The sequence below is a fragment of the Marinimicrobium sp. C6131 genome, from assembly GCF_026153455.1.
GTDB lineage: Bacteria > Pseudomonadota > Gammaproteobacteria > Pseudomonadales > Cellvibrionaceae > Marinimicrobium.
Genome location: NZ_CP110629.1, coordinates 459,700 through 517,370 on the forward strand (window position 1 = coordinate 459,700; position 57,671 = coordinate 517,370).

Here is a 57,671-nt window from a genome sequence, read left to right on the forward strand (position 1 = left end):
CCGGCGGATTCTCCGCAAAAAATGGCTCAATTTGCCAAGGAGTACAAGCTGGCGTTCCCATACCTCTATGACGAAACCCAGCGGGTGGCCAAATCCTTTGATGCGGCCTGTACCCCGGATTTCTACCTGTTTGACCGGAACAAGCGACTGGTTTATCGGGGTCAACTGGATGACAGCCGTCCGGGTAACGATATTCCGGTGACCGGGAAAGACCTGCTGGCGGCGGCTGAATTGGTCGCCAGAGGTGAGCATCCCCCCGAGGATCAGCAGCGTCCCAGTCTGGGTTGCAATATCAAATGGAAAACCTGATTTTCAAATAAGAAAATCAGTCCGTATGTTAAATTTTGTGTCTGGAGGGATGAGTCAGTCGTCCCTCCTGCTCCATCCGCGGGGTACGGCCGGATTCGCCGGTTGTCCGAATCGGCTTTGTTTTATGTGCCAGGAACCCGCCTTCTGAGAGGACTCATCGGTCCCGCCTGTTTCTACGCCATCTGTGGCGAATGTCGCGTGACTTTTCACTTCATGCCTGAGCGTCCTTTTCTTCTTTGCAATTTGTGATCTCCCTCTCGTCCCGCAAGCCGTTCTGCATTTTTCCCTGAAGCGCTGTCGATATACTTTTTGGTGAGTGGACGCTTTGGCCCGGGTCAGGGCCGGAAACTCGAAGAAGTATAAGACTGACGCCGCATACACAGTGGTATTCGGTAGGGACTGGTGGGTATTTCAGGTCCGGTATGCGGTGCACTATGCCTTGATACTTTTCTCGCATAAAAACCCGGAAAGGAGATAATTTCCCATGACGTTTTCAAAGATAAAAACAATCAGTGGCGCTTTTTTGTTGGCAACCGGATTAATGGTGGCCCCGCTCACCCACGCTCAATCCGTTCAATGCGATTACGTGGTTCAAAGTGATTGGGGCGCAGGCGCCATTGCGAGCATCCAGGTGACCAATAACGACACCTCGGCGATCGATGGCTGGCAGGTGAGCTGGGAGTATGAGCACAGTACCATTACCAATCTGTGGAATGCCGAGCTGGAGGGGGCCAATCCCTACCGCGCGACCAATCTGGGCTGGAATCAGTCGATCCAGCCAGGGCAGTCCATCGAATTTGGTTTTCAAGTGAGTCAGAACGGCGAAGCGGAAGTGCCGGAGCTGTCCGGTGCTCTCTGTGGTGGGGCGAGCTCGTCCAGTAGCTCGCAGTCCTCATCAAGCAGCTCGATCAGTAGCAGTACCTCTGTTTCGTCCAGCTCTTCGAGCACCTCCAGTTCCTCGGTGGGCAACCCCGACGGACCGACGGCCGTGGAACTGACCGAGCGGATGGGTGTGGGCTGGAATGTCGGCAATTCTCTGGACGCCATCGGAGGCGAAACCGCCTGGGGGAATCCCGAAATTACCAGGGAGTTGATTGAAGCGGTAAAAGCGGCTGGGTTTGACACGCTCCGGGTTCCGGTAGCCTGGAGTCAATTCTCCGATGCCGATAACTTCGTTATCGAGGAAGCCTGGAAGGAGCGTGTCGAGGAAGTGGTCAACTACGCGCTGGACGCGGATCTGTATGTGATCATGAACATCCATTGGGACGGTGGCTGGATGCAGCCCACCTACGCCGATCAGGCGTATGTGAACAATCGCCTGTCCATCATGTGGACACAGATCGCCGAGCACTTTGAAGCCTACGATCATCGACTGTTGTTTGCCGGTACCAATGAGGTAATGGTCGAAGGGGATTACGGGACACCAACCGAGGAATACTACACCGTCCAGAACAGCTTCAATCAGACCTTTGTCGATACGGTGCGCGCGACCGGCGGCAACAACGCCGACCGGTATCTGGTGGTTCAGGGGTTCAACACCAATATTGACCACACCGTGAACTTCGCTGAGATTCCCGAGGACACCGTCAATGATAGGCTACTGATGGAAGTGCATTACTACGACCCTTACAACTTCACGTTGAACGAAAACAGCACTATTACCCAGTGGGGCTCCATCGCCACCGACCCGAATGCCACCGAAACTTGGGCCAATGAATCCTACGTGGATGATCAGTTCCAACGGATGCAAACGAACTTTGTTGATCAGGGCATCGGGGTCATCCTGGGCGAGTATGGCGTGATTTCACGGCAGAATGTCGAGGGTCATAGCACCTACCGTAATTATTGGAATGAATACATCACCCAGTCGGCTCTGGAGCATAATATGGTGCCGGTGTACTGGGACAACGGCTATGCCGGGAACGGCGGCTTCGCGCTGTTTGACCGCTACAGCGGCGCCATTATTGAGCCGGAACTGGTGGATGTGCTGGTGGGTGGGGCCGACTGACCGCATCGTCCGTAAACTCGCACTGAAAAGCCGGGCGCATAAGCTGCGCTCGGCTTTTTTTGTTATTTAGCGGCACATTTCACCCAAATGGGGTATGCCATTTGACGCTGTGACGCATAAAATTGCTTGTAAACCTGACACAATGCGGAGCAGTTGAAATGAATACTTGGGGATGGATCAAGAGCCTGGGCGTTCTCGCCCTGGTGGTGATATCCGGCTGTGTGGCCGAGGACGATGAAGGAGAAGATACCCGGACTCTGGACAGTTCAGGCGGTGGTAGCTGTTCGTTTCAGGAGTTGGTAACCGCCTCTGACCGGGATGCGGCCAACGCTTGTGGGACTCAGGTGTCGACCCAGTTTCTGGCGGCAGATGCTTATTATCAGCAAGCACTGGAACTCTGTGCTGAAGGTTATCAGAGTGAGGCCGAAGAGGTCTATGGTAACTATGAAACTCAGGTAAGCTATGCCCGTGACGTGGCGGCCGGCTTTGACTGCGGCAGCGGCTCCTCCGGTGGCGGTGGCGTCAGCGTTGAAGACACCAGTGAACAGATTTACTACAACCTCTGTGTCGGGCAGACCACCGAGGCCATCTATGCGAGTTGTTATGGGCCTGTTCAGTACGGTGACAATGACTGTGGCCAGAATACTGACGGTGTCTCCTACAGCTACTTGACGAAGTATGATTCCCGAGCAGAGTGCATTGGCGAACGGGATGACTACTTGGCAAATTACTAGTTCAGAGCCGCTTCCCATGAAACAACTGGTTACTTTGGTTACTGTCGTGTTTATTGGTGTGAGCGCTTTCAGTTTGGTGCGAGCCTTGTATCAGGGCGGTGACGAGCGCGCAGGGACGCCGCCGCTCAAGGTCCCGGTTGAGTCAATATCGGAGCGACCGGAAGACGGGGCCTCGGTGCGGAGCGCAACCGCTCCGGTCGAGGCCCCCAGGGAGGACGCTCAGGCGAGTCGATCGGTTGCGGCGTCGGGAGAGCGTCGGCTTCTCCACGACGATCTGAGTTTGGGGATTGCGCTGGGGTTCACCCGCGAAGAAGCGCTGGCGCTGATTCAACAGGCCGACCCGGAACAGCTCGAGGCCTTCTTTTCACGGCGCTCTCATATTACCGTTGACTGGCTAAACCGGCAGGGACTGGGTGTTGAGCATCTGCGAGAACTTTACGCCCGCTGGGCGGCGGGAACCCCTCCGGAGCTCGCCCCGGATACCCCGGGGGCGCTGATATTCAGCCGCTACCGCTCAGGTCGGGACGGCCGGCCCTACCGGGCCCAGAACCGCTTCAGTGCGCAAGACCGGACGGTCTACCTGCACTACCAGGTGCCGACTGAGTACCAGCAGTCGTCGGTGATCATTCGGTGGGCGCGACAGGACCAGCCGGGCCTGTCCCACTTTGACTACCATCCGTTAACGGACGACACCGGGTTGCGTCAGGAGGCCTGGGTGCGTCCCCGCCAGGGGTGGGAGCCCGGCACCTACCGGGTGGAAATCTACGGCGCCGAGCCTTCGCTGCCGCTGATCGCGCAGCGGGACTACGAGGTTTTGCCCTGAAGACAAACGTTATCGCGAGTGCAGCGAGTTATGGACCAGGGGTATCCTTTTACTTCGGGGACTCGGCGCTAATGCCCTTTAACCTTGTGATCAGTTGACTCAACTCGTCTGCGGGCAGTGCCGCATTTCCGTAAAACCCCTGAAACTCATCACACGCCTGTTCCTTCAGAAATTCGTATTGCTCGGACGTCTCCACTCCCTCTGCGATGACGTTCAGGCTCAGGTTCCGGCCAACGGCAATGATGGCTTCCGTCAAGCCTCGATCCTCAACGCTTCGGGTCAGGTCCTGGACAAAAGAGGAGTCGATCTTGATGGAATCCACCGGGAATTGCTTTAAGGTGGATAAAGAGGAGTAGCCTGTTCCAAAGTCATCAATCGCGACACGGACGCCCATCGATTTAAGCTCTTTCAGAATGTCCACCGTGGTCTCTACGTCGCGCATCACCATGGTCTCAGTAATCTCGATCTCCAAGAGCTCGGGACTCATGCCAGTGTCCTGAAGAGCCTGCTTGATATCATCCAATAAGCTCTCATCGATGAATTGGCGGGCCGATAAATTGATGGCCATGTTCAGTGGAGATAGGCCGCTCTTTTGCCATTCGACGTTCTGTTGGCACGCGGTGCGCAATACCCAACGACCGATGGGAACAATCAGACCGTTTTCCTCGGCAACTGGAATGAATTGCATGGGCAGAATCAATCCCAACTCCGGATGCTGCCAGCGGAGCAGGGCCTCGACACCGGTAATCTGGCCGCTCTTCATGTTGCGTTTGGGCTGGTAAAACAGACGGAATTCGCCACGCTCCAGGGCGTGTCGCAAGCTGGATTCCAGAGTCAGCCGCTCCAGGGAGTCCGTGTTCAGGGAGTCGGAGAAGTACTGAAAATTGTTCTTTCCCTGCTCTTTGGCATGGTACATGGCCATGTCCGCGTTCTTCATCAATGTCTGTTCGTCGTTCCCGTCTCTCGGGAAGAGGGTGATGCCAATACTGACGGTGACTCGGAACTCCTGTCCCGCCAGGGTGAATGGCTTTCCGCAAGCGACGAGAATCTTGTCAGCGACCGGTGCCACTTGCTGTGGGTCGGGAATGTTGGGCAGCAAGACCACAAACTCATCGCCACCGAGGCGCGCTACCACGTCGCTCTCTCTCACCGAGTGAGAGAGGCGTCGAGCAATTTCCTGTAACAGATCATCGCCCGCATCGTGACCGAGAGAATCATTGATGTGCTTGAAACGATCAAGGTCCAGAAAGAGTAGGGCAAATTGACGTTCGTAACGACGAGCTTCGTGCATTGATTGTGTCAGTAAACGACTGAAGTATGCCCGGTTCGGTAAGTCAGTCAGACTGTCATGAAAAGCCAGGTATTCCACTTTCTGTGCGTGGAGTACACGCTCCTGCATGGCTTGTTGCCGCGTCCGTTGCAGTCGCCAGCTCAGAAATCCGAGGATGGCAGCAACACCCATCAAGGCCACGCTTGCCAGCGTTGCCCGCCAAAAGTACTCGCGTTTTGTGGCCAGAGCCGGTTCCAGCTTTTCAGTGTGAGACAGCCCAACCAACACCGAGAGGGGGAATTCAAACAGTTCACGTATCACTGTATAGCGTTCGACTCCGTCCCAGGGGTGATACATCAACGGCGCCAATGAAGGGTCTTCAAGTTTTGGAAGCTCCCCGATAAAAATGCCCATCGGTGTGCCAGTGCTGATCGCATCTCCACTGCGGTAGACCCGGAAATGGTTGTCGCTGGCTACGAGTCCAAGCGCGCCCATATCGCCCAGGGTGGCGTTATCGTAACCACTGACGAAATAATCCGCGTGCACCGCCAGTGCGACAACGCCGGAGGCTTGATTCTGGTCACTACCGATACCTCGGGCAAAATAAAGGAACGTTCCGGCCTCGGTATCGATGGGGCGGCTGAGCGTCAATTGGTTGGCATTGAGCGCTTCCTGAAAGAAGGCGTGTTCTTCAGGGTGTTGCAGCCTGAAGTTGCCATGGGTTGCCAGAAGACTCCCCTCAGGACTGAGAACGGCTATGGAGAAGAGTAAACTTGGAGGCAAAAGGTCCCGTTCACTGAGTTCGTGCATGGCGGCTTCGGGCGTCTGACGCTGTGTGTCGTATCGGACCAACTTGAGTGTCTGGTCGATTTCGCGAAGGGCGCGAATCACCTGGGCTTCATAAGTGTCTGCCACATCGGTTGCCATGGAGGCCGTGTTCCGGGACGCGGTCCTCATAACGTCGTCGGTAAGGTGGACGGTGGCTGCCCAGATGAGACTCAAACCCAGTAGCGCGAGTGAGCTGATCAATACGGGGGCTTCCAACCATTTAGACGTTTTTTTGCTGGAGGCCGCGTTAGCTTGGGTGTCTGGATCAGTCTCAGTCATAGGGTCACGACCCTATGGTGAGAATGCGCAGGCTATCGGGGACCGCTTCTGGAGCCATGTAGCCAATGGTATTGGGGTTGCGGTTTAACTCTTTGGCCATATCGGCATCACTGCTCACCGATTTGGGTGGCTGGCCGCGGCCGGTAAAGATCAGACGGGACCAATGAGACCGAATTTGTGCCGGTGTTCGTCCGAGGTACTGCTGATAGAATTCACCGTGAGCCGGGGTCTGCTCTGTCTGGTCGATGGGGCGGATGGATCCGCCACCCGGTAGCTGAGTGAGACGCCCGAGGTAGATATCGCTCAGTTGAAGCAACGTCAGCTCCCGTATGGGGCTTTCGTTTGGAACCACCACAACGACTTCAGCGTAGACGAGGTTTCCAAGCGTACTCAACAGCCCGGTCATTATTATCTTTTTGAGAGATAGCGGCATGGGCAAGTCACCTAGAAGACAAAGTCGACAGTGGTGCTGAATACAGAGACGGGCTCGTCTCCCTCAAAGCCGGGCTGCGTGTTCGATAGTACACCGCGCGTTCCGCGTCTCAGGTCTATGCGGTCGTACTGAACTTTCAGAGCAACGCTTGGAGCGAAATCCCAGCGTGCACCGACTGCAATGCGGCTCTGGTCGGAGGTGTTCTGTGACAGCAGCAGATTCAATGTTTCATTTAAAGGCTGGGCCTGCGGAAAAGGCAAACCCGGATGAGATAAATCACCTTTGGCTCGTTGGTCTGCGAAGGTCAGATAGGGGGTCAATGATGCGACCCGAACCCCGCCGGTCAGGTACCAGCCCCGGTGCTCGCCAACGAAGGATCGGGACCTGTTGTTGGCCCACTCTCCCAGGATAAACCAGGTGCCGGGATCGTACCGTCCGCCGACACTGACAATGCGCACGGTGGTGTCATCGAGATCAAATCGGTCCGCGATGTACTCGCCCTCGGGGCCAAAAGCGCGGAATCCGTCAAAGAAGGGCGTCAGTACATCCACGGTCAGGTCTGTCTGTGAATAACCCGCGAATAACGTTGTGTCTCGCCACTCCAGTGTGTTCGCCAGGGTAAAGGAATCGTCCGATTCCAGCTCAAATCCGTCGGGCAGGTCGGTGGTCTTCTTTCCGAAAAGCAGATGCAACGTGTTGGTGACCTCGTTGAAACGGCTTTGATAAGAAACGTCGATACCATCGGAGTTGGTAACGGGAACCAGATTGTAGACCTCCGCGGGTGGCCGAACGCTAGGGTTGGCATAGCCGACTTTCCGGTACTCGGACGTCATAAATGATGGCTGCACCGTTCGTCCGATGCGAACGGTAAGTTCGGGCGTAACGTCGTAGCTCACATTGGCCCATTCAACCTGTGGGTCAAAGGAGCCATCATGACCCTGTTCCGAGACCACCTGAAGGACGGCTTTGAATTTCGAAGCAAAATTTGCGGTCAGTTGGACGCCCACCTTGCTGTCTACTTTCAGGCTCCATTCATCACTGTACCCAGCCCCTTCATCGGCGAGTAGCCCTGTGGTGAAATCCGCCTGATCTTCATCGGAGTGTGCGACCCCGAGCGTGCCGAAACCATTGATATTCCAGGATGGAGCGGTGGCGTCGCCGCGGACAGGAAGCGCGATGAAGGACACTATGAGTAGCACGTGGCTCAAGCGAATAGCCGGGAGTTGTTTCATTGAAAGCCTTGTACTGACGGTAATGTTATTAGTTTCAGGCAACATGCGGAAATTCATGACGCCTTTTTGTCTGTGTTCAATAGGGGTTAACGAAGGACTTGCGCTTGAACATCCTGGTATGTTGGGGTGAGTATAGCATCCAGACTGTCGGCTGCCAGTTGATTGGGCCCGCCACCAGGGCGGGCTTCAGTACGCGGGCGGCGTTAGCGCTGCTCCCGCTCAATCGCCCGATAGGCGATATCCTTGCGGTAGAAAACCCCATTCCAGTGGATACGATCGGCCAGGGCGTAGGCGCGCTGTTGGGCTTCGCTGACGGTATTACCCAGGGCGGTGGCACACAACACCCGGCCGCCGCTGGTGACGACTTTACCGGAGACGGTCTTGGTACCGGCGTGGAATACGCGCTCACCGGGGGTCTCTTCGGTAGGGAGACCGCTGATTTCGTCGCCCTTGTTATAGCTGCCCGGATAACCACCGGCGGCGAGCACGACGCCGACCGCGGCACGGTCGTCCCATTCGGTATGGGCCTGGTCGAGTCTGCCTTTGAGTGCGATCTGGCACAGCTCGGCCAGGTCGGATTTCAGTCGCAGCATGATCGGCTGGGTTTCGGGGTCGCCGAAACGGCAGTTGTACTCGATCACTTTCGGCTGACCGTCCGGGGTGATCATCAGGCCGGCGTACAGGAAGCCAGTGTAGGGGTTACCCTCGGCGGCCATGCCTTCCACGGTCGGGACAATCACCTGCTGCATGATGCGCTCGTGCACCTCGGGGGTGACCACCGGGGCCGGGGAGTAGGCGCCCATACCGCCGGTATTGGGGCCGGTATCGCCTTCACCCACCCGCTTGTGGTCCTGGCTGGTGGCCATGGGCAGAATGTTTTTACCGTCCACCATGACGATAAAGCTGGCTTCTTCGCCGGTGAGAAATTCTTCGATCACCACGCGGCAACCGGCATCCCCAAAGGCGTTACCGGAGAGCATGTCGCGCACGGCGTCCTGGGCCTGATCCAGGGTTTCCGCCACGATCACGCCCTTACCGGCGGCCAGGCCGTCGGCCTTGACCACGATGGGCGCACCCTTCTCTTCCAGGTAGGCCAGGGCGGGCTCCACCTCGGTGAAGGTCTGGTAATCCGCGGTGGGGATCTGGTGGCGGGCCAGGAAGTCTTTGGTAAAGGCCTTGGAGCCTTCCAACTGGGCGGCGCCTTTGGTGGGGCCGAAGCAGGGCAGGTTGCGCTCGGCAAAGTAGTCCACCACGCCTTCCACCAGCGGCGCTTCGGGGCCGACGATGGTCAGCGCCACGTCATTGTGCTGGGCGAACTCTGCCAGAGACGGAAAATCCAGTACGTCGATATCCACGTTGACCAGGTTTTTTTCCAGGGCCGTGCCGGCGTTACCGGGCGCCACGAAAACTTTGTTGACCTTGGGGCTCTGGGCCGCCTTCCAGGCGAGGGCGTGTTCACGTCCGCCGCCGCCGATGACCAGTAGGTTCATGTTGACTCCTTAATGACGGAAATGGCGCATGCCGGTGAATACCATGGCGATGTCGTGCTCGTCGGCGGCGGCGATCACTTCCTCGTCGCGCATGGAGCCGCCGGGCTGGATCACCGCGGCAATGCCGGCGGCGCCGGCGTTGTCCAGGCCGTCGCGGAACGGGAAGAAGGCGTCCGAGGCCATCACTGAGCCCTTCACTTCCAGGCCGGCGTGCTCGGCCTTGATGCCGGCGATGCGCGCGGAGTTGACGCGGCTCATCTGGCCGGCGCCGACACCGATGGTCTGGTTGTTTTTGGCGTAGACGATCGCGTTGGATTTCACAAACTTGGCGACCTTCCAGGCAAACAGCAGATCGCGGATTTCCTGCTCGCTGGGCGCGCGCTTGGTGACCACTTTCAGGTCCGACTCGGCCACCATGCCGTTGTCGCGATCCTGCACCAGCAGGCCGCCGTTGACGCGCTTGTAATCCAGTCCGCCGATGCGCTCGGCGCCCCACTGGCCGCAGGCCAGCAGGCGGACGTTTTTCTTGGCGGCCACGACCTGCACGGCCTCATTGGATACGGTCGGGGCGATAATCACTTCGACAAACTGACGCTCGACGATGGCCTGGGCGGTGGCGCCGTCCAGCTCGCGGTTGAAGGCGATGATGCCGCCAAAAGCGGATTCCGGGTCAGTGGCAAAGGCCAGGTCGTAGGCGTCTTTCAGGTTGGCCGCGGTCGCAACGCCGCAGGGGTTGGCGTGCTTGACGATCACACAGGCGGGCTGCTCAAAACTCTTTACACACTCCAGGGCGGCGTCGGTGTCCGCCACATTGTTGTAGGACAGCTCTTTGCCCTGCAACTGCTTGGCGGTGGCGATACTGGCTTCAGCGGGGTTCTTCTCCACATAGAAGGCCGCCTTCTGGTGCGGGTTTTCCCCGTAGCGCATCTCCTGGGTTTTGTGGAACTGGCTGTTGAAGGTGCGCGGGAAGTGCTCGCTGCCCCCCTCGACTTTGCGACCAAAATAGTTGGCAATGGCGCCGTCGTAGGCGGCGGTGTGTTCATAGGCCTTGATGGCCAGATCAAAACGCAGGTTCAGACTGGTCTTGCCGTCGTTGGCATCCAGCTCGGCCAGAATGCGCGCATAGTCGCCGGCATTGACCACAATGTTGACGTGGGCATGGTTCTTGGCAGCGGCGCGGACCATGGTGGGGCCACCAATGTCGATGTTCTCCACCGCGTCTTCCAGGGTGCAGCCGGGTTTGGCCACGGTCTGCTCGAAGGGGTAGAGGTTGACCACCACCATGTCGATGGCATGGATGCCGTGCTCGCTCATGACCGCGTCGTCCTGTCCGCGCCGGCCGAGAATGCCACCGTGCACTTTCGGGTGCAGGGTTTTGACCCGTCCGTCCATCATCTCCGGGAAGCCGGTGTAGTCGGAGACTTCCACGGCGGGAATGCCATTTTCCTTGAGCAGGCGGAAGGTACCGCCGGTGGACAGGATTTCCACACCGCGCTGGTGCAGCGCCTGGGCAAATTCCACAATGCCGGTTTTGTCTGAGACGCTGATCAGCGCACGATTTACGGGTGCTAGGTCGGTGGTCATGGTCGGTGAGTTTCCCCCAATGCCGATGTCAATTCAGGTGAGTTACAAAAGCAGAGGGGGTGGTTTTATGCCACCCCCTCGGAATTCGGGTTGCCTCGCTCAGAGCAGGTCGTACTGCTTGAGCTTCTTGCGCAGCGTGCCACGGTTCAGGCCAAGCACCTGCGCGGCGCGGGTCTGGTTGTGACGGGTGTACTTGAGGACGATTTCCAGCATGGGCGCCTCAACTTCGGCCATCACCATGTTGTACACGTCGCTGACGGGCTGGCCGTCGAGGTTTTGAAAGTAGTTCTCCATGGCCTGTTCCACACAGCCGCGCAGGGACTGTCCGTGTGTGAGCGTATGGGCGTGGCCCGTATCGCCCATGGGGGCCAAAAAGTTTTCTGCTGTGTTCATGCCGCTTGATCCTCTTGTTCTATCAGCTGTTCGAAGTACTTCAGAACGCTGTCGAGTTGTTCTTGTGCGTTGTCCATACGGTTAAAAGCCTGACGAAACGGGTCGCTACCGGGTACCGTCTGCAAGTACCAGCCGAGGTGCTTGCGAGCGATGCGCGGGCCCAAATAGTCGCCATAAAATCCGTAGAGGTCACGCAAATGACTGCTGAGAATGTCCCTGACGTCAGTCAGTGACGGTTCGGGAATCGTTCTACCGAAGCGCAGGTAGTGATCGATTTCCCGAAAAATCCAGGGGCGCCCCTGGGCGGCCCGACCGATCATGACGGCTTCGGCACCGGTCTGGTCGAGCACCTGTCGCGCCTTGTGCGGAGTATCGATATCGCCATTGGCGAATACCGGGATCGTCACCGCGTCCACGACCGCGGCAATGGTGTCGTACTCCGCTTCGCCCTGATAGCGATCGGCGCGAGTCCGGCCGTGTACGGCCAGGGCCTGAACGCCGATGTCCTCCGCCATGCGTGCCACACGCACGGCATTGCGGTTGTCCCGGTCCCAGCCTGTGCGAATTTTCAGAGTGACCGGCAGGTTGGTCGCCCTGACCACCGCCTGCAGTATATCGGCCACCAGAGGCTCATCTCTGAGTAGCGCGGAGCCGGCGGCCTTTTTGCACACTTTCTTGGCGGGGCAGCCCATATTGATGTCGATAATCTGGGCACCATTGTCCGCATTGAGCCGGGCGGCATCGGCCATCATGGCCGGTTCTCCTCCGGCAATCTGCACCGAAATTGGTTCCGCCTCGCCGGCGTGGTCCAGACGTAGCCGACTTTTGCGGCTGTTCCACAGGCTTGCGTCCGAAGTCACCATTTCCGAGACCACCAGGCCGGCGCCCAGTCTCCGACAGAGCTGCCGAAAAGGACGATCCGTCACACCTGCCATGGGCGCGAGAATCACCTGGCTGTCTATTTGATGGGAACCAATACGAAACACGCGACTCACCTGTTCGAGGGTCTCAATGGCCGTAACCGACAGCCCCGGAAAAGGTTGGCTATGATACCCGTTTGGCCCCGGATTGGGAACGAGCAAAATGGCCGAATTGATGTTTTTTTGACCGGTTCCCCCCCGCCCGGGCAAACGGAGGAGGGTGGGGAGGCGATCAGTGAGGAATGTAGGCCCGGTAGTTGACGGCGCTCGCGCCGGGGTCGACCAGCTCCAGCGTCAGGTGCACTGGCTGGTTGCTGGGCATCAGGGTACGGCCCGCCAGCTCGCCGGACAGGTACTCTGCGGGGGTGAATTGGCGCGCCGCCACCACCTCGTCGTTGAGGTCACTGAATTCCAGAACCAGACCGGGGAAGGGTTGATCAAAACGGGCCGTGTTGAGCAGAATCGCATCGACCATCAGGGCACCTTCCCGCTCGGGGTGATTACGGACCACCAGGTTGTAGGCACGGATCTGGCGGCGATCGACCAGTTCGGGCAGTTGGCAACCCACCAGGGGGCATACGGTCGCATACAGGGTTCGGTAGGGTTCCGCCCGGCTCCAGCGGTCGAACTGCAGCCAGGCGACCTGTACGATCAGGGCGACCGCCGCGAGTGCGACCAGCGATGGCCATAGCCAGCGCCGGCGGCGGGTTTGTCGGTGGGTCCAGTTCATTTCCACCGGTTCGGGGTCGATGTTCATCAGCAGCGCTGAGCGCTCAGGGTCATGGGCGCGTATGCGCTCACCGCCCTGGTAGTCCTCTACCTGCTCAGCATCGCTGCTGGCGAGGTGGAACTTGATGTGCTCCCCGGGTGGTGGTGGCTCCGGCTCTTCCATCAGCTCAAAGTCGGACGGTACGCCCGAGGTGGGCTCTGGGACCGGTTCGACCCGAACACTGGCCGTCTGCTCTTCCTCTTCTTCGAGCAGGCTCATGGCCCAGGACTCATCCGTGTCGTCGCCGGACTCCGAGGCATCTTCTTCCTCGGGGCGAGGGGTTCGCTCGAACAGGGAATGCGTGCTGTGCGAGCGGGATTGTTCGCCGACACCAAACGGATCGTCTTCACTCTCGGGGCGGGACTGGTCCATATCATCACTGATCAGAAAGTCATCGTCATCAAGGGCGCTCGACTCCTGGTCGATTCGCGACTGGTCAAAGCGCAGCCCGGTGTCCCTGGATTTCTGGTCAGCGCGCGGACGCGCCTCTTTCGGCGCATGGGGTGCCTTGGGGGCGGCGGGTTTGCGTTCCGCTTGGGTGGGGGTCGGTCTGTTTTGCGTCGGTTTTTGGGCTGGGCGGCGCACCAGAGCCGGCTCGACCGCTGGCGCCTTGGCACCCACCAGATGGTCCCGCGCCTTGAAGATATGCAGACAGGCTCCACAGCGCACGGCCCCGCGCGCTGACTGTAACTGCGCCGGGGTGATCCGGAACGAAGTCCCGCATTGCGGGCAGCGGGTCACCAAGTTAGTCGGGGCCATGATTGTTCAGTGTTCTCCTCACCCGGAACGGGGGCGTTACGGGCGTATTTTGGTGCCGGTCAGTCTCACCCAGCCGTCTTGTTCGGCCACCGGGTCAAAGTCAAACCAGGGGCGATAAGCCTCCATCACGGTGTCGGCCTGATTGGCCAGAATGCCGGAAAGGCAGATCTTGCCGTCAAGCCGGGTCATGCGCTGCAGTTGTGGCGCAAGTTCAACCAGAGGGCCGGCAAGAATGTTGGCCAGCATAATATCGGCCGTCACCTCGGGGCATTGTCCGGGCAGATAGACCGGCATGGCATTTTCTGGCAGCGCGTTGCGTGCCGCATTGTCCCGGGTGGCGGTAAGCGCCTGGGGATCAATATCCACTCCCGTCACCCGGTCGGCACCGAGCAGCAGCGCCGCAACTCCCAGAATGCCGGAGCCACAACCGAAGTCCACAAGGTCCAGACCGTCGAGCCTCTGTTGGTCGAGCCACTGCAGGCACAGAAAGGTTGTGGGATGGGTGCCGGTACCGAACGCGAGGCCTGGATCGAGCATCAGGTTGACCTTGTCGGGCTCCGGAGGTTCCTGCCAACTGGGGCATATCCAGAGCCGCTCGCCGCAACGAATGGCCTGGTAGTGGCTCATCCACTCCCGCTCCCAGTTCTTGTCTTCGAGCTGCTCCCAGCGGTGTTCGGGCAATGGCTGGCTCCAGGCCGTGGCCAACCGTTCACTGACGGTGCGGGTGTCGATGTCGGCATCGTACAGACCGGTCAGACGCACCTGATCCCACAATGGGGTTTCCCCCAGGGCGGGCTCCAGAATGGGCTGATCGGCGTCGTCTTCCAGCGTGACCGACACGGCGCCGCTGGCCAGAAGAAGGTCTTCCAGCCCCTCGGCGCTATCCCGGTCCGTGGTCAGTTTCAGTTGCAACCAGGGCATAGGCGTCAGCTGGACAGCTTTTTCTCCAGGTAATGGATGTTGACGCCGCCTTTGCGGAACTCGTCGTCCCGGACCAGCCACTGCTGCAGCGAGATATTGGTGCGAATGCCGTCGATGATGGTCTCATCCAGGGCGTGACGCATGCGGTTCAATGCCTCTTCCCGGGTCTCGCCGTAGGTGATGATCTTGGCGATCATCGAGTCGTAATTCGGCGGCACCGAGTAGCCACTGTACAAGTGAGAGTCCACGCGCACGCCCAGACCGCCCGGCGGATGGAAATTCTTGACCTTGCCCGGGCAGGGCATGAAGGTTTTGGGATCTTCGGCATTGATACGGCACTCGAAGGAATGACCGCGAATCACCACATCTTCCTGCTTGATGGACAGTTTCTCGCCCGCACAGACGCGAATCTGCTCTTTGATGATGTCGATACCGGTGACCATTTCCGAGACCGGGTGCTCCACCTGAATACGGGTGTTCATCTCGATGAAGTAGAAGTTGCCGTCTTCGTACAGGAACTCGAAGGTACCGGCACCTTTGTAGCCCATCTTGATACAGGCGTTGACGCAGGCCTGGGCGGTTGACTGGCGAACGTCTTCAGGGATCCCGGGTGCCGGCGCCTCTTCAATCACCTTCTGGTGGCGGCGCTGCAGTGAGCAGTCGCGGTCGCCCAGGTGTATGGCGTTGCCCTGGCCGTCGGACAGCACCTGGATTTCCACATGACGCGGGTTCTGCAGGAACTTCTCCATATACACCGTATCGTCGCCAAAGGCGGACTTGGCTTCGTTCTGGGTGATGTGGATGGAGTTCATCAGCGAGGCTTCGGTGTGCACCACACGCATCCCGCGACCACCGCCACCGGCGGCGGCCTTGATGATGACCGGGTAGCCGATCTGTTTGCCCATGGCCAGGCATTTCTCGCGATCGTTGGCGGGCAGCGGGCCATCGGAGCCGGGTACGGTCGGCACGCCGGCCTTTTTCATGGCGGCAATGGCGGCGACCTTGTCACCCATCATGCGGATGGTGTCGGGGTCCGGGCCAATGAAGACGAAACCGCTTTTCTGAACCTGCTCGGCGAAGTCGGCATTTTCGGCCAGAAAGCCGTAGCCGGGGTGTACCGCCACGGAGTCGGTCACTTCCATCGCACTGATGATGGCCGGGATGTTCAGGTAGCTCTGGGGCGACGGGTTGGGCCCGATGCACACCGACTCATCCGCCAGGCGAACGTGCTTCAGGTCGCGGTCGATGACAGAGTGAACCGCGACGGTCTTAATGCCCATCTCTTTACAGGCGCGCAGAATGCGCAGGGCAATCTCGCCGCGGTTGGCGATCAAAACTTTATCAAACATAAACCAAATCCTCGGTGCTGGATTTATACAATCGTGACCAGGGGTTGGTCGAATTCAACCGGCTCGCCGTCGTCGACCAGAATGGCTTCGACCACGCCGGCTTTGTCCGCTTCGATTTGGTTCATCATTTTCATGGCCTCAACGATGCAGATCACATCGCCGACCTTAACGTGCTGGCCCACTTCCACAAACGCCGGGGAGCCGGGGCTGGGGGAGCGGTAGAAGGTGCCAACCATGGGCGATTTCACCACATGGCCATTGTGTTGCGCGGCGGGCGCCGCGTCGCTGCTGTCAGCCGCCGGGGCCGGGGCAGCGGGGGCGGCTGCCGGAGCCGGAGCCTGGGCGGGCGCGGCGGTAAAGTATTGAGCATTCGGGTTGTTGCGGCTGATGCGGACGGACTCCTCGCCCTCTTTGATTTCCAGTTCGCCGATGTCGGATTCTTCCAGCAGCTCAATCAGTTTTTTAATTTTGCGAATATCCATTGGGGCCTCTCTTTAAAGCAACGGATGAATGATGAATTGATCCCGGCGCGCCGGGCTCGATGTCAGGGTATTGATGCTTCTATTCGGATGTTGATGGCTTGCCCATTTGCGCGGAGCGCTCCAGATGATGCAGCGCGGCAGTCAGGGCCAGTTCATAGCTTTGTGCGCCAAAACCGCAGATGACGCCCTGGGCGACATCTGAAAAATAGGAGTGCTGGCGGAATGGCTCGCGGGCGTGCACATTGGACAGGTGCACCTCGATAAAGGGAATGGCGACACCCAAAAGCGCATCGCGCAGGGCGACACTGGTGTGGGTGAACGCGGCGGGATTGATCAAAATGAAATCCACCCCCTCCTGGCGCGCATCGTGAATGCGTTCAACCAGTTCGTACTCCGCATTACTCTGCAGCGTCAACACATGGTGGCCAGCGGCATGGCCCTGTTCGGTCAAGGTCCGGTTGATGGTGTCCAGGGTCTGGGCGCCATAAATGCCGGGCTCGCGCTGTCCCAGCAGGTTCAGATTGGGGCCATGTAGAACCAGAATGGTTGCCATGAAAAATCCTGTGTGACCGTGACTTTCTTGACCGGGCGGTGTGTCGGTACCCAAAAATTGGCGTTTGCACGTTATGGGGGCGAGTTTGCCGCAAAAAAGCAACAGTGTCCACGGTCTATTCGGGTTTTTGCTAAATTGTCCTCAAATGGCGACAAGATGCCAGACGTTCGGCTTGTTATGGCGCATAAAACCGCTTTGAGGTTTCTGCGCGTTATCCGCTAGCGGTCATTTTGAGCGACAAACCCGGCGCAATACAGGCAAGATAGCAGAGGATGGCAAAAAGTCGGCAATCTTGCCGCTAACATCGTCAATTTTGGCTTAATTGTGCATCTTTTCCGTTTGTGAGCTGTTCCAGTAGTGCTTGTTTGCGAAGAATCTGCGGTAAAACCTGCCCCGGGCCCTGATGATTGGCGGGAAACCAGAGATAGAGTGGTACACCGCTGCGATTGTAGTCTTCGAGCAATTGGGTGATTTCCGGATCTCGATGCGTCCAGTCGCCTTTGAGGGTTGCTATTCCGTAGGTGTCGAAAGCGCGCTCAACTTCTTCTGTGTCCAGTGTGACCCGTTCGTTGGCCAGGCAGGTCAGACACCAGTCGGCCGTCAGATTGACAAATACCGGCGTTCCCTCGCGGCGAAGGGTGTCCAGACGGGCGGCTGAATAAGGCTCCCAGCGGGAGTCTTCGCGGGGGGCGTTCAGCGTTTGCCACGGCAGTGCCAGAGCGGTGACCCAGGCAAGCGCTACCAGGGCCTTTTGGCTGTATCGGGCCGGAGTCGAGCGCGGTTGCCGGGTCAACAGCCAGCCGGCAAAAGCAATTGCCACGGCGCCGACACCGACTGCTGCCACGGCATTGGGGCCCGCCTGGCGTCCGAGCACCCAGATCAACCAGATGGCCGTAAGGTACAGTGGAAAGGCCAGGAACTGCTTGAGGCTGTCCATCCAGGGGCCGGGTTTGGGGAGATGGTTCACCAGCGATGGCAGGTAGCACAGGGCCAGCAGTGGCAATGCCATCCCCAGACCCAGCGCCACAAACACGCTCAGGCTCACCAGCGTGGGCTGGGTCAGGGCAAAGCCAAGCGCCGCCCCCATAAAAGGGGCGGTACAGGGGCTGGCGACAATAGCGGCGAGCACGCCGGTAAAAAAGGAGCCGCTCAGGCCGCCGCTCTGGGTCAGCTTCTGTCCTACGCCCATCCAGCGTGTGCCAATGGTCAGTAGGCCGGACAGGCTCAGCCCCAGAATAAAGAACAGGTACACCAGCGCGGCAATGAGCAGGGGCGACTGTAATTGAAAGCCCCAGCCGATCGCCTCTCCACCGGCTCGAGCGGCCAGCAGCACCCCGGCAAAGGCGACAAAACTGACCACAATCCCCCCGGTGTAAGCCCAGCCATGCAGCGGCAATCGCTGGCGGTCGGCTCGAGCCAGGCTCATCACCTTGATCGACAGCACGGGGAAGACACAGGGCATCAGGTTCAGAATGATGCCACCGAGCAGTGCCAACACCAGAACATAAGGGAGCCAGGCCGTTGTGGCCTCAGAGGTAGAGCCGCCCTCGGTACTGGCCGGTGTGTTGGCAGGAGGCGCCGCGGCGATGCTGGCGGTCTGGTTGGCGGGGTCCACGTTGACGTAGTCAACATGGGGTGGATAACACAGCCCCGCATCGGCACACCCCTGGGACTCCACTCTCAGGGTGAACGGCCGGGCATCGTCGGCAACGGCAAGGCGGATGGTGGCGCTGCCGTAATACACCGCCATGTCCTTCTCAAAGTACTCGTCGTACTTGTTTACGGTGTTGTCGCTAAACCGGGGTTCAAACAGCTCCGGCTCGGGATCGGCGCTCAACCGGAACCGCTCCCGATACAGGTAGTAGTCCGGGGCCACTTCCCAGTGAAGTACCAGCTCGCCATCGTACAGTCGGGTTTCCAGTTGAAAAGCCTCGGTGACCGGCAGGAAGTCATCGCCGCCCCCCAGCAGGCTGGTATTCTGGGATTGACCGCCCAGCAGGTCCTGAGCTGCCGCGCCGTGACTGAAGACGCAGAGCAGGGTGCTCCAGAGTAGCAGGCGCCAGAAAGACAGAAAGCGGTGTCGGGATGCCGAAGGTTGCTGGGTCAACATAGGTCATTCGATTCCGGGTTAGGTGACGTTCTCAGCGGCGAGAGGGTATCATGGCCGCTATGCCAAAGCAGTCTCTCTGTCGGACTGCGGCAAACCACAATAATTCGGATCAATCCGGGCCGCTAGTGTAACGGACTTGGGCCGCAAAAACTGCCAACTGGCTCTCCTGGAGTTGCTGTGAGTGAGACGAAGGTCATGCATGAGTTGGGTCATACCGCAACCGGTCGGGCGCCGTGCCGATGGCGGATGCTGGGCGGTATGACGGGGCTTGCCCTGTTGCTCGGGTGCAGCAGCCCTGCGCCGACACCTACCGCGCCCCAACCGTCCCCTGCCGCGGTTGAAGCCGCGCCGGAGCCGATACTGACGCGTGAGGAGCGTCTCGAGCGCTGGCTGGATGAAGGTGATCGGGCGCTGTCGGCCGATCGATTACTGTCACCGCTGGGCGACAACGCACATGATCGCTATCGGGCGGTGCTGATCTATGAGCCCGAGAATACCCGCGCCATCTCCGGGCTTCAGGCCATTGCCCTGCGTTATCTCGATCTGGCCCGCTCTGCTGCCGCACGCAGCGCTTTTTCCCAAGCACTGGGCTATCTGGATCTTGCGGCCTCCGTGGATCCGGGGAATCCTCTGGTGGCCGACTTCCGCGGGGACATCCAGAGGCAACAGGAGCGGTTGCATAGTGCCTCCCCCCTGACTCAGGATGGACAGGTCGTGCAACTCAATGGTGAGCTACTCCGTCAGCGGGCGGACCGCCTGGTGGGCGAGTTGCATGAACTGGCACGGCGAGTCAGGGACGGTGGCGATTTCGTGCTCATTGTGGCGCGTACCGATGCCGAGGGGCGGTGGGTTTACCAACAGATGCGTGATGGCGTGCCCGGCTATCTGCTCCGGGGTGATATCAAGCTGGGATCCCCCCCGCGAATTGAATTGTTGCCACCGCTGGAGTGAAAGCGGTGGCATAAACACGGCTCTGGAGAATACGGTTATGTTAAAACGACTATTGCATACCATACTGTTGGCGCTTGCGCTGGGTGTGGCTCCGCTCAGTGCGGAACCCCCGGCAGCCACGGTGACCGTTACCGATGCGACGGTGCGGGTCCCGCTACCGGGTAAAAATCTGACCTCTGCTTATTTTCTGTTGCACAACACCGGCGAGCAGGCGCGCTCGCTGGTCTCGGTATCGACGGAATTTGCCGAGCGTGCCGAACTGCACGAGCACCGCACGGTGGACGGCATGATGCGCATGCGTCAGGTGGATGCCGTGGAGATTCCCGCCGGTGAGAAAGTGCGTTTCGCCTCGGGGGGCTACCATGTCATGCTCTTTGACCTGAAACGCCGCCCCCGCACCGGAGATCCGCTACACTTGATATTGACGTTTGATGATGGCAGCAAGCAGGCCGTCAAGGCCTATGCCGTCAGTGTGTTTGATCGGCCCCATCACGACCATTAACGCATCCCATCGAACAGGAAGTCGCTATGCCCATGTCCAAAGCCAAACAGTTCTGGATCCACCTGCAGCGCAAGCTTCGGGATACCTTTGCCGACACCCGTGATGATGTCTCCCGGTTGGGGGTAAGGGTGAAAATTGGTTTAGCCGTATTGGGCCTCTACGTGTTGTTGGCGCTGGTAGTGGGCATTTACTGGAGCATGACCCCCGGTTTTTTCACCGTGGAGGAATATGTGACGGCGCAGGTTGAAGAACGCGGTGGGAAGCGTGAGCGCGGTGCCGTGATGACGTCAACGCTGATTGGCGTGGCGGAAACCTTATTGGAAAAACCCGGCGGCTATCTGACCAATGACATTACGCCCCCGGGACTGTGGTTGGATAATATGCCGAGCTGGGAGTACGGCGTGGTCATTCAGGTGCGCGATGCCAGCAAAGCCATGCGCGAGGCGTTCAGTCGCTCCCAGTCCCAATCCCGCGAGGATCAGGATCTGGCGTTGGCCGAATCCCGCTTCAACTTCAACACCGACAGCTGGATCATGCCGGCCACTGAGCGCCAGTATCGTGAGGGCATTCAGTACACCCGTCGCTACCTTGATCGGCTGACGGGTATCAGTGATCAGAACGCCGAGTTCTACACCCGCGCCGATAATCTACGCTATTGGTTGAGTACCGTGGAAACCCGCCTGGGTAGCCTGTCCCAGCGTCTCAGTGCCAGTGTCGGTCAACGCCGGCTGAATACTGACCTGCCTCTGCGCATGGGCGAGCCCCGGGAAGTGGCCCCGGGGGAGGTGATCGTCAAGACGCCCTGGACCGAGCTGGACAATGTGTATTACGAAGCCCGAGGTTCAGCCTGGGCGCTGATTCACCTGCTGAAGGCGGCGGAAATCGAATTTGCCGACGTGCTTGATGACAAAAACGCCCGGGTCAGCCTGGGGCAGATCATCCGTGAGCTGGAAGCCACCCAGCGCTCGCTGATGAGTCCGATGATCCTCAACGGCAGCGGCTTTGGTCTGCTGGCCAATCATTCACTGGTGATGGCCTCCTATATCTCCCGCGCCAACGCGGCGTTGATTGACTTGCGGAGTTTGTTGGATCGGGGGTGAATCAAAGTCGGGGGCGTGGGCCATGTTGTCGCGCTATTCTTTATGCAAGAGCCGGGCGGTTATATATTTCAAAAAAATATAAGAAAACTTTGCTGCTTTGACGTTTGGTGCCAGAATCTATTCTGTCTACTGGTAATCTATTGATTTCCCAATAAAAATAATCCTGCTCGAAAATCGAGTGGCGGCTACCTCCTCGCAATGAAAAAATAATACGCGCCATTCACCAGGAGCTCGATACTTCTCCCCTTTGAGACTATTTACTTTTGTGGTTTAGAATCCGCCCCGTCGAACATGAAGGAATTGTTGTGCGGGCACTTTTTATTTCCCACCCCCGCTTCCTTTTGAATAGCCAACTCCGCTTGAAGGAAATCCGCAATGCACGGACGCTTGATCGCCGCCCTTTCAGTCGCTGTATTACTGGCGATATTCTCTACGTTCTCATCAGCTCAAACCACGACCATCGAAGCTGAAAACTACTCGGATATGTCCGGAGTCAGAACTGAAGCCACCAGCGATGAGGGTGGAGGCAGTAATGTGGGCTGGATTGATGCGGGTGACTGGATCTCTTATGACACGGCGCTGTTGGCGGGCGAATATCGGTTGTCATTTCGAGTCGCTGCACTGGAGAGGGAAGGGCAGTTTGAAATCCAGGCAGATAACGGCTCGGTAAACGTATCGAATATTGAATTCGGTGCCACCGGTGGTTGGCAGAATTGGACAACTGTAAATGCAGACGTATTTCTGGACTCCGACATAGACTCCTTCAGACTGTATGCATCCGGGGGTGGATGGAATCTCAACTGGATAAAAATAGAATCCCTCTCACAAAGCTCATCAGAATCAAGCGCTTCAAGTAGTGCCTCCTCACCAGAAAATGCCGTAGTTCGAGTTGAAGCGGAAGACTATCTTGAGATCTATGGAATGCAGCTGGAGGCTACTGATGACGTCGGCGGTGGAGAAAATGTCGGGTGGACCGAAGCTGATGATTGGATATCGTATGATATCCGGTTGCCGGCACCGGGCGAATATGAAGTCCGCTTCCGTGTCGCGGGCAGGGGAGGGGCATTAGATCGCTTCATGCTTGAGTCTGAAGATATTGAGGATCTATCCCATGTAGTCAACTTTGCAGGAACCGGTGCGTGGCAGTCGTGGACAACTGTCGAAGAAGCAGTTGCCCTACCTGAAGGTGAATTCACCTTGGTAGTAAAGGCTTTAGCTGGGGATTGGAACATCAATTGGCTCGAATTCGAACTTGTTTCCGAAAGTGCGTCCAGCTCTCGCTCCAGTTCAAGTTCAAGTTCGACCAGTGTGGGGTCCAGTTCATCAATGTCAAGCTCCTCGTCAAGCGAGGCACCCGCAAACTATCTCGTATCCACCCAAACAGATGGATTTGGTTCGATGGAACCTTTGGAGCTCAGGGTTCAAGAGGGTACGTCTGCATTATTTGTTGTTACGGCGCAGGATGGCTACATCATCGATTCAGTCACCGGCTGCGGTGGAGTGTTGAGTCAGGATGGATACTCCGTTGAAAATCTGTCGTCGAATTGCACGATTGAGGCGACATTCCAGCCACGCCCTGGTCAGCCAGGCGATATTATAGATGAAAGGTACAAAATTAGTGAGACCGATAGCAGTATTGTTGTAGATCTGGAAACCGGGCTTGAATGGCGAAGGTGCGCGAATGGTTCCGAGTGGAATGGTTCCGAGTGTGTGGGCGAAAGTGAGGAGTACGAGCTGGTTCAAGCTCAATCTCAGAATTTTGAGGAGGGTTGGCGCGTCCCGAATCGGGAAGAGCTTGAGGCTCTCGTCCACTGTAGTTCAGGTCTGGCTGATGAGGATATTGAATCTAAAGGCTGTCGGACCGATTCTAGATCGCCTACTCTGAATGATAAAGTTTTCCCCGGGGCACAACCAAAATCGCTCTATTGGTCAAGTACCCCGACGGTAAAGTTAGACGACTCTTACTGGACCGTAAACTTCTTTAATGGAGAGAGTCGATCACTTCCTCATGCAGAGTATGACCACTTGGGCGAGATTGAAGCATACTTGAACGCTTACCTTCGCCTAGTTCGAGGTGATGGCAAAAGTCAGTACAATTTACTCCTCAAGAAAATGGGGGAGGGCTCGGGAGAGATTCTAGTCGACCAGGAAGGTACGGATTGCGGAGAAGAGTGCCAATTGGCACTTCAGGCGGGAGGTGAAATCGAAGTTCTGGCCGTGCCAGCGCCGGGGTCTGTATTCGCACGTTGGAGTGGAGGATGTCGAAGTACCGACCACGTTTGTATGGTTGATATAGATAAGGATAAGGAAATTCATGCTCACTTTCTGGTTGATCGCTACGAGTTTTCTGGTGAAAACGTTGTGGTTGACAATAAGACCGGTTTAGAGTGGCAGCGTTGCTCATATGGGCAGGAATGGACTGGCGTTACATGCGCGGGAGATGCTGAGACGGACGTCTGGTATGACCTGACGGAGAGAGTGTTTCCCGGAGGCTGGAGACTTCCCACAAATAGCGAATTGGCTTCTGTTGTGTATTGTGATTCTGGAAGCCCTTCATTCGAAGGGGCGCAAAGTAGCCCATGCCATAATGAATACACAGCCCCCACGATAGCGAGTTGGGCGTTTCCAAATACGCCCAAGATGAATTACTGGTCGTCCACGACGGCAGACAATGGCTGGCCTGTAGTAAGAGATTTTGATAATGGAAAAGCAGGCTATATTTCAGGGTTCTCTAGTGGCGCCTTTCGCTTGGTTCGCGATCCGGAGCCTCCCGAGTCAGTCCAGATAAACATGAGCGTCACTGGCAGCAGTGCGGGCGAAATTACCGTAAACGGAGAGGCTTGTGGTGACTCATGTGTTGCGAATTATTCAAATGTAAACTCTATCCTCGTGGAAGCTACTCCGGATGATGGCGCTGAGTTCTACCGGTGGAATGGGCTCTGTAGCGGTTTCGACCCTAGGTGTGAAGTGACGAATTGGCATGAGGTTGAAGCCCTGGAGGCCATCTTCATCGATGACCGGTATGAGGTTAGGGGCGATGAGAGAGGCATAATCTATGATTCGACAACAGATTTAGAGTGGCAGCGTTGTAGCTATGGCCAGGAATGGGATGGGGAGTCCTGCATCGGAGACATTGTTCCTTTAAATTCCTCCGAAGCAAATGCTATAGCCTCAGATATGGGGTGGCGGCTTCCGGCGTACAACGAATTAAGAACATTGGTTTTTTGTAGCTCCGGAAATCCGACTTATTGGGGAAAGCATGAGAGCTCATGTTTACCAACCGGTAGAGATGAGCCGACTATTGCCGAGAACTACTTTCCTTCGACGGAGAATGTGGACTATATGTCATCTACGTTTGAGCCGAGTCAAGGGTGGGGGGCGGCGAAGAACATCGCAGTTGATTTCCGCGATGGTAGTTATGGTGTTGTTTATTCTGAAAATGAAGCGAATGTACGGTTCGTGCGTGGGGGAGGTGATTTCCCCAAAAAGTCGATTTCTATTCGGCTTTCTGGAGGAGGCGACGGGAGGGTGTTCGTAAATCATGAAAGTTATGAAACTTGTGATCAAGAAGAGTGTGAGTTTCTGGTTTCGGAAGGTTCTACTGTGACCCTCTCTTATCATGCTGATTCTGGGTCGGAGTTCTTCAGTTGGGGTGGTCTGTGCTCAAAGAGTCTTGATGAGTGCACTGTCTTAATGGATCGTGATCGTGATGTAGAGGTTTTCTTTAACATGAGAACTCCATATCTGTTTTCGTGCCCCTATAATTCTGTTAAGTCTGACTTTAGCTACATCGAAGTAAACCCGGAGGAGAACATATATTGGAGCGTTGGAGAAGATGTTAATGTTGAATCAATAGCCTCGGCTTTCAATTACGCGAGATATGTCGATCCCTCAGTTAATACTTATCTGATTATGCCCGAGCAAAATGTTTGGGATCAGTTAAGCCTTCAGGATAAAGGATTGTACCTTGTCAATTCGGAACGCTCTGCCCGAGGTCTGAAGCCCTTTTCCGGTGTGGATGCATCCATTCAGAGTTCGGCCAAGAACTACGCTGACTATATTTTGACCAACAACCAGGTTGTAGGTCATTACAATGACGGGCAAACACCGTTGCAGAGGATGCGGACCGAAGACTATGTAATGACAAACTCGGATTCCTATATCAGGAAAGCAGAGTCATTGGCTGGAGTGCACAATTTTGAAGATCCAGTCTCACAGGATTATGCGCTGGTTCGAGCCATATATGCGTGGTTGTACGAAGACAAGGATTGGTATAGGAGGTTCGGCTTATCGGAAGGAGATGATTGGGGTCATAGAAAACATTTGTTGCAAAAGGGACTTCAGGAAAACAATGGCGATCCCTTCTCGGAGGGAGTGGCTGGCTTTGGGGTGGCAACGGGGCTTTATCAGCCCGGAGCAGATAGCGTGTCAACTCATGGAGCCGTTACGGTTTTCAACACAATTGATCAGGGGCCAACCTGGGATGGCGACCGGCTTCAGGTGTCGGATTTCTCCAATTCTCAAGGGTGCTATCACCATACTCTAACGTTCCGAAGCTCCTCAGCTAAAAGGGAATTCATTCCTGGTCTTGAGAGCATTTCCATTGTCCCCTCTAACGTTCACCTTGCAGTTGGGCAAAGCGCGGCGTTGAGTATTATTGGTCATTACGGGGGAGGCGAGGTGCGTGATTTGACTGACACGCTATCGCACCGAGTAACAGATAGTTCAGTGGTGTCTATAGCAAACGGAGAGGTAATTGGTCGCCGATCTGGTTACGCTACTGTGTATGTTTCGGATGCCTTGGGGCTGGATTACATTGATTCCAACAGAATCCAGGTCACGGTCGGAGAAGCTTTAGACGTGGAATCGCTTACGGGCACCAGAGCTGGATCTGTAGCTCCTTATCTTGCTGAAAACGCCACATTGCCGACCTTTGTTCCTGCCATGGAGGAGCAAAGAGTCGAAGCGGATTTTGACCCCTATGCCATGGCGGTCTTCACTGGTACGGTGCAAGATCGCTACGGTGTTCCGCTGTCCGGGGTGCAGATCAGCTTCCTGCATGCCAGAAACTATGGCTCAGTAACCACGGACATGGACGGCCGGTTCATTATCGCAGGTCCTGCGGGAGAGCAAACGGTGGTTTACGAGAAGCCGGGCTATCTCGTCCTTCAGCGCTCTGGCACGGGTGGCTCAGGTCAGTGGTCTTCTCTAGAGGAGGTGACGCTTCTCGAGCGGGATAGTAAGGTGACAAATATCAACCTCTCAAGCGGTGAGCCTCAAGTGCACCAGTCGAGCCTTGTCTCTGACGAATTTGGTGATCGACAAGCCACCGTTATATTCAATGGCATTACGTCCGCTGTCATTCGGTCTGCCGATGGCTCGGAGCGACCCATTGAGCAGTTTCAGTTCAGTGCCACCGAATTCGAATCACCCTCGTCCATGCCAGGTGAGCTTCCTCGAGAAACGGCATTTACCTGGGCTTCTGACCTGCATGTCGACGGCACGCACTATACGGATTCCGTTCATTTTGACGGCGATGTTGTCATGTTTGTCGACAACTTTCTGAGTTTCGATGTGGGTGAAATTGTTCCCATCGGCTACTTTGATCGACGAATTAGTGAATGGGTTGCTTCGAGCAACGGTGTCGTCGTTGAGCTTCTCGACTCCGACAGCGATGGCGTAGTGGATGGTTTGGATTACACCGGTGACGGCCAGCCTGATGATTTGAACGGCAATGGCAACACCGCAGATGAGGTCATTGGGCTGGAGTCCTATTCGGCGGGAGACACCCTCTGGTGGGGAAGTTTCAATCATATGACGCCGTTGGATTACAACTGGGGCGCAGGGGATGAGGAAGCTCCCGATGAGGTGGACCCCGAGCTGAGCGAGGAAGATGAGTACGACGAAGCCTGTGTGGCTACCGGCTCTTACGCCAAGCCTTATCAGCAGTCCTTCCATGAAGACATTGATATCGCCGGAAGCAATCTTACACTGCACTACAGCAGTCAGCGAACCCAAGGCTATCATCATAAGATTCGAGTGGCACTGAGTGGTGACGAAATACCCGTGATGCCAGTGCGTATGATCGCCCGACTGGAGATTGCCGGCCGTGTGTTTGAGAAAAGTTTTGACCCACAAACCGGGCTGGAAGCGGAGTTTGTATGGGATGGTACCCACCCGGATGGGACCATCGCGGAAGGTCTGGTCAGTGGCCGAGTGAGCCTTGGGTATGAGCATGGCGTCAAATACCTGAGTGCGGGGAATGCGGCTTCGGAGCAGCGGCCTCCATCAGAGTTTGCGGTTGCCTGGGCGACCGAAGGTGAATCGGAAACCCAGGTGCCCGCCAGGGAGAACTTTATTGCATGGCGTCAACGCGGCATCACGATCAAGAATACATATCACAGTCAGTTGGCGGAAGGCTGGTCATTGTCGTCGGTTCATGAGCTGGGCCCGCTCTCAGAGGGGACCGTTTACCTGGGTAATGGTGGAGTCCATACAGCGGCTACCCCATCATTGATTCTCAGAACTGGTCAGACTGCCAGCTATGTAGACGGAGATGATGGCTATTATCAGGCAGGTGGTAAGAACATTGACTATACGATCACTGATGGCAATGTTCTTCAGGACCGAGTGACCGGGTTGCAATGGCAGAATGAGAGAACCCCTTTCCGCACCGCAACCCGACTGGAGGCGGCGCAGTACTGTGCCGACCTTGAAGTGGCTGGACAAACGGATTGGCGGCTCCCCACGCCCAAAGAGGCAGGGTATACCATTGACAAGTCGACCGGAGATGCCGTCAGACGAATTCACAGCCTGTCCAGGGGGCGTGAATTATGGAACGCGAACACTATTAATAACGATCAGAGAGAGTTGGCCGCCCTCTGTGTCCGTGGTGCGCCCTTGGATGAACGCAATATCGTCTCCCTGGATAGGAATGAATCGGATCAGGTCGTCATCGATAAAGACAATGGTCTGATGTGGCAAGACAGCGCCGATAACGCGACGCTGACGCTCAGTTGGCTGGACAGTATCGATTACTGCGAGACCTCACAGCACGCCGGGTACAACAACTGGCGACTCCCCAACATTAACGAGCTACTTTATATCCTGCCAAATCCGGTCTTTCAGTATCAGACGAGCCTCCCTGATGATGTACACTGGACTTATCTGGCACCCGAGCGAAACCCGTACTGGAGTTCAACCACCAATATTACGGATGAGGAACAGGCATGGGCCATTGAGAGCATCGGTTTTAACAGTGAGCGTTTCGATAAACTCGACCAATACCATGTCCGCTGCGTCCGCGAAGACAGTACGGCGGCCCGATCACCTTACCGGTTTGATGGCGACGATCGCCATACCGCCACTATAGACCTGAACAGCGGTGTTGAGCTCAGCACCCTGGAGTATGATGACGCTGGCCGGGTAATCCGTATTGTGGACCGTTTCGGCAGCGCTCTGACGATCGACCGGAATCAGGACGGAACCCCCTCCCGCATTGTGGCGCCCAATGGCGAGGTCACTTCGCTGACAGTGAACCAGCAGGGCCACCTGACTGGTGTGCAATATGAAGACGATACCGGCTACCAGTTCAACTATAAGAACGGAGGTCTGCTCACCGGAAAGATCGACCCCAATGGACATGGCTACGAACGGGAGTACGACGACTCAGGACGGCTGCTGATAGCAAAAGACCCAATGGGCGGCTTCTGGGAGCTGTTTGATGAGCGGTTGGATATTGGCTGGGATCGCTTTGGCTATGACACGGCGGAAGCCAATCGTCATGAGGTTGAGCGTCGGGTTCGGGCCAACGGTGATGTCGAAGTCACGACCACTGATAAAACGGGGGCTATGTCCGTTCTGGTGCGCAGCGCGGACGAGTTGAGGGAAACCATAACGGCCTACGGAATGACCACGGTTCTCGATAAGGTCCTTGACGAGAAAACTCAACGGCCTCGCACTGACACCGTTACGGTTACCACGCCAGAGGGTCTGATCAGTACCACTGAACTCGATAAGCAGTACAGAGAAAACGGTGCTGACACCACGCACTACACGGTCACCGCCAGCCAGAACGGGAAATCCACGCTGATCGAGATTGACAGTCGAACCGGCGTCACCCGGACTACTTCGCCTGAAGGGCGGGTGACTGCGCTGTATGCCGATCCCGATACATTGCTGACGCAGCGGCTGGAAACACCAGGCCAGCACGATCGGGAGTATGAGTACGATAGCCGCGGTCGCCTTGTTGAGGAACGGGTGGGCGATCGCACGACGACGTACACCTATGATGATGTTGCCGCGTTGGGACGGCTGACCAGAATAACCACGCCTGATGAGCGCTCCACCGAGTTTGAATATGACCTGTTAGGGAGGGTGAGCAAAGTCATATACCCCGACGGTAACAGCACGGTCACAGAGTATGACGCCAATGGTAACGCCACCCGGGTAACGGTGCCGACGCAGGCGGACCATGAATCGACGTTCAACGGCGTCAACAAGGTAGAGACGGAAGACCGCCCCGATACTCCCCCGGCTGCCTACACTTACAATCTGGAAAAGCAGCTGACACAAATAGCGCTGCCATCAGGAGACACCATTGACTACATTTATGAGAATGGGCTCCTGATCCGAGTCGAGACGCCGGAAGCTGATACCCGATATTACTACCAGCAAGCCGATCAGCCCGCTCGGGTTGAGCGGGGCGAGGATAAAGTCCACTACGCGTACGATGGCACCCTGCTGACCGAGTTACGTCATGAAGGGTGGGTTAGCGCGACGCTTGGCTATAGCTATAACGCAGATTTCCGGGTAAGCAATATGAGCTATGCTGGTGCCGGCACCTCTATCGGCTACGACGATGACGGACTTCTGACAGAAATCAACGGGTATGAGCTGACCTATGGCGCCCAAAGCGGCTTCCTGGAGGAGCTCAAGGATGGCAATCTGACTCAGACGTGGCAATGGAATGGCTATGGCGAATCCACGGCGGTAGATTACTATCAATCCGGGACGAATACCTATGGTTACGACCTGGAGTACGATCCGGCGGGCCGGATTGTCCGAAAAATCGAGCAGACTCCAACCGGCACGGCAGTGTATGAATACGACTACGACGGCCGTGGTCGCCTGGTGGAGGTCATCAAAGAGGGGGTAATCGTAGAAGCCTATGCCTACGATGCCAACGGAAACCGAACCCTTCAGACCAGCACCGAAGTCGGTGTGGACGCCGAATCCGCGGTCTACACCGCTGGCGACCAGTTGGAAAGCCGGGGCAATACCACCTACACCTACGACGCCAACGGGCGGATCAATGGCAAGGTGGAGGAAGCTCAAGACGGCCCGGCCCTCACCACCTACCTCTACGGCAGCCAGGGGCAGCTGCTGCAGGTGGACACCCCGGATAAGTCCATTGAGTATCGCCATAATGCCCTAGGCCAACGGGTCGCCAAGCTCGTTGATGGTGAGGTGGTAGAGCGCTACCTGTGGCAGGATCTGACGACTCTGCTGGCTGTCTACGATGGTCAGAACAACCTCAAACAACGGTTTGAGTACACGGTCGGTCACACGCCTACCAGCTTCACGCAAGGTGGCCAGCGGTATTATATACAGACCGATCATCTCGGCAGCCCAAGAGTCATCACCGACAGTAGCGGTTCGGTCGTCAAAGCCATCCGCTACAACAGTTATGGCAATATCACCGACGACAGCAACCCGGAGTTCGAGATACCGTTCGGGTTTGCGGGGGGCCTACATGACACGGATACGGGATTGTTACGGTTTGGGTATCGCGACTATGATCCAGAGGCCGGGCGCTGGACGGCGCGGGACCCGATCGGGTTCGGTGGTGGTGATACCAACCTGTATGGGTATGTGCTAAATGATCCGGTTAACTTTTTTGACCCTTTGGGATTGGCGTACATTGCAAAAAGGCCGGTAGGAAACACTCCGAGATGGATTGCAAGGACAATAGGTACCAATTTGGTAGATGACGCCCTTAATACAGAGCTTGTACACGAGCAGGTTTTCTTCGAGGATGGGAGGGAACCGTCGAATCTAGGATTTTTTGGAGATAATGGAAGCTGGAATGAGCCTGGTGTCGTACGGCCGGATGATGCGAGTCGATTGGGCGATTTCTGGAGATCAGATTTCAAATCCTATGACGATGCGTTGATGAGAGAAGCTATCAGAAATGTAGGTGCGGGGAACTATTGTCTTATAGGCTCTAACTGCCAAGACTGGATTGAGAAAGTAAGAAGAGAGTACATGGATCTCGAAAAACGAGAAGGTGAACCATGCAAATAATATCTAGGGTCTTAGGTGTTATCATATCTTTGTTCTGTTTTCAGTTGTCCGGTTGCAGTGTGGATAAATCTATGAATGCTAATGGCAGGCTTATATTTACCAATGGTGGAAAAAGTATAAAAGAAGTGAATTTTTCCAAAGGATGGCCTGAGGAGAACCTTTTGTATGATGGAAATAAAGTGGGAACCTCCATAACCGGGCTTACGTTGGCTGGTGAAACTAAATTGATATTTAGTGAGTGCGATGGTGAATTGGGTTGTTTTATTAAGGCCTATGGTTTTGAGAGTCGAGAATTAGTAAATGTTCGTTCAGGTGATCTTCCGACTTATGTAGGGAAACACAAAAAAATACTTTTTTATGATGTTTTAAGTGACGGGAGTAGTTGGCTTTTTGTGTCTCCGATAGAGAGTGTCTATTCAAGCCATAAGATTGCGATGGCGCCAGCCCCTTTAAAGCTGTCAAACGGAATCGATCGGTCAATAAAAACCCAGCCTGTTCAGATATCAGATGATGAAGTAGTTTTTGTGGTCGGCGAGGGGGATGTTGCAAAGTATAACTTAGAAACGTCCGAATTGGAGTCAGCTATTCTAACAGGTTACATACCCTTGGCATGGCTGGGTGATAGAAATGAATTGATTTGCACAGATCTAGAGAAAGAAGAGCTGGTTACCTTTAATATTGTCACAGGTGATATGAATAAGCTAGACGGATTAGGTCGGGCCTATGGAGTTTCCGTTATCCCTGGAGGTGAAAGTATCATATATGGGAGAACGGAGTCTAAATTTATATTTTTTGAGAAGTATAACGCTTATTTGTATGATTTATTGTCCGGCGCTGAAGTGCGAATTTTAGAGAATGAGCATGTTGCTGAAAGTCTATTTATGCGTAATGAATAGCCATTTTTTACGCCCACTTTTATGGAGTTCTGAAACTGATTTCAAAAAGGTCCCGGTACCCGTTAACCGAGAATATTCCAATCACCACCTCCGACGATTCCCATGATGCGGCGCTGCACAAAGCATCGGGGTAATTGGCACGAATCCGTCGAACCGGTAGTTTCCACAAAGTTGTCCAGTAATGTGTGTCTGGCCTCTAATTAATTGCTATCTAATCTCCGGGACCTCTCCGAGGTTGAGGGGTGCGTCAACGCCGGAGTTTTAGTCCCGCACCTCTCACGGCCGGTGCCTCGATTGCAGTTTATTCGCTCCTTCATAAACGGTTTTTCGTTGATCTTGCAACCCCTGATCATTGTCCAGCTGTTGACTGGCCGGCGTTGCGAAGCAGGTGAGACTATGTAGGTGACGGATATGAGTTGACCTATGGTGCCCAAAGAGGCTTCCTAGAGGAACTTACGGATGGCAATCTTATTCATACGTGGCAATGGAAAAGTATGATTCGGTTACTGGTGAACTCTATGAATTCAACTTCGAAACCAATGATTTTGAAATTTCTGACTGGGAGAGCTGTGTAAGATGAGGTTGGCGCTTATTTTTCTGTTGTTTTTTATGGTCGCCTGTGAAAATAAGATTTCTCCAAGCGTTTCATTAATGTATCTTGTTGTTAATGGTAATCGATATGATGGAAGTGAAGTTATCGTTACCGGGTACTATCAGTCCGGCCTCGATGAGTCCGCACTATACTTCTCAAAAGATCAAGCCGATTACGGGATGGTTAAGGATGCTATTTGGATAAATCTGGACGAGGATGTTTACTGGCAAAATTTCCCGGAGGATGGATTGGGCGATAAGGCGCGACTTCAGTCCTTAAGTGGAAAATATATAACGGTTGAAGGTGTTTACACCATGCGTGATCGTGATGATGTTGGCGTTTTTGGAGGGTCAATGGTCGCTACCAGAGTTATCGTCACGAGGAAGCGGTGATAGCTGGAATTTGCTCAGCTACGTACCAGTTTGGTTGATTTTTAATCAATTCTTGATCTGGCTCAAATACGCCCTTTATAGACTCCCTGAAAACAGTGAATCGGGTTGCGAAAACACCACCGTCGACAACACTTAATAGATCTCGAATCGGGTTGTAAGGATTCAGACTTCGTTCGATGTCGGCTAGAGGTGTTCACCGTGAAATATTCATTACTCTTTGCATTCGTGTTTTTTCTGACGGCGTGCAGCCAGGGACCGGAATCACCCCGGGGGTTCAGTCTGCCCGAAGGGGATCTTGAACGGGGCGAGCAGGTGTTTGTCCAGTATGACTGCCTGTCCTGTCATCGGTTGCAGGGCTACGATGCGGTGGTGACTGAGCGAGAGCTGGACACGCCGATCATTCTCGGCGGCACCGTCACCAAGGTCAAAACCTACGCCGAGCTACTGACCTCCGTCATCAATCCCTCCCATCGGCTGGCCAGCGGCTACCAGGATGAGCAGATCACGGACGACGCCGGGCAATCGTTGATGCGCAACTACAACGACGTCATGACCGTCAGTGAGCTGATTGATCTGGTGGCTTTTCTGGAGTCTTACTATGAGCTGAACCCCTACGCGCAGAGCCACTACCACATGTACTACCCCTGATTGCGACTCAAGCAGTCGCCACCGCATCTGCTGCAGCGCCGGGTCGGGTTTGGCACCACGGCTTGTCAGATGCCGGATGGGGCGCTAGCATTGACGGTCCTTTCGCAATGCAAGAGCCCACAATGGAAGAAACCCTGGAACGACTGAGGGCGGCGCATCAGCCGGTGCCGGTACCCCTGGAGCTGCCCAGTCACGAAGACCTGGTGGATGTGGAGGAGGAGGTGCTTCTGCCCATCCCGCGTGAGATGCGCCGTTTCCTGCTTCTGGCCAGCGATGTGGTTACCGGTTCGTTGGAGCCAGTGACCGCCGCTGACCCCCATGCCCATACTTACCTGCCCGAGGTGGCGGCGGTGGCCTGGTCAATGGGCCTGCCCCGTTACCTGTTGCCGCTGTGTGAGACCAACGGCAACTATTACTGCGTTGAGCCGGAGGGTGAAGTCCTGTTCTGGCGCGATGGCGATCTGACCGATGAGAGCTGGGATGATGTCTGGCGCTGGATTGATGAGGTCTGGCTCGAGAGCTGAAAAGCAGGGCATTAAAAAAGGGAGCAGACGCTCCCTTTTTTAATGCCGGGTTTAAATACCGGTGTGGGCCGGTCAGTGGGCGCTGGGGCCGCTTGAGCCCTGAGGGAAGCGGATGCTTTCCACCAGGTCCTGGACATGCGGCGGCGCATCCGGGGTGAATTGGCGCACGGTCAGAGCCACGGCCAGATTCAGCAGCATGCCGACAAACCCGATGCCCTCCGGTGAGATACCCAGCAGCCAGTATTCGGCGGTATTGGGCAGCAAGGGTTCGAAGAATACCCCCTTGAATACCAGAATATAGCTGGCGGTGAACACCAGCCCGGTGAGCATGCCCGCGACGGCGCCCCACTGGTTCATGGGTTTGAAGAAAATCCCCATGATGATCGCCGGGAAGAAGCTCGCCGCCGCCAGGCCAAAGGCGAAGGCGACCACCTCGGCGACAAAGCCCGGCGGGTTGATACCCAGGTAGCCCGCCACGCCGATCGCCCCGGCGGCGGCCAGGCGCGCCGCCATCAGCTCCTGTTTCTCGGTGATCCGGGGCATGAGATTGCGTTTGAGCAGGTCGTGGGAGATTGAGGTGGAGATCACCAGTAACAGCCCGGCGGCGGTAGACAGCGCGGCGGCCAGGCCACCAGCGGCCACCAGGGCGATCACCCAGTTGGGCAGCTCGGCGATTTCCGGGTTGGCCAGCACCAGAATGTCCGGGTCGATGGTCATTTCATTGCGGTTGTCGTTGCTGTAGAACAGCCGCCCATCGCCGTTCTCATCCTGCCACTGGATCAGCCCCGTGGTCTCCCAGGTATCCACCCAGGAGGGCATGTTTTCCCGGGCTACCCCCTGGCCCTCGGGGCCATTGATGGTCTCGATCATGTTGGTGCGGGCAAAAGCGCCCACCGCCGGGGCGGTGGTGTAGAGCACGGCGATGAACAGCAGCGCCCAGCCGGCGCTCTTGCGGGCGTCGCGCACTTTGGGGACGGTGAAAAACCGCACGATGACATGCGGTAGGCCCGCCGTGCCCACCATGAGCGCGGCGGTAATGCAGAACATGTCGATGGTGGACTTTTTCCCCTCGGTAAAAGCGGTAAAGCCGAGCTCCCGGGTCAGGCCATCAAGCTTGTCGAGCAGATGGGTCCCCGAGCCGTCCGCCAGGGTGTCACCAAAGCCCAGTTGCGGAATCGGGTTGCCGGTAATCAGGAGACTGATGTAGATCGCGGGCACGGTGTAGGCAAAAATCATCACGCAGTACTGAGCCACCTGGGTGTAGGTAATGCCCTTCATGCCGCCGAGCACCGCGTAAAAGAACACCACGCCCATGCCGATCAGCACACCCGTGGTCACATCCACTTCCAGGAAGCGGGAGAATACCACGCCGACCCCGCGCATCTGTCCGGCCACATAGGTGAACGACACAAAAATGGCGCACACCACCGCAACGGTGCGAGCCATCTGCGAGTAGTAGCGATCACCAATGAAATCCGGCACGGTAAACTTGCCAAATTTGCGCAGATAGGGCGCCAGGCACAAGGCCAACAGCACATAACCGCCGGTCCAGCCCATGAGGTAGACGCTACCGTCATAGCCGAGAAAGGCGATCAGGCCGGCCATGGAAATGAAGGAGGCGGCGGACATCCAGTCGGCGGCCGTGGCCATGCCGTTGGCCACCGGATGCACGCCACCGCCGGCAATGTAGAAGTCACCGGTGCTACCGGCCCGGGACCAGACCGCGATGCCAATATAGAGCGCGAAGGTGGCGCCAACCACCAGGTAGATGAGCGTTTGGGCTTCCATGAACTACTCCTCGTCTTCCCGGACACCGAAGCGGCGGTCCAACTGATTCATTTTGTACACATAGACAAAAATCAGGACCAGAAAGGTGTAGATGGAACCCTGCTGGGCAAACCAGAAGCCCAGTTTGAAGCCACCCATGCGAAATTGATTGAGCCAGTCCACCAGCAGGATGCCCGCACCAAACGAGACCATGAACCAGATGCTGAGCAGCACCGCCAGCAACTTGATGTTCGCCCGCCAATACTCTCTGGCGGCTTCCTTGGACGCAAAAGCCATAGTAAAACTCCGGTTATTATGCTTATCGGTAAGGCTTCAAGTGAAAAGGAAAATAAGGGGCCTGTCAATTCCTGATCGCTGTAACCTCAAAGCGCAGCACACCGATCATCTGTTGTGCCTCGGTGATCACTTGCACCTGCCAGTCGCCCACCGCACGTTCCGGGAAGTGCCGCTTGTGTGTCCAGGCTCGATACCCCTCCTTGCGACCTCCCTGAATGTCCAGGGCAATGGTATCGACGATCTCACCGTTCAGACGCCAGACATGGTAAATCCGCTCGTTCAGTCCCCGTGGTGCCCTTATCGCGGTGTAGGCATATAGACCCTTCTGATGCAACTGGGTTTCGGTCAGTCGTTTGACGCTGTTGCCCGGGCTCTTATCCTGAATATTGATATCGGTGCTCAGCGCCACCTGAGTCAGCCACAGTGTGGCCGGGGGCACCCAGAGGCGTCCGTACCAGCCTGCCGCGCCGAGAGTGACGACCACGCCCACCAGGGCGATGCTGCGCCACCAGCGCCGGGGTGGCAAGGCGCTGATGACACTGGGAATGGCCAGCAGCACGGCGATACCCAACGCCAGCGGGTAGCTCTGGGCGGTACTCAGATGCAGGATGATGGGCAACGCCGTGAGCATGACCGCAAACAGGGCCAGGGCATGAAAGCCGAGAAACAGCCAGCGCCGTTGCGCCAGATGGTTGTAATACAGCGGGTCGAGGACCGAGACCAGCGCGGCCGCGCACAGCAGCCCCATAAACAGCGTCTGACCGCTGTTCCAGGTGACCGTGAAAAAGAAAAAGGGCAGGACGAAAAACAGACTCTCCTGGTGCACCATCTGGGTGATGAAGTGCAGGGCGGGGCGCGGGACTTTCAGCTTAAGCAGGCGCAGGGCATTTCGGCGCAGTGTGTTCTCGAACATCAGCCAGAGCCAACTGGCCAGCATCAGCACTGCGACCACCTGGGCGAGTGCGGGTTTGCGCTCGACCAGGACAAAGCTGGCAAGGCCGGACAGAAAGCCTGCCAGCGCCAGCAGTTTGGGATAGCGCTTGAGGAGGGCGATCAGCCTGTCCAGTGCCCGGCGTGACCAGGTGGGCCGTTCAATGGTCTGTGCGGGTGTCTCGCCGGGTTGTTCCATAAGTATCCGGTTGGTAGCAGCGGCTCAGCATCGGCATGAGTCTGGCATCAGTGCGGCTGGAAACGCGCCAGCAGTTGGGTGTACTCCGGGTCGGGTACGCCGCCCAGGGCCAACCATTCCATTAGCAGCGACTCCGCCGTGTCGGATGGTTGACCCAGTCCCTGCTGTAATTGTTCCATCTGGTAGGCCATGCGGCGCGCCCTGTCGGGTTCGGGGGACTCCTGCCCGGTCGCAATTTCCTTGCGGATGCACAACAGACGCAAGGCCTCCAGATTCTCCGCCTGAACCGCTGGCGTCAGGCTGTCAGCCCGTTCCAGGCGCTGGTTCAACAGGGTCTGGCTGTCACCGGGCCATTGTTCCACGGCGTCCATGGCGATGCTCGCCTCTTCCCGGGCGGCGGTGGTATCGCCACCCTCGAGGCTGGCCAGCTCGAGTGCACGCACCGCTTCAGCGGCGTTGAACAGCTGCTGTCGCTGGCGCTCCCTGGCCTGTCGGCGGGCGGCTTTGTGCTGCTCGTCCAGGGATTTGAGAGTCTGGTAAAACGTATCGTTGAGTGCCTGTGCCCGCTGGCGGGGCAATTCTTTCAGGGCCTGGAATTGGCCCTTGAGTTCCTCAATTCGCGCTCTCTGTGCGCCGGGGCTGTCCAGTGGCTGCTTTTGCAGCGCCTTGAGTTCATTGATCAGGGATTCCGCTTGCTCGGCCTGGGCCTGGCGCGCCTGATCGGCTGCCTCAAATTCGGCTTGTCGGCGGGCGAAGATGGCATCGCAATGTTCGCGGAACTGCTTCCACAGCGCTTGATCTTCGCGGGGACGGCACTGACCGACCTGTTTCCACTGGGCCTGAAGGTCTTTCGCGCCTTCAATGGCCTGGTGCAGATCGCTCTGCTCGCGCAATTGCTCGGCTCGCTGTACCAGTAATTCTTTTTCGGCCCGGTGAGCGTCGTAGGCTTCGCCCAGCTTGGCGTGCAGTTGATCCATCAGAGGCTCAAAACGCTCCTCCTGGGCTTTGACCGCCTGGCGCGGCACCGGCCAGGCATCGCGCCACTCGCGCCGTGCCTGCTTGAGGGTGTGCTCGACGTCTTTCCACACCGGGCTGTCCCAGTGATAGCCGTTCAGGTAGAGCTGCACCTGCTCGATCAATTCCTCCCGCTTGGCCTGGTTGGCTTCGCGCTCTTTGGCCTGTGCCTCGAAGAACTCCTTGCAGGGCTCAAAGGCGCGATGCGAGGCCTCCTGAAACTGGTGCCACAGGTCCTCGTCGTGATGGGGCACACCCTTGCTGACTTCCCGCCAGTCATCCTGGAGGTGATGAATCTTGCGGGCCAGCTCTTCCGGGTCCATGGTGCTGTGTTCCAGGGCCTGCATGGAGCGAATGAGCGCCTCTTTCTTGGGAGTGACCGCGAATTCATGCCAGTCGCTCAGCCGTTCGATGGCCTGATCCAGCTCCTCCAACTTGCTCGCCAGGTGGGCCGGGATATGCTCCAGTGTCTCCCTTTTTTCCTGGCTGGCGCGATGCAGTCCCCGCGCCCGCCGTACCTGGCCGCGCTGCGCCGCGCTCAGTCCCTGGCGCACCAGCCCCTCGACCTCGCGGATGTGTTTACGCTGTGATTGCTCTTTGGTTTTCTCTTGTTGGTCCAGTTCATTGAGGGCCCTCATCGCCTCCAGGACGGGCGTTGGCCGTTCGTTTTCCGGCCACTGGCGGGCGGTTTTGACCAGTTGTTTGAGTACTTTGCGGGCGTCAGCACGCTGCTCCGGTTGAGCCAGTTGTGGCGTCCAGTGTGTCAGGGTGCCGTGCTCACGCAGCAGCGCCAGTAGCTCGGTCAACTGACTGATCTGGCGCTCCAGTGATTCTCGGTCACGCTTGGGTAGGGCTGCGGGTTCCAGGGCATTCAGCGACTCGCCGGCCACACGAACCCGCTCGGTCCAGTGGTCGTTTTGCAGTGCGTCGCTGTCGGCGGTGTACAACGCGGCGCCCAGCTCCGTGAGTTGAGTGTGAAGTTCGGTGAGCCGGGATTGTGCTTCAGTCTGACGTGCCTGTTCGGCTTCTTCGCGGGCCGCCAGTTGGGCCTGCAGCTCGGCTCGTTCGGCCTGTTTGTTGCGGTATCCGTCCAGTGCCTGTTGGTAGCGTTGGGCGAGCGCGTCCGCAGGGGGAATGGGCAGGGCGGTCCAATCCTGATGCAGCTTGTCGAGCTTGGCATCGAACAGAGGATCCTGCTCGGTTCGCAGCAGTTGCTCGAGCTTCTCACAAATCACCAGAGCCTGGGCTTCGGCCTCGGCACGCCGGGCGTCCTCTGCCTTGAAGGCCTCCAGGCGCTGTTTGGCGAGCTTATACACGGTTTTGTCCCGGCCCTGAGCCGCTTTTTGCAGTTTTTCCAGCTCGGGGCGGGTAGTGATTTTCTCGGCCGCCGCCCGGCGGATCTGGATACTGGCACCGTTCACCGCCAGTTCCAGCAACAATTCGGGTTCATTGATCTGTTCGAGTACGGCCTGGCCGGCCCGGGAGGAGTAGCTGCTCAGAGCCAGCAACTGGGCCTCATCGGACACCGCTTTGGACAGTTCTTCCAGACTCAAGTGCTCTTCTTCCAGTAATTGGCCGATGCGCTTGCGCGCGGCCTGCTGCAGCCGGCCATTGCCATCACCGAGCGAGAGGTTGAGCAGGGTCTGGTTGTAGCTCAGGTGATTCAGGGCCGCTTCGCGCAGGGCTTCCTGGGTGTCGCTCTGTACCAGCGCCAGCAATTCCGACTCGGGGCGGTTTTCCAGCGCCTTGATCTGCTCGTCCAGAGAGGGTTGCTTGTTGCGGGAACCAAATAGTCGCTTTAGTGGTGACATAAGAGTACAGGCTCGTCTGGGAAGTTCTTGGTTATTGTACGCCGTAGGGCGTGTCGTCAGTCCTGAATCAACCCGTACTGGCTGCGCAGCGTGTCGATAATCTCCGCCCTCGGATTGTCCGACAGCGTCAGCGGGCGGCCAATGATTTTCTCTGCAAGACCCACATAGGTATCGGACACGCGCATCATCACCGCCCGGGGCAGTTCGGTCTGCTCGGCCAGTGCGGTCCGCTCGTCCATACGGCTTTTATCCAGCAGCACGTCCGGATCTTCGAAGTAGTGTAGCAACTCTTGCCGGAAGGCTTCTTTGGACTGCTCGACAACTTTGCCCTCCCGATACCGGGCACCGTCCCAGATACGGGATGAGTCCGGCGTGCCGACTTCGTCCATATAGATCAGCTTTTCCTGACCCTCGGCATCGCGGACATAGCCAAACTCAAATTTGGTGTCGACGAAGATCTGGTCGATTTTGGCCAGATCGTCGCTGATCACCCCAAAGCCCTCTTTGAGCAACCGCTCGTACGCGTCGATATCGCCCGGTGAGCGAAAGTTGAAGGCCTGATAGTGGCGCTCCAGATCGGCGCGGCTGATGTTGACGTCATCCGCTTCCGGCACACCGTCCAGCCCCTTGAGAATGCCTTTGGTGGAGGGGGTGATCAGCAGCTCGGGCAGCTTCTGGTCCCGCTCCAGTCCGTCGGGCAGGGTGATGCCACAGAAAGTGCGCTCGCCCTTGGCGTAGGCGCGCCACATGGAGCCGGTGATGTACTGGCGGCAGATGGCCTCGATCATCACCGGCTGGGCTTTCTGCACGATCCACACCAGGGGATGGGGGATATCCAGAATGTGGCTGTCGGCCAGCCCTTCCTCGCGAAAGCGCTGAAACCAGTGATTGGAAATGGCATTCAGCGCCGCGCCCTTGCCGGGTACGCCATTCATGCCGCCTTCACCTTTCCAGAGGCATTCGAAGGCGGAAATCCGGTCACTGATGACCATGATGGCCAGGGGGGTATCCGGGGCGACCGGGTAGCCCTTTTCCCGGATCAGGCGCTCGCTGTCGGCGGCGGTGAGCCAGTAAACCGAGCGGACCTTGCCGCTGTGTACGGGCCGGTCGGTCCGGATGGGAAGGTCATTGTTTACTGCCAGTACTGAGTCCGCAAGCCGCATAGTCGAAGATCCGAAAGTCCGCCGCACACGTCAGGCTGCGTGCGCTGAAATAGTCCAGGGCGCCGGGCCGCGCCAAACGCCGGATGATAGCAGATTTACGGGGTAGAGGCAGGTGGCCTTGGGGGTGGGGGTAACGGCGGATAAGCGCGTAAGCGCGCATCCGCCGTCACCACTATCAATCGCGGCGCCGTAATTCGGAGAGTATTTTCAGTGCGTGCACACGCGCCGCCGGTTCATAAACATCAATCGTAAACATAAACTCATCAATGGGCAGCTCCCGGCACAGAGCCTCCAGACCCTCACGAACGGTCTCTGGCCCACCGACCACCGCCAGGCTCAGGAAGTCCTTCACGGCGGCCTCCTCCTCGGGCGACCACAGCGGCGTCATATCCTCCACCGGCGGCTTCAGCCACAGCGGCTGGCCGCGCAAAAGCGCCAGAATGCGTTGATGGCTGGTCGTGGCCAGGTAACGCGCTTCGGCATCGGTGTCCGCCGCAATCAGTGGAATACCCAGGATGGCGTACGGTTTGTCCAATACCCCGGAAGGCTGAAAATTTTCCCGGTAGACATGCAAGGCCTCGCGCACCAGGCGCGGGGCGAAGTGACCGGCGAAGGCGTAGGGCAGGCCTTTCTGTGCGGCGAGTTGGGCGCTGAACAGGCTGGAGCCCAGTAACCAGATGGGCACTTCGGTGCCGGCGCCGGGAATGGCCTTGAGTTTCTGGCCGGGTTTCAGGGGCGCGAGCAGTTGCTGTAGTAATCCGACATCCTGCGGAAAGTCGTCGGCGGAACGCATATCCCGGCGCAGGGCGCGCATGGTGATGGCGTCGGTGCCGGGCGCGCGGCCCAGGCCCAGTTCGATGCGCCCCGGGTAGAGGCTGGCGAGGGTCCCAAATTGTTCGGCGATCACCAGAGGCGGGTGGTTGGGCAGCATGATGCCGCCGGAGCCGACCTTGATGCGTTCGGTACCGCCGGCGATGTGGCCGATCAACACGGCGGTGGCGGAGCTGGCAATGCCTTCCATGTTGTGGTGTTCGGCGAGCCAGAAGCGTTCGAAGCCGAGCTCGTCCGCTTTTTGGGCGTAGCGAAGCGTGTCCCGCAACGTTTCAGTGATGGAGCCGTCTTCTCTGACCGAAGCGAGTTCGAGTAGCGAGAATGTCTTTTCCTGGAGCAGCATACATCGTCTCCGAATCAGTGAGGCTTAATCGTCTCGTCCGGTCCGGGAAGGGGGAAGCCCTTTCAAGACACGCCGTAAACCCATCCCTGGGGGCTCGGATCGCGGGTCCCCCGCTCTACGGTCTTGAAAGGGCTTCCCCCTCCCCGGACCTCAGTAGCACGAATCCAACCGCAGCACTCCACGACGAAGCGCCATACCACGTCACATCTGCGCCAACAACACCTGCACAGGATGGGGAATGGCGACATCGTCAATGCGTTTCACCTGAGAGCGACAGGAGTAACCGGTGGCCGTCAGTTTTCCCTCGTGTTCCGGATTTGCCACGACCTCAGACCAGGATAGACCATAAATTTTCTTCGACGTCTCGACGTTGCTGGCCTCGTGACCGTAAGTGCCCGCCATGCCGCAGCAACCCGTGTCGATGACCGTCAGGGTCTGTCCCAAGGCACCGAACACCGCCTGCCAATCCTTGATCGACCCGGCCGCGTTGGTTTTTTCCGTGCAGTGGGCCAACAGGGAATAATCGCCCGGCTGCAGCAAATCCGCGCGCGCTTCGAGCTGCGCTTTCTGCTGAGCCAGCCACTCCTGCAACAACGCCACCTCCGGCGCCTCTTTGCCCAACACCGTCTGGTATTCGCTGCGATAGGCGAGCGTCATGGACGGCTCCAGCCCCACCAGGGGAATACCACTGCGGGCGAGGTCGTTCAGGTGCTCAGCGTTTTTCACCGCCGCCTTGGCGAAGGGGCCGAGGAAACCGTGGACGTGGAGTGGTTTGCCATTGGGTTTGAAAGGCGCTACCAGCGGCGTGAAGCCCAGCTTGGTGAGCAGATCGAGACTGTCCAATACCAGGCCGGTTTCAAAGTAGCTGGTAAAGGCGTCCTGCACCAGAATCACCGCTTTATCCCGCTGCTCCTGAGTGAGCGCGGCGATGTTCTGGGCGCTGGCGTAGCGGATCTTGCGCGTCTGCAATGCATTGTCCAGAGAGATGCCGGTAAGCAGCGGGCTGTCCACCATACCGGCCACTTTGGCCATGAGGGCCTGCATAAACCGGGGTTTCATCAGGCCGTTGTACAACCAGGGCACCTTGGCCAAGGTGGGTACCATAAACTCCAGGCCGCCGATGAAGTAGTCTTTCAGCGGCCGCAGGTAGCGGCCGTAATACAGCTCCAGAAATTTGCTGCGGAAACTGGGTACATCCACCTTGATGGGGCACTGACCGGTGCAGGACTTGCAGGCCAGACAGCCCATCATGGACTCGTGGACTTCGTGGGAAAAGTCGTATTCGCCGCGCTTTTTGCCAATGGTGTTCTTGATGCGCGTCGGCAGACTCAACAGGAACGACTGCTGGCGCGCCGCTTCGGATTCCTCGATCGCGTTCACGTCCCGCTCGCTCAATTGCTTGAGCCACTCGCGCACCAGTGAGGCCCGGCCTTTGGGGGTGTGGGTGCGCAGGCGTGTGCCTTTCCATGAGGGGCACATGGCGTCGTTCGGGTTCCAGTTGTGGCACTGGCCGTTGCCGTTGCAGTGCATGCCTTCGCTGTAACCGTCCCAGACCTGCACCGGAATTTTCCGATCCTGCTGACCGCGGGTGGTCACCCCGTCGATTTTGAGCAGTTCCAGCTCCGGCGCGGGCGTGGCGACTTTACCCGGGTTCAACTGGTTGCGCGGATCGAACGCAGCTTTAAGACGCTGCAGCTGCGGGTAGAGCTCGCCGAAAAATTCCGGTGCGTATTCGGCGCGCACGCCCTTGCCGTGTTCGCCCCACAGCAGACCTTTGTACTTTTTGACCAGCGCGACCACCTGGTCGGTGATCGGGCGGATCTGGGCGGCCTGTTCCGGGTCCTTCATGTCGATGGCGGGGCGCACGTGCAGCACGCCCGCGTCCACATGGCCGAACATGCCGTAGGTCATGCCGCGCTCATCCAGAAGTTGGCGGAATTCCATAATGAAGTCGGCCAGGTTCTCCGGCGGCACGGCGGTATCTTCCACAAAGGGAATCGGGCGCGCTTCACCCTCGGCGTTGCCCAGCAGGCCCACGGATTTTTTACGCATGGCCCAGATTTTCGCGACGGACGCCGAGCCCCAGGCGAGGCTGTAACCCAGACGGCCTTTACTGACATCGGTATCGGCATCCAACTGGTCGGTCAGCGCTTTGACCGCCTGTTCCAGCTCTTCTTCGCTGTCGGCGGTGTACTCCACCAGGTTGATGCCCTGAATCGGCTCGCCGTTCTCGGCGGGCGGGAAGAACTCGGACACGCTGTGCCAGACGATGTCGTTCATCGCCAGGTTGAGTACCTTCGAGTCCACGGTTTCAATGGCGGTGGGCTCGGCTTTCATCAGCTCGGTGGCATCGCGCAATGCCGCGTTGAAGTCCCGGTAGTTAACGTTCACCAACGCGGAGACCTTCGGGATGGGCAGCAGGTTGAGCCTGGCCTCGGCGATAAAGCCCAGGGTGCCCTCGCTGCCGCAGAGCACGCTGTTCAGATCAAAGCGACCTTCGGGCGTGCGCACATGGGCAAAATCGTAGCCGGTCAGGCAGCGATTGAGCTTGGGAAATTTGGCGTCGATCAATTCGGCGTGGTCGGTGTGAATCTGGTTGAGCGTCTTGTGCACCTCGCCCACGCGATCCCCGCGCTGGCTGACCTCGGTCAGCTCGGCGTCGTCCATGGGACGGGAGGTCCAGTCGCTGCCGTCGAGCAATACGGTGCGCAACTCCAGTACATGATCCCGGGTTTTGCCATAGCGGCAGGACCCCTGGCCGGAGGCGTCGGTGTTGATCATGCCACCAATGGTGGCCCGGTTGCTGGTGGACAGGTCCGGGGCAAAGAACAGGCCGTGGGGTTTGAGGGCCGCGTTCAACTGGTCTTTCACCACGCCGCACTGCACCCGCGCCCAGCGCTCCTCGATGTTGATTTCGAGGATCTGGTTCATGTACCTGGAGGTATCCACCACCAGCCCGTCGGTGAGAGACTGGCCATTGGTGCCGGTGCCGCCGCCGCGGGGGCTCAAGACGATGTCCTGATAATCGGGTTGATCGCTGAGCCGGGCCAGGATCACCAGGTCGTCTACGTTTTTGGGGTAGATGACGCCCTGGGGCAGGACCTGGTAGATGGAGTTGTCGGTGGCCAACACGGTGCGGTTGGCGTAGTCCGGGTTCAGGTCGCCCTGGAAGTCGGACGCCCGCAGGGCCTCGATAAAGGCGAGGTAGCGGCTCTGGACGGGGGAGGTGTGGCGTATGCTCGGTATCATCTGGGTCGTTACAGCTCTCGACAGTGGGTGCGATATTCTACGGGTTTGGGGTGGGTTTCTCCAATTAAAGGCAGGGCGTAACGTCCGGGCCGCGAAGGGGAAGGCCTTTCAAGACACGCCGTGAACCCATCCCTGGGGGCTCGACGCGCGGAATCCCGCCGCTTACGGTCTTGAAAGGCCTTCCCCTTCACGTCCCTCAGTGCCATGGCCATATTTCGGGAGATGGCGTCTTCGGGTTGCGACGGATAAGCGAAGCGCATCCGCCGTCACCGGACCCGGAGGCAGCACCACATGATTACCTTACAACTGCAACGCAATCACCACCCAAATGGCCGCCAACAACAGGTTGCTCGCCATAAACGCTATCAACCTGTGCATTACGTTGTTGTAGCCCATATGGATGAGACCGTGCACCACCCGCAGCGCCACAAACCCCCAGGCCAACGCCACCGGCCCACTGAGCCCCATGGCCAGGCTGGTGACACAGGCGAGGTAGAACAGGATGGGCACCTGGAAGAGGTTATCGTAATGACGCGCCGCCGCCAGCGCCCGTGCGGGCGCGGCCTGATCCGGCGGATAGAGCCGAAAATAGCCAATCGACACCGTGCCCTTACGGACCGCCAAGATCCGCAAGGTCAGCAAATAGAGAGCGACGCAGAGCGTCCAGAACATCAGGGCGAGCATGGGTTGCAGCATGATTTCTCCTTAAAAGCCCATCTGCTGGTACAATGCCCGTTTTTCGCCCCGAATCTGAGTACTGGGGCGGTTGAACGGCCGTTGACAGCACACAACGACGGTCAGGGCAGCGACCAAACAGACCAGACAAGAGTAGGACTTTACATGATTATCAAGCCAAAAGTACGCGGATTCATCTGCACCAACGCCCACCCACAGGGCTGTGCCGCCAACGTGCGCGAGCAGATCGACTACACCAAGGCCCAGGGGCCGATCAACGGTGGCCCGAAAAACGTACTGGTCATCGGCTGCTCCACCGGCTACGGCCTGGCCTCACGGATCACCGCCGCCTACGGCTCTGGCGCCAAAACCATCGGGGTCTGCTTTGAGAAGCCGCCCACCGAGAAGCGTACCGCCTCCGCCGGCTACTACAACACCGCCGCCTTCCACGAATTCGCCGAAGCCGATGGCCTATACGCCCACACCATCAATGGCGACGCCTTCTCCGACGAGATCAAGGCCCAGACCATCGAACAGATCAAAAAAGACCTGGGTAAAATCGACCTGGTGGTCTACAGCCTGGCCTCGCCCCGGCGCACCGACCCCAAGACCGGTGAAACCTACACCTCCGTGCTCAAGCCCATCGGACAGGCCTACACCTCCAAGGGGCTGAACACCGATACCCTCAAGATCACCGAAACCACCGTCGAGCCGGCCACCGAGGAAGAAATCCGCAATACCGTCAAGGTGATGGGTGGCGAAGACTGGGAGCTGTGGATCGACGCCCTGAAAGACGCCGACGTGCTGGAGCAGAACTGTCAGACCACGGCCTACACCTATCTGGGCGACAAGCTGACCTGGCCGATCTACGGCAAAGCGACCATTGGTAAAGCCAAAGAGGACCTGGATCGCGCTTCCCTGGCCATCGACCAGAAGCTGGACGACCTGAACGGTACCGCCCACGTATCGGTGCTCAAGGCTGTGGTGACCCAGGCCAGCTCCGCCATTCCGGTGATGCCGCTGTACATGTCCATCCTGTTCAAGGTCATGAAAGAGCAGGGCACCCATGAAGACTGTATTCACCAACTGCAGCGTCTGTTCGTGGAGTGCCTGTACAGTGCCAACCCGCGTCTGGATGACGAGGATCGCTTCCGCGTAGACGAGCTGGAGCTGGATCCCAAGGTGCAGGCCAAGGTGGAAGAAATCTGGCCGCAAGTGACCGAAGATAACCTGTTTGAACTGACTGACTACAAGGGCTACAACGAAGGTTTCCTGAAGTTGTTCGGTTTTGGCGTCGACGGTGTGGACTACGAGGCGGATGTCAGTCCGCTGGTGAAGGCGCCGTTTTAAGCGCGTAACGGCGTTTTTGCGGCACCGCAGGGTACCTTAAGATCTTCAAGTTGGCACAGAGACCGGGGCAGGGGATGAGGGTTGACGACTCTCGAAGGCATGGATGCCGACGCGAAGCCCACAGGGATGTGTTCACGGCGGGTCGTCAACCCTCATCCCCTGCCCCGGTTGGTGTCCAAAATGGGTGCAAAATTTTTAAGAATGCTCCATAGATTATGCCACTAGTTCACCCCCTCGTGGGCATCCTCAGCCTGTCGCTGTACGTGATCACCATCGCGGGCGTGTTCCTGTTGATCATGCCCGTGGCGCTGGTCAAACTGATCATCCCCGGCCTGCGCCGCCCCTGTAATGCCGTGCTCGACAAACTGGCGAGCGGCTGGATTACACTCAACGGTTGGCATCAACAGCTGTTGACCCGCACCGACATTCGCGTCAGCGGAGATATCGATCAACTCAGTCGCAACGAGTGGTACATGCTGATTGCCAACCACCAGTCCTGGGTCGATATCATGATCCTGGTCCGGGTATTGAACGGCCGCATTCCCTACGTGAAATTTTTCTTCAAGCGTGAGCTTCTCTGGGTGCCGCTGTTCGGGCAGGCGCTGTGGGCGATGGACTTTCCGATGATGCGGCGGCGCAGCAAACAAGAGATCGCCCGCAATCCGGAGCTGGCCAACGATGACCTGGAACGTACTCGACGCGCCTGTGAAATGTATCGCTACAGTCCGGTCACCATCATCAACTTTCTGGAAGGCACCCGCTTTACGCCGGCCAAGCAGCAGGCGCAAGCCAGCGACGGCGGCGCGCCGGAGTTCAGGCACCTGCTCAAGCCCAAAGCCGGTGGCCTGGCCTTTACCCTGTCGGCCATGAACGGACAGCTTCGGCAGATGCTGGATGTGACGCTTTACTATCCCCATGGCCGACCCACTTTCTGGGAATACGCCTGCGGCCGAGTACGCCGGGTGGACATGCACATCCAGCAGCGCCCCATCACCGACGACATGGTGGGTGACTACCCGAACGATGAGGCGTTTCGAGCCCGGTTTCAGGCCCGCGTCAACGAACTCTGGCAGGAAAAAGACGCCCGTCTGGAGGCCATGGCCCAGGCCGGGACTGATACGCACTGAGGTAAGCACGATAGCCTATGGCTGAACCATCCTTTCCCAAACAACTGCTCGCCCCTCGTCACTGGCCCTCCTGGTTGGGGGCCGGGCTATGGTTTCTGGTCGCCCAACTGCCTTACCGCGTGCAGTGGTGGCTGGCCAAAGCGTTGGCGCCTTTGCTGCGGCTGAATAAAAAACGGCTGAATTTTGCCCGACGCAACATCGAACTCTGTTTTCCGAATATGGCAGAGGTCGAACGAGAGCGTCTGCTGAAACAAAATCTCACCTCCACCGCCATGACCGTGTTCGAAACCGGCATCGCCTGGTTCTGGCCGGGCTGGAGACTGCGCCGACTGTTCACCGTTACCGGCCTGGAACATCTGAGAGCCGCTGAAGAGGCGGGGCAGGGCGCGCTACTGCTCAGCTTGCACATGACGACCCTGGATATTGGCAGCGCCATGCTGGGCCAAGTGGTCAACTTCGACGGCATGTACCGGCCCCACAGCAACCCGGTGTACGACTACCTGCAAATGAAACGCCGCAGCGCCTACTCCCCCGGCGCCATGACCATACCCCGGGACAACGTGCGCGCCATGATCAGCCGTCTGCGCAAAGGCCGCTTCATCTGGTACGCCCCGGATCGGGACCTGGGCTCAAAAAACAGCCTCTTCGCCCCCTTTTTCGGCGTGCAGGCCGCCACCGTCAGCGCCACAGGAAAGCTGGTCAGCATGGGCAAGGGAAGGGTGATTCCGTTTACTCAGTACCGGTTACCCGGAGGGCGAGGTTACCAACTGGTCATCCGTCCTGCGCTGGAGGATTTCCCCAGCGGCGACGACTATGCCGATACGGTGCGGGTTAATCGCTATATGGAAGAAGCCATCGAGGAGTGCCCACATCAATATTTTTGGGCACAGCCACGCTTTAAGACCCGTCCTGAAGGTGAGTCAGCGGTGTATTGAGGGTTAAGCCTCAGCAATTGCACCTTTGTTCATACCTTCATAGGCCTGCACACGGATGGTACTGGTCGGGTACTCGGACTTGGTGGTTTTAGCGATGTGATCCGCAATCAGCTCCACCGTGGTATCTGTGTCCATCAGATAACAGCAGCGCTGGGGCAGCGCGATCTCAAACTCCCCTTGAGGCGCCGTATACGCAAAGCGGAAATACTCGCCTTCCTCCGCCACCAAATCTTCCCGGGTGGCGAGATAAATATCCCGGAACCGACTCGCCCATTCGCCCTCCAGGGCGGGTGAGGGGATATCGTCTGCCCAGATGGCGATCTTCGAGCGGTGGCCGTGGGCTATCCGCTGGCAATTGCCATCGTGCTTTTTCAGTCCATGGCTGTAGTGATAAAACACGCTCTCAATGTACTCGGTGGAAAAGCCCAAACTGAGGCGGGTACCCTCCGGGAACAGGGCGGCGTCATTCAGACGTTCAATGCACCACTGCGCTACGCTTTCCCGGGTCAACTCCTCTGCATCCACCAGTGCCACTGCCTCTTTGGGGCAGCGCAGATCAATCGTTTCGCTGCGGTCGCCGAAGTGCCAGCGCAGCGACAGGGAATCCCCCGCCTCTTCCAGCTCGAGCTGGTGGGAGCGACGGGGCACCAGGAGGCGATGGTCGAGTTCGTTGTCCAGCCATACCTTCAGTGCTTTCTTGACCGTACTGAAATCGCAGACCATGCCCTGTTCATCCAGCGCGCCCTCCAGTTGAACATCTGCCAGCCAGGTTTCCCCGAGCAGGCCGCGGCGGGCATCGAGAAAGCTGAAATCTACGGTGGCGAGGTTGTCGACAAAAAGCAGCATAAAACGTCTCGGTGTCTGGAGTAAGTGAATGATTTGGCGCTGCTGGCGCCGATCATGTCTTCAGGGAAGTATACCGGTCTGGGAACCAAAGCGAAAACTGTGTAGAATTCTGGCGTCGAATTCTTTGTTCTTTGAAAAGAGCAAGATTCGGCGGATAGCTTGGTTATGTATAAATCTACAATAGGGATACACACATGATAAAGAAAATGGTGGCGGTTTCCGCCCTTACGGCTAGCTTGTTTGGTTGCGCCAGTATCGTCAGTGACAGTCAGTATACGGTGGCGCTGAATAGCTCGCCGGATAATGCGCAGTTTGTCGTCACGAACAAGAGTGGGCAGAAAGTCCATAGCGGTCGAACCCCCTCGTCAATTGTACTGAAGGCATCTTCCGGTTTTTTCCAGGGTGAAAGTTATGCCATTGAAATCGAGAAAGAGGGATTCCAAGCCAAAAGCTATGCTTTGACGAGCACGGTAGATGGTTGGTATTTCGGAAATATCCTGCTGGGCGGATGGCTTGGAATGCTGATCGTTGACCCGGCTACCGGGGCCATGTTCAAGCTGCCTGAGCGGGTTGACGTTTCTCTGGACGAGTCGCTTGCTCAGAGCGCGGATGCTGACCTGACGATCGCGACAATCGATTCCTTGAGTGCCGAGCAGCGTGAAAGTCTGGTGCCCGTGCAATAAGCACCTTGCGTTTTCAGGAAACTGAACCCAAAAAAAGCCCGTCCGATTGGACGGGCTTTTTTTTTGGGGCACTTGGCAAGGTGTCAGTAAAGGTAAACCGCACCGGAGTCGGTGCCTTCGTTGTTGTCCCGGTCGCCGTTGATGCCCTGAGCATCGCTGTCTTCGCGGTAGGCGCCGATGGCAAGGGTGTCGCCTTCGGCCGACAGCGCCAGACCGACGCCAAATCCGTCCCGCGCCTCGGTGTTGGCGGCCTTGATGTATGAGGTTTCGCGCCACCGATCGTCAATGAGTGAGAAGAGGTAGGCGCCGCCCGCACGTGGTGCCGAGTTGTCATCACTGACGCCGTTGATGCCGGTCTCGGCACTGGGCTCACGGGTGCTGCCAACCACCAGGTGACGACCATTGCGGGCAAACGCCACTGTTTCGCCGAAGCGCAGGCCCTGAAGGTTGTTGGACGCTTTCAGGAACGATGTCTGAGCCCACTCACCGTCCACCTGACGGAAGAGGTAGACCGCACCGCTGTTGGTGGCAATCGTGGTGTTGTCTTCGAGATCGTAATTATCGGGGCTCGAGTTGATTCCGGGTTCGGCCGTCAGGTCGCCGGTGCTACCCACCGCCAGGCGGGACCCGTCTCCGGACAGGGCGACACTGGCCCCGAAACTCTGAGCGTAGCCGGTCAGTTCTTGCTCTGTGTAGGTATGACTGGGCTTGATGTAGGCTGATTGCGACCAGTCACTGCCATCGCGATTGAACAGGTAGACCGCGCCGGCATTGATCAAGGTCCGGTTATCGTCTTCACCATTGATACCGGTAGAGCGGCTGGCGTCACCGGTCGCACCCACCGCCAGGGTGCTGCCGTCGGTGGAGATGGCCAGGCTGCTGCCAAACAGGTGGTACAGGGGCGTACCGCTTGCCGTGATGGCGGAGAAGGTGTTCGACGCCTTTACATAAGCCTGCTGTGCCCAGCCGCTGTCTGAGTCGGTAAATACATAGACGGCACCGGCGTTGGGTGCGTCATTGTTGTTCTCGTCACCATTGATTCCGGTGGCGTCGCTTGATTCGAACAGTGCGCTGACCGCCAGAGTCAGGCCGTCACCGGACAGGGCCACGCGGTGGCCAAAACGGTCGTTGACGTTGGTTGGGATGGTAACGTCGCTGTCGTCGTCTGTCGCGGAATCATCGGTGCCATCGTCTTCGGCGGTACCGTCGGTTTCTTCTTCCTCTTCTTCAGGGGGTTCGGCATTGGAGGCCTTGAGAAAGGCGTCTTGGGCCCAGCCGTCTTCCCCACGTTTGAAGACATACACCGCACCGGTACCGGGTGCTCCGTTATTGTCCTGCTCTGGGTTGATGCCCGTGCCGTCGCTGTCTTCAAGCGCGGCGCTGACCGCGAGCACATCGCCATTGTCCGACAGTGACAGGGCGAAACCGAACCGGTCGTTGTATCGGGTGGTGTCGTCACCGTCGTCGTTTTCGCTGGGAACTTCGGTGTTGGAGGCTTTCAGGTAGGCCTCCTGTTGCCAGAGGCCGTCTACCAGGCGGAACACGTAAACGGCGCCGGCTCCGAATACCGAGTTGTCGGCGGCATCACCGTTGACGCCGCGTGCCTGACTGGCTTCGCGGGGCGCGCTCACCGCCAGCGTTTGGCCATCGGCCGAGAGGGCCACACCCCATCCAAACCAGTCGGCGGCCTCGGTGCTGTCGGCTTTGATAAAGCCGATGGTATCGAGCATGACGCTCAGGGTCAGTTGCTCGTTGGAATCTTCGTATTCGGAGCAGTCGGCGCTCAAACAGGCGGTGACGGTATACAGGGCGTTGTGCCAGTCATGCTGGTGCACCGCGACGGTGTCGCTGGCCTCTGTTTCGGTCAGGTTGTCAGCAACTACCTCATAGCCGCTGCCGTCGCCCGGGTTTTTTCTCAGTTGGTAATACTCGGCGCCTTCAACGGCGGTCCAGGAAAAGCGGATTTCCTTGGGCTCCACCGATTCGACATTGATTTCCGGCCACTCGGCGTCGGTAATGCCTCCGGTGTTACCCGCGTTATCAATACCACCACTGAAGCTGCTGGAGCTTGAGCTGGAACTGGAAGAGTTGTTCTGGTTGTTGCTGTCACTGCCGCAGGCGCCCAGAGTCAGAGCGAGGAGCAGGGGCGGGATGAAGCGGGTGACGGAGATCAAGCCGTTGTCTCGAGTATTACGCATGCCTTTGTGTACCTGAGATTTTGGGGAAGCCCGCGATTCTCGGCGCCTCGGGGCTTCGTGTCAAATATTGGCGCAAACGCTGGCCGCTTGGACCCGCGCCGAGCCCATAAAATCCGCAGCGCAATGAAAAACCGGCCCAGTCTCGCCCAAGGGCGCCATAAAACTGACGATCGGTAGATGAATTCGATGCCAGTCGTGGTAAGATGCACGATTTTTGGCGCTCCGGCCGGTTTCAGGCGGAAGCAAAATACAGAGTGGTTGACTGACGTCGGAAGCGGAGTCCGTGATGATAACCGTTCAAGAGTTGATGACCCCGGTGGGCACTCAAGTGGATGCTGGCCAGAGCCTGATTGAGGTTCTGGCCATGATGCGCCGCAATCAGCACTCCTGTGCTGTGGTGAAGGACGGCGACCGGGTGGTGGGCCTGATTCGGGAAAAGGATCTGGTGGCGGTGCTTGCCCGGGTACTGGAGTCCGGTAGCGTTGCTGTGGGGCAGGCAGCGGACGTGATGACCGTCAACCCGGTGTGTGTGCCTGCCGCCGCATCGCTGCTGGAGGCGCTCAAGCGCGCGCAGGAACATCGTCAACGCCAGATGCCGGTGTTGGATGAGCAGGGCATGTTGGTGGGCATGATTACCCATACTGATATGGCGCAGGCTTACATTCACATCCTGGAGCGCCAATCAGAGTTGGTCAGTGTCAACCGGGTTCTGAAAGCGGAATCGCTGCGGGATTCTCTGCTCAATATCGGCAATCGTCGCGCCATGGAGCAGGACCTGGAGGTGCTGGCGGCCCATCCTGAGCGTCGTTACGCGCTGGCTCTGCTGGATCTCGACTGGTTCAAGAAGTACAACGATTACTACGGCCACCAGGCGGGAGATCGGGCGCTACAACGAGTCAGCGAAGCCATTACCCGTCATCTGCGTCAGGGCGATACCCTCTATCGGTACGGTGGCGAAGAGCTGCTGCTTTTAATGCTGGATACCGATCTGGAGGGGGCCTGGCAGGGCGCCAATCGGGTGCGCGAAGCGGTGCAGCAACTGGGGATCGAGCACGCTCCGAGCCCGCTGGGTGTGCTGACTCTGAGTGCGGGGGTTGCCAGTGAAGCCGGGGTGGGGGTGTCTCATCTGATTGCTTCCGCCGACCAGGCCCTTTATTACGCGAAGACCCACGGGCACAACAGCGTTGTTCGAGCCCAGGTGTCGGAACGGGGCAAGCCCCCCTCCTCATAGCGGGCGGAGGGAGCCAGAAAGACTGTGACTGCAATCGGTTACTCGCTGGTCTGATTCCAATGTCACGCAATTATCACTTGTAGTTCCCCCGTGGATCCGTACACTGCGCCGCTTTGTTGGTAGCCGAGGCGGATGCCTCCTGGACGTGTGTCGTTATGCCCCATCCCGCTGTTGAACCTTTGTCCCTGACCAACCGTCTCGGGCAGCCTGTTGTATTGGGTGTGAAGTTTCTGCCCGGAGAGCACCGCGATACTCTGTTTGTGAGTGCCCCCCGCCAACAGGCCTCCAGCTTTTTTGGCAAAAATGCTGAACCGTTTCTGATGCAGTTGATGGAGCAGCTCCCGCTGGTTCCCGAGCGGCTGAGCATCATTGAGTTACGCGGCGATCCGGAGAACCCGGAGTTCTGGCGCTGGCGTGCGGAGTGGGTGGGACGCTCGCCCATGGCGCTGCGCGCCGAGCCGGTGGCCAGCAATGGCTCCCGCTCGGCACTTCAATCGCTGTTGGAAGGGCGGCAGCACGAGGGCGCCTGCCACGCGGGCGCTCCCCGTCGCCGACAAGCCTGACGGCTATCAGGCTGATTCGCGCGAACGTTCGCGCAGACGCCGGGCCGCTCTGACCATGTTGGCCAGGGCGGCTTCGGTTTCTGCCCAACCCCGGGTTTTCAGGCCGCAGTCCGGATTGACCCAGAGTCGCTCTTTGGGTAACCGTCGGGCCGCCTGCTCCATCAGGTTCACCATTGCCTCGACCGGGGGCACGTTCGGCGAGTGAATGTCGTAGACGCCGGGGCCGATGTCATTCGGGTAGGCAAACTGCTCGAAGGCATCGAGCAGCTCGCCCTGAGAGCGTGAGGTTTCGATGGTAATGACATCCGCGTCCAATGCCGCAATGGCGTCAATGATGTCATTGAATTCCGAATAACACATGTGGGTGTGAATCTGGGTTTCGTCGCTCACACCGCTGGCGCTCAGCCGAAACGCTTCCACCGCCCAGTCGAGGTATTCCCCCCACTCTTTCCGTTTTAAGGGCAGGCCCTCCCGCAACGCTGGCTCGTCGATCTGGATGATCTGTATTCCGCAGGCCTCCAGGTCGTTGACCTCGTCCCGCAGCGCCAGGGCGATTTGCCGTGCGGTGACCGAGCGGGGCTGATCGTTGCGTACAAAGGACCAGAACAACATGGTAATCGGGCCGGTGAGCATCCCCTTGACCGGTTTGCGGCTCAGTGACTGGGCATAGCGGGCCCACTGGGTGGTCATGGCGTGAGGACGGGCCACGTCACCGTATATGATGGGTGGTTTTACGCAGCGGGAGCCGTAGCTCTGCACCCAGCCAAAGCGGGTAAAGGCGTAGCCATCAAGCTGTTCGCCAAAGTATTCCACCATGTCGTTGCGTTCGGCTTCGCCGTGTACCAGAACATCCAGTCCCAACTGCTCCTGGCGGACGATGGCATCGGCAATGGCCTGACGCATGCGGTTGCGGTACGCCACCTCGGACATCTGCCCCTGTTTGTACGCTCTGCGGGCCTGCCGGATGTCATCGGTCTGGGGGAATGAGCCGATGGTGGTCGTGGGGAATTCCGGTAACTGCAACAGCGCCTGCTGCTGGGCGATGCGCTTGGCAAAGGGGCTGTGACGTTGACTGTCGGTCGGGGAAATGGCACGCAGACGTTCCTGAACCGCCGGATTGTGGACCCGTTGGGATTCGCGCCGTGAGCGAACGGACTGGTCGCTGGCTTTGAGGGCGGCCAGTGCAGACGGTGCGGGGGCGGGAGCCAGCAACTGTGCCAGAGCCACCACTTCATCGACTTTCTGCAGCGCGAAGGCCAGCCAGCTTTTCAGCTCGGGGTCCAGTGTCTGCTCCCGCCCCAGA

42 protein-coding genes (2 of these 42 only partly in view) are annotated in these 57,671 nt (G+C 57.8%); 18 read left to right on the top strand and 24 right to left on the bottom strand.

Annotated elements, in window-relative coordinates; translation table 11 throughout:
* The 4 genes from OOT55_RS01990 to OOT55_RS02005 form a co-directional block, all read left to right on the top strand.
* On the top strand, window positions 1–309 hold the 3' portion of the coding sequence (locus OOT55_RS01990; RefSeq protein ID WP_265367491.1) for a thioredoxin family protein. It extends 249 nt beyond the left edge of the window; only the last 309 of its 558 coding nucleotides appear in the window; its start codon lies beyond the left edge, outside the window; its stop codon occupies window positions 307–309.
* Between the two features lie 484 nt (window positions 310–793).
* On the top strand, window positions 794–2,317 hold the full coding sequence (locus tag OOT55_RS01995; protein WP_265367492.1) for a cellulase family glycosylhydrolase: 1,524 nt from the start codon (window positions 794–796) through the stop codon (window positions 2,315–2,317).
* Window positions 2,318–2,475: 158 nt separating this feature from the next.
* Window positions 2,476–3,051, top strand: coding sequence for a hypothetical protein (locus OOT55_RS02000; RefSeq protein ID WP_265367493.1), 576 nt, complete (start codon window positions 2,476–2,478; stop codon window positions 3,049–3,051).
* Window positions 3,052–3,067: 16 nt separating this feature from the next.
* The gene (locus OOT55_RS02005) at window positions 3,068–3,874 is read left to right on the top strand and encodes a hypothetical protein (protein ID WP_265367494.1); all 807 of its coding nucleotides are present in this window, start codon (window positions 3,068–3,070) and stop codon (window positions 3,872–3,874) included.
* 49 nt (window positions 3,875–3,923) lie between these two features.
* Here the strand turns inward: OOT55_RS02005 and OOT55_RS02010 are convergent, their stop codons facing one another.
* The 13 genes from OOT55_RS02010 to OOT55_RS02070 form a co-directional block, all read right to left on the bottom strand.
* The gene (locus tag OOT55_RS02010) at window positions 3,924–6,071 is read right to left on the bottom strand and encodes a putative bifunctional diguanylate cyclase/phosphodiesterase (protein ID WP_265367495.1); all 2,148 of its coding nucleotides are present in this window, start codon (window positions 6,069–6,071) and stop codon (window positions 3,924–3,926) included.
* A gap of 184 nt (window positions 6,072–6,255) precedes the next feature.
* Window positions 6,256–6,684, bottom strand: coding sequence for a hypothetical protein (locus tag OOT55_RS02015; protein WP_265367496.1), 429 nt, complete (start codon window positions 6,682–6,684; stop codon window positions 6,256–6,258).
* An 11-nt stretch (window positions 6,685–6,695) separates the two neighbouring features.
* Complete coding sequence (locus OOT55_RS02020; RefSeq protein WP_265367497.1) at window positions 6,696–7,973, bottom strand: porin; 1,278 nt, start codon at window positions 7,971–7,973, stop codon at window positions 6,696–6,698.
* A gap of 146 nt (window positions 7,974–8,119) precedes the next feature.
* Complete coding sequence (purD, locus tag OOT55_RS02025; RefSeq protein ID WP_265367498.1) at window positions 8,120–9,406, bottom strand: phosphoribosylamine--glycine ligase; 1,287 nt, start codon at window positions 9,404–9,406, stop codon at window positions 8,120–8,122.
* Window positions 9,407–9,415: 9 nt separating this feature from the next.
* On the bottom strand, window positions 9,416–10,990 hold the full coding sequence (purH, locus tag OOT55_RS02030) for a bifunctional phosphoribosylaminoimidazolecarboxamide formyltransferase/IMP cyclohydrolase (protein ID WP_265367499.1): 1,575 nt from the start codon (window positions 10,988–10,990) through the stop codon (window positions 9,416–9,418).
* Between the two features lie 99 nt (window positions 10,991–11,089).
* Window positions 11,090–11,353, bottom strand: a complete 264-nt coding sequence (fis, locus tag OOT55_RS02035) for a DNA-binding transcriptional regulator Fis (RefSeq protein ID WP_265368771.1) — start codon at window positions 11,351–11,353, stop codon at window positions 11,090–11,092.
* Between the two features lie 26 nt (window positions 11,354–11,379).
* The gene (gene dusB, locus OOT55_RS02040) at window positions 11,380–12,369 is read right to left on the bottom strand and encodes a tRNA dihydrouridine synthase DusB (protein WP_265367500.1); all 990 of its coding nucleotides are present in this window, start codon (window positions 12,367–12,369) and stop codon (window positions 11,380–11,382) included.
* 166 nt (window positions 12,370–12,535) lie between these two features.
* The gene (locus OOT55_RS02045; RefSeq protein ID WP_265367501.1) at window positions 12,536–13,831 is read right to left on the bottom strand and encodes a DUF3426 domain-containing protein; all 1,296 of its coding nucleotides are present in this window, start codon (window positions 13,829–13,831) and stop codon (window positions 12,536–12,538) included.
* A gap of 36 nt (window positions 13,832–13,867) precedes the next feature.
* Entirely contained in the window at window positions 13,868–14,752 is an 885-nt protein-coding gene (prmA, locus tag OOT55_RS02050; RefSeq protein WP_265367502.1) for a 50S ribosomal protein L11 methyltransferase, read from the bottom strand.
* Between the two features lie 5 nt (window positions 14,753–14,757).
* Complete coding sequence (accC, locus tag OOT55_RS02055) at window positions 14,758–16,101, bottom strand: acetyl-CoA carboxylase biotin carboxylase subunit (protein WP_265367503.1); 1,344 nt, start codon at window positions 16,099–16,101, stop codon at window positions 14,758–14,760.
* A gap of 23 nt (window positions 16,102–16,124) precedes the next feature.
* A complete protein-coding gene (accB, locus tag OOT55_RS02060; protein ID WP_265367504.1) occupies window positions 16,125–16,583 on the bottom strand; it encodes an acetyl-CoA carboxylase biotin carboxyl carrier protein in 459 nt (152 codons plus the stop codon).
* Between the two features lie 79 nt (window positions 16,584–16,662).
* Window positions 16,663–17,136 (bottom strand): type II 3-dehydroquinate dehydratase, encoded by a 474-nt coding sequence (gene aroQ, locus OOT55_RS02065; RefSeq protein ID WP_265367505.1) that lies wholly within the window; start codon window positions 17,134–17,136, stop codon window positions 16,663–16,665.
* A 307-nt stretch (window positions 17,137–17,443) separates the two neighbouring features.
* Window positions 17,444–19,246 (bottom strand): protein-disulfide reductase DsbD family protein, encoded by a 1,803-nt coding sequence (locus OOT55_RS02070; protein ID WP_265367506.1) that lies wholly within the window; start codon window positions 19,244–19,246, stop codon window positions 17,444–17,446.
* 177 nt (window positions 19,247–19,423) lie between these two features.
* Here OOT55_RS02070 and OOT55_RS02075 point away from each other — a divergent pair, with 177 nt between their 5' ends.
* From OOT55_RS02075 to OOT55_RS02110, 8 genes are all read left to right on the top strand, one after another.
* On the top strand, window positions 19,424–20,197 hold the full coding sequence (locus OOT55_RS02075; protein ID WP_265367507.1) for a hypothetical protein: 774 nt from the start codon (window positions 19,424–19,426) through the stop codon (window positions 20,195–20,197).
* A gap of 37 nt (window positions 20,198–20,234) precedes the next feature.
* Window positions 20,235–20,699 (top strand): copper chaperone PCu(A)C, encoded by a 465-nt coding sequence (locus OOT55_RS02080; protein WP_265367508.1) that lies wholly within the window; start codon window positions 20,235–20,237, stop codon window positions 20,697–20,699.
* A gap of 26 nt (window positions 20,700–20,725) precedes the next feature.
* Window positions 20,726–21,799 (top strand): DUF2333 family protein, encoded by a 1,074-nt coding sequence (locus OOT55_RS02085; protein ID WP_265367509.1) that lies wholly within the window; start codon window positions 20,726–20,728, stop codon window positions 21,797–21,799.
* Window positions 21,800–22,174: 375 nt separating this feature from the next.
* Window positions 22,175–32,104, top strand: a complete 9,930-nt coding sequence (locus tag OOT55_RS02090; protein WP_265367510.1) for a DUF1566 domain-containing protein — start codon at window positions 22,175–22,177, stop codon at window positions 32,102–32,104.
* 59 nt (window positions 32,105–32,163) lie between these two features.
* On the top strand, window positions 32,164–33,000 hold the full coding sequence (locus OOT55_RS02095) for a hypothetical protein (RefSeq protein ID WP_265367511.1): 837 nt from the start codon (window positions 32,164–32,166) through the stop codon (window positions 32,998–33,000).
* Between the two features lie 576 nt (window positions 33,001–33,576).
* On the top strand, window positions 33,577–33,984 hold the full coding sequence (locus tag OOT55_RS02100) for a hypothetical protein (protein WP_265367512.1): 408 nt from the start codon (window positions 33,577–33,579) through the stop codon (window positions 33,982–33,984).
* Window positions 33,985–34,182: 198 nt separating this feature from the next.
* A complete protein-coding gene (locus OOT55_RS02105) occupies window positions 34,183–34,632 on the top strand; it encodes a c-type cytochrome (protein WP_265367513.1) in 450 nt (149 codons plus the stop codon).
* Window positions 34,633–34,754: 122 nt separating this feature from the next.
* Complete coding sequence (locus OOT55_RS02110; protein ID WP_024459619.1) at window positions 34,755–35,156, top strand: SMI1/KNR4 family protein; 402 nt, start codon at window positions 34,755–34,757, stop codon at window positions 35,154–35,156.
* Window positions 35,157–35,228: 72 nt separating this feature from the next.
* Here OOT55_RS02110 and OOT55_RS02115 read toward each other — a convergent pair whose 3' ends face one another.
* The 8 genes from OOT55_RS02115 to OOT55_RS02150 form a co-directional block, all read right to left on the bottom strand.
* Window positions 35,229–36,944: a sodium:solute symporter family protein gene (locus OOT55_RS02115; RefSeq protein WP_265367514.1), complete on the bottom strand. Its 1,716-nt coding sequence runs from the start codon at window positions 36,942–36,944 to the stop codon at window positions 35,229–35,231.
* A gap of 3 nt (window positions 36,945–36,947) precedes the next feature.
* Window positions 36,948–37,220: a DUF4212 domain-containing protein gene (locus tag OOT55_RS02120; RefSeq protein WP_265367515.1), complete on the bottom strand. Its 273-nt coding sequence runs from the start codon at window positions 37,218–37,220 to the stop codon at window positions 36,948–36,950.
* Window positions 37,221–37,284: 64 nt separating this feature from the next.
* The gene (locus OOT55_RS02125) at window positions 37,285–38,349 is read right to left on the bottom strand and encodes a DUF5924 family protein (RefSeq protein WP_265367516.1); all 1,065 of its coding nucleotides are present in this window, start codon (window positions 38,347–38,349) and stop codon (window positions 37,285–37,287) included.
* A 47-nt stretch (window positions 38,350–38,396) separates the two neighbouring features.
* Window positions 38,397–41,174, bottom strand: coding sequence for a DUF349 domain-containing protein (locus tag OOT55_RS02130; protein WP_265367517.1), 2,778 nt, complete (start codon window positions 41,172–41,174; stop codon window positions 38,397–38,399).
* Window positions 41,175–41,230: 56 nt separating this feature from the next.
* A complete protein-coding gene (locus OOT55_RS02135; RefSeq protein WP_265367518.1) occupies window positions 41,231–42,337 on the bottom strand; it encodes a phosphoribosylaminoimidazolesuccinocarboxamide synthase in 1,107 nt (368 codons plus the stop codon).
* Window positions 42,338–42,512: 175 nt separating this feature from the next.
* Entirely contained in the window at window positions 42,513–43,511 is a 999-nt protein-coding gene (locus OOT55_RS02140; RefSeq protein WP_265367519.1) for an LLM class flavin-dependent oxidoreductase, read from the bottom strand.
* A gap of 201 nt (window positions 43,512–43,712) precedes the next feature.
* The gene (locus OOT55_RS02145) at window positions 43,713–46,760 is read right to left on the bottom strand and encodes an FAD-binding and (Fe-S)-binding domain-containing protein (protein WP_265367520.1); all 3,048 of its coding nucleotides are present in this window, start codon (window positions 46,758–46,760) and stop codon (window positions 43,713–43,715) included.
* A 300-nt stretch (window positions 46,761–47,060) separates the two neighbouring features.
* Window positions 47,061–47,456, bottom strand: coding sequence for an MAPEG family protein (locus OOT55_RS02150; RefSeq protein ID WP_265367521.1), 396 nt, complete (start codon window positions 47,454–47,456; stop codon window positions 47,061–47,063).
* A 144-nt stretch (window positions 47,457–47,600) separates the two neighbouring features.
* Between OOT55_RS02150 and fabV the strand changes: the two genes are divergently transcribed.
* From fabV to lpxL, 3 genes are all read left to right on the top strand, one after another.
* Window positions 47,601–48,785 carry an enoyl-ACP reductase FabV gene (gene fabV / locus OOT55_RS02155; RefSeq protein ID WP_265367522.1) on the top strand — a complete coding sequence of 395 codons (1,185 nt, stop codon included), beginning with the start codon at window positions 47,601–47,603 and terminating at the stop codon, window positions 48,783–48,785.
* 215 nt (window positions 48,786–49,000) lie between these two features.
* A complete protein-coding gene (locus OOT55_RS02160; RefSeq protein ID WP_265367523.1) occupies window positions 49,001–49,912 on the top strand; it encodes an acyltransferase in 912 nt (303 codons plus the stop codon).
* Between the two features lie 17 nt (window positions 49,913–49,929).
* Window positions 49,930–50,847 (top strand): LpxL/LpxP family Kdo(2)-lipid IV(A) lauroyl/palmitoleoyl acyltransferase, encoded by a 918-nt coding sequence (gene lpxL / locus OOT55_RS02165; protein ID WP_265367524.1) that lies wholly within the window; start codon window positions 49,930–49,932, stop codon window positions 50,845–50,847.
* Between the two features lie 3 nt (window positions 50,848–50,850).
* On the opposite strand, the gene OOT55_RS02170 is transcribed toward lpxL, so the two are convergent.
* On the bottom strand, window positions 50,851–51,693 hold the full coding sequence (locus OOT55_RS02170; RefSeq protein ID WP_265367525.1) for a 6-pyruvoyl trahydropterin synthase family protein: 843 nt from the start codon (window positions 51,691–51,693) through the stop codon (window positions 50,851–50,853).
* Between the two features lie 194 nt (window positions 51,694–51,887).
* On the opposite strand from OOT55_RS02170, the gene OOT55_RS02175 reads away from it, so the two are divergent.
* On the top strand, window positions 51,888–52,376 hold the full coding sequence (locus OOT55_RS02175) for a hypothetical protein (protein ID WP_265367526.1): 489 nt from the start codon (window positions 51,888–51,890) through the stop codon (window positions 52,374–52,376).
* An 83-nt stretch (window positions 52,377–52,459) separates the two neighbouring features.
* Here the strand turns inward: OOT55_RS02175 and OOT55_RS02180 are convergent, their stop codons facing one another.
* On the bottom strand, window positions 52,460–54,574 hold the full coding sequence (locus OOT55_RS02180) for an FG-GAP repeat protein (protein ID WP_265367527.1): 2,115 nt from the start codon (window positions 54,572–54,574) through the stop codon (window positions 52,460–52,462).
* Window positions 54,575–54,860: 286 nt separating this feature from the next.
* Here OOT55_RS02180 and OOT55_RS02185 point away from each other — a divergent pair, with 286 nt between their 5' ends.
* On the top strand, window positions 54,861–55,805 hold the full coding sequence (locus tag OOT55_RS02185) for a diguanylate cyclase (RefSeq protein ID WP_265367528.1): 945 nt from the start codon (window positions 54,861–54,863) through the stop codon (window positions 55,803–55,805).
* A 155-nt stretch (window positions 55,806–55,960) separates the two neighbouring features.
* Complete coding sequence (locus OOT55_RS02190; protein WP_265367529.1) at window positions 55,961–56,368, top strand: hypothetical protein; 408 nt, start codon at window positions 55,961–55,963, stop codon at window positions 56,366–56,368.
* Between the two features lie 6 nt (window positions 56,369–56,374).
* Here OOT55_RS02190 and metE read toward each other — a convergent pair whose 3' ends face one another.
* A protein-coding gene (gene metE / locus OOT55_RS02195; protein WP_265367530.1) for a 5-methyltetrahydropteroyltriglutamate--homocysteine S-methyltransferase crosses the window boundary here: on the bottom strand, window positions 56,375–57,671 show its 3' portion. Its footprint extends 1,088 nt past the window's final position; only the last 1,297 of its 2,385 coding nucleotides appear in the window; its start codon lies beyond the right edge, outside the window; its stop codon occupies window positions 56,375–56,377.

Excerpts from the sequence above, each read along its gene's own strand:
- OOT55_RS01995 (WP_265367492.1), top strand. The coding sequence starts at position 794 with ATGACGTTTTCAAAGATAAAAACAATCAGTGGCGCTTTTTTGTTGGCA.
- OOT55_RS02000 (WP_265367493.1), top strand. The coding sequence starts at position 2,476 with ATGAATACTTGGGGATGGATCAAGAGCCTGGGCGTTCTCGCCCTGGTG.
- OOT55_RS02005 (WP_265367494.1), top strand. The coding sequence starts at position 3,068 with ATGAAACAACTGGTTACTTTGGTTACTGTCGTGTTTATTGGTGTGAGC.
- OOT55_RS02010 (WP_265367495.1), bottom strand. The coding sequence starts at position 6,071 with ATGGCAACCGATGTGGCAGACACTTATGAAGCCCAGGTGATTCGCGCC.
- OOT55_RS02015 (WP_265367496.1), bottom strand. The coding sequence starts at position 6,684 with ATGCCGCTATCTCTCAAAAAGATAATAATGACCGGGCTGTTGAGTACG.
- OOT55_RS02020 (WP_265367497.1), bottom strand. The coding sequence starts at position 7,973 with ATGAATTTCCGCATGTTGCCTGAAACTAATAACATTACCGTCAGTACA.
- purD (WP_265367498.1), bottom strand. The coding sequence starts at position 9,406 with ATGAACCTACTGGTCATCGGCGGCGGCGGACGTGAACACGCCCTCGCC.
- purH (WP_265367499.1), bottom strand. The coding sequence starts at position 10,990 with ATGACCACCGACCTAGCACCCGTAAATCGTGCGCTGATCAGCGTCTCA.
- fis (WP_265368771.1), bottom strand. The coding sequence starts at position 11,353 with ATGGGCGATACGGGCCACGCCCATACGCTCACACACGGACAGTCCCTG.
- OOT55_RS02045 (WP_265367501.1), bottom strand. The coding sequence starts at position 13,831 with ATGGCCCCGACTAACTTGGTGACCCGCTGCCCGCAATGCGGGACTTCG.
- prmA (WP_265367502.1), bottom strand. The coding sequence starts at position 14,752 with ATGCCCTGGTTGCAACTGAAACTGACCACGGACCGGGATAGCGCCGAG.
- accC (WP_265367503.1), bottom strand. The coding sequence starts at position 16,101 with ATGTTTGATAAAGTTTTGATCGCCAACCGCGGCGAGATTGCCCTGCGC.
- accB (WP_265367504.1), bottom strand. The coding sequence starts at position 16,583 with ATGGATATTCGCAAAATTAAAAAACTGATTGAGCTGCTGGAAGAATCC.
- aroQ (WP_265367505.1), bottom strand. The coding sequence starts at position 17,136 with ATGGCAACCATTCTGGTTCTACATGGCCCCAATCTGAACCTGCTGGGA.
- OOT55_RS02070 (WP_265367506.1), bottom strand. The coding sequence starts at position 19,246 with ATGTTGACCCAGCAACCTTCGGCATCCCGACACCGCTTTCTGTCTTTC.
- OOT55_RS02080 (WP_265367508.1), top strand. The coding sequence starts at position 20,235 with ATGTTAAAACGACTATTGCATACCATACTGTTGGCGCTTGCGCTGGGT.
- OOT55_RS02085 (WP_265367509.1), top strand. The coding sequence starts at position 20,726 with ATGCCCATGTCCAAAGCCAAACAGTTCTGGATCCACCTGCAGCGCAAG.
- OOT55_RS02090 (WP_265367510.1), top strand. The coding sequence starts at position 22,175 with ATGCACGGACGCTTGATCGCCGCCCTTTCAGTCGCTGTATTACTGGCG.
- OOT55_RS02100 (WP_265367512.1), top strand. The coding sequence starts at position 33,577 with ATGAGGTTGGCGCTTATTTTTCTGTTGTTTTTTATGGTCGCCTGTGAA.
- OOT55_RS02110 (WP_024459619.1), top strand. The coding sequence starts at position 34,755 with ATGGAAGAAACCCTGGAACGACTGAGGGCGGCGCATCAGCCGGTGCCG.
- OOT55_RS02115 (WP_265367514.1), bottom strand. The coding sequence starts at position 36,944 with ATGGAAGCCCAAACGCTCATCTACCTGGTGGTTGGCGCCACCTTCGCG.
- OOT55_RS02120 (WP_265367515.1), bottom strand. The coding sequence starts at position 37,220 with ATGGCTTTTGCGTCCAAGGAAGCCGCCAGAGAGTATTGGCGGGCGAAC.
- OOT55_RS02125 (WP_265367516.1), bottom strand. The coding sequence starts at position 38,349 with ATGGAACAACCCGGCGAGACACCCGCACAGACCATTGAACGGCCCACC.
- OOT55_RS02130 (WP_265367517.1), bottom strand. The coding sequence starts at position 41,174 with ATGTCACCACTAAAGCGACTATTTGGTTCCCGCAACAAGCAACCCTCT.
- OOT55_RS02135 (WP_265367518.1), bottom strand. The coding sequence starts at position 42,337 with ATGCGGCTTGCGGACTCAGTACTGGCAGTAAACAATGACCTTCCCATC.
- OOT55_RS02140 (WP_265367519.1), bottom strand. The coding sequence starts at position 43,511 with ATGCTGCTCCAGGAAAAGACATTCTCGCTACTCGAACTCGCTTCGGTC.
- OOT55_RS02145 (WP_265367520.1), bottom strand. The coding sequence starts at position 46,760 with ATGATACCGAGCATACGCCACACCTCCCCCGTCCAGAGCCGCTACCTC.
- OOT55_RS02150 (WP_265367521.1), bottom strand. The coding sequence starts at position 47,456 with ATGCTGCAACCCATGCTCGCCCTGATGTTCTGGACGCTCTGCGTCGCT.
- fabV (WP_265367522.1), top strand. The coding sequence starts at position 47,601 with ATGATTATCAAGCCAAAAGTACGCGGATTCATCTGCACCAACGCCCAC.
- OOT55_RS02160 (WP_265367523.1), top strand. The coding sequence starts at position 49,001 with ATGCCACTAGTTCACCCCCTCGTGGGCATCCTCAGCCTGTCGCTGTAC.
- lpxL (WP_265367524.1), top strand. The coding sequence starts at position 49,930 with ATGGCTGAACCATCCTTTCCCAAACAACTGCTCGCCCCTCGTCACTGG.
- OOT55_RS02170 (WP_265367525.1), bottom strand. The coding sequence starts at position 51,693 with ATGCTGCTTTTTGTCGACAACCTCGCCACCGTAGATTTCAGCTTTCTC.
- OOT55_RS02175 (WP_265367526.1), top strand. The coding sequence starts at position 51,888 with ATGATAAAGAAAATGGTGGCGGTTTCCGCCCTTACGGCTAGCTTGTTT.
- OOT55_RS02180 (WP_265367527.1), bottom strand. The coding sequence starts at position 54,574 with ATGCGTAATACTCGAGACAACGGCTTGATCTCCGTCACCCGCTTCATC.
- OOT55_RS02185 (WP_265367528.1), top strand. The coding sequence starts at position 54,861 with ATGATAACCGTTCAAGAGTTGATGACCCCGGTGGGCACTCAAGTGGAT.
- OOT55_RS02190 (WP_265367529.1), top strand. The coding sequence starts at position 55,961 with ATGCCCCATCCCGCTGTTGAACCTTTGTCCCTGACCAACCGTCTCGGG.